51 protein-coding genes (2 of these 51 only partly in view) are annotated in these 56279 nt (G+C 63.6%); 22 read left to right on the top strand and 29 right to left on the bottom strand.

Translation table 11 applies throughout. The features are described 5' to 3' along the window. The 6 genes from J3P96_RS13405 to J3P96_RS13380 all read right to left on the bottom strand — a co-directional run. On the bottom strand, positions 1–1009 hold the 5' portion of the coding sequence (locus tag J3P96_RS13405) for a TIGR03364 family FAD-dependent oxidoreductase (protein ID WP_434657878.1). Its footprint begins 149 nt before the window's first position; the window shows 1009 of its 1158 coding nt (coding positions 1–1009); it begins with the start codon at positions 1007–1009; its stop codon lies off the left edge, out of view. A gap of 76 nt (positions 1010–1085) precedes the next feature. Then, a complete protein-coding gene (locus J3P96_RS13400) occupies positions 1086–2105 on the bottom strand; it encodes a putative 2-aminoethylphosphonate ABC transporter substrate-binding protein (protein ID WP_434657875.1) in 1020 nt (339 codons plus the stop codon). 31 nt (positions 2106–2136) lie between these two features. After that, a complete protein-coding gene (gene phnX / locus J3P96_RS13395) occupies positions 2137–2964 on the bottom strand; it encodes a phosphonoacetaldehyde hydrolase (RefSeq protein ID WP_434657873.1) in 828 nt (275 codons plus the stop codon). Between the two features lie 21 nt (positions 2965–2985). Further along, a complete protein-coding gene (locus J3P96_RS13390) occupies positions 2986–4689 on the bottom strand; it encodes a putative 2-aminoethylphosphonate ABC transporter permease subunit (RefSeq protein WP_434631306.1) in 1704 nt (567 codons plus the stop codon). Positions 4690–4702: 13 nt separating this feature from the next. After that, positions 4703–5755 (bottom strand): putative 2-aminoethylphosphonate ABC transporter ATP-binding protein, encoded by a 1053-nt coding sequence (locus J3P96_RS13385; RefSeq protein ID WP_434657871.1) that lies wholly within the window; start codon positions 5753–5755, stop codon positions 4703–4705. Between the two features lie 119 nt (positions 5756–5874). Then, positions 5875–6738 carry a LysR substrate-binding domain-containing protein gene (locus tag J3P96_RS13380; protein ID WP_434657869.1) on the bottom strand — a complete coding sequence of 288 codons (864 nt, stop codon included), beginning with the start codon at positions 6736–6738 and terminating at the stop codon, positions 5875–5877. Positions 6739–7141: 403 nt separating this feature from the next. Between J3P96_RS13380 and J3P96_RS13375 the strand changes: the two genes are divergently transcribed. From J3P96_RS13375 to phnE, 4 genes are read left to right on the top strand one after another with little or no spacing between them, the layout of a single operon-like run. Next, entirely contained in the window at positions 7142–7993 is an 852-nt protein-coding gene (locus J3P96_RS13375; RefSeq protein ID WP_434657867.1) for a putative selenate ABC transporter substrate-binding protein, read from the top strand. Further along, the gene (locus tag J3P96_RS13370; RefSeq protein ID WP_434657865.1) at positions 7990–8787 is read left to right on the top strand and encodes a phosphonate ABC transporter ATP-binding protein; all 798 of its coding nucleotides are present in this window, start codon (positions 7990–7992) and stop codon (positions 8785–8787) included. The genes J3P96_RS13375 and J3P96_RS13370 overlap by 4 nt, the downstream gene beginning before the upstream one ends. Further along, a complete protein-coding gene (locus J3P96_RS13365; protein ID WP_434657862.1) occupies positions 8781–9608 on the top strand; it encodes a PhnE/PtxC family ABC transporter permease in 828 nt (275 codons plus the stop codon). The genes J3P96_RS13370 and J3P96_RS13365 overlap by 7 nt, the downstream gene beginning before the upstream one ends. Next, positions 9605–10372, top strand: a complete 768-nt coding sequence (phnE, locus tag J3P96_RS13360) for a phosphonate ABC transporter, permease protein PhnE (protein WP_434657859.1) — start codon at positions 9605–9607, stop codon at positions 10370–10372. Before J3P96_RS13365 ends, phnE begins: the two co-directional genes overlap by 4 nt. 18 nt (positions 10373–10390) lie before the next feature. Here the strand turns inward: phnE and J3P96_RS13355 are convergent, their stop codons facing one another. Continuing rightward, positions 10391–11632, bottom strand: coding sequence for an OprD family porin (locus tag J3P96_RS13355; RefSeq protein WP_434657856.1), 1242 nt, complete (start codon positions 11630–11632; stop codon positions 10391–10393). A 480-nt stretch (positions 11633–12112) separates the two neighbouring features. On the opposite strand from J3P96_RS13355, the gene J3P96_RS13350 reads away from it, so the two are divergent. The 7 genes from J3P96_RS13350 to J3P96_RS13320 all read left to right on the top strand — a co-directional run bounded on the left by J3P96_RS13350 (position 12113) and on the right by J3P96_RS13320 (position 19230). Then, positions 12113–12916 carry a putative hydro-lyase gene (locus tag J3P96_RS13350; RefSeq protein WP_434657853.1) on the top strand — a complete coding sequence of 268 codons (804 nt, stop codon included), beginning with the start codon at positions 12113–12115 and terminating at the stop codon, positions 12914–12916. Between the two features lie 24 nt (positions 12917–12940). Continuing rightward, positions 12941–13489 carry a hypothetical protein gene (locus tag J3P96_RS13345; RefSeq protein WP_434657850.1) on the top strand — a complete coding sequence of 183 codons (549 nt, stop codon included), beginning with the start codon at positions 12941–12943 and terminating at the stop codon, positions 13487–13489. 59 nt (positions 13490–13548) lie between these two features. Next, the gene (locus J3P96_RS13340; RefSeq protein ID WP_434600816.1) at positions 13549–14490 is read left to right on the top strand and encodes a LysR family transcriptional regulator; all 942 of its coding nucleotides are present in this window, start codon (positions 13549–13551) and stop codon (positions 14488–14490) included. An 87-nt stretch (positions 14491–14577) separates the two neighbouring features. Then, positions 14578–15954 carry a UDP-glucose dehydrogenase family protein gene (locus J3P96_RS13335; protein WP_434657848.1) on the top strand — a complete coding sequence of 459 codons (1377 nt, stop codon included), beginning with the start codon at positions 14578–14580 and terminating at the stop codon, positions 15952–15954. Positions 15955–16127: 173 nt separating this feature from the next. Next, the gene (locus J3P96_RS13330) at positions 16128–16835 is read left to right on the top strand and encodes an HPP family protein (protein WP_434657845.1); all 708 of its coding nucleotides are present in this window, start codon (positions 16128–16130) and stop codon (positions 16833–16835) included. 134 nt (positions 16836–16969) lie between these two features. Continuing rightward, positions 16970–18076, top strand: coding sequence for an enoyl-CoA hydratase/isomerase family protein (locus J3P96_RS13325; RefSeq protein ID WP_434657842.1), 1107 nt, complete (start codon positions 16970–16972; stop codon positions 18074–18076). A gap of 2 nt (positions 18077–18078) precedes the next feature. After that, positions 18079–19230 carry an acyl-CoA dehydrogenase family protein gene (locus J3P96_RS13320; RefSeq protein WP_434657839.1) on the top strand — a complete coding sequence of 384 codons (1152 nt, stop codon included), beginning with the start codon at positions 18079–18081 and terminating at the stop codon, positions 19228–19230. Positions 19231–19747: 517 nt separating this feature from the next. Here the strand turns inward: J3P96_RS13320 and J3P96_RS13315 are convergent. The 7 genes from J3P96_RS13315 to pssA form a co-directional block, all read right to left on the bottom strand. Beyond that, complete coding sequence (locus J3P96_RS13315; RefSeq protein WP_434657836.1) at positions 19748–20521, bottom strand: enoyl-CoA hydratase; 774 nt, start codon at positions 20519–20521, stop codon at positions 19748–19750. A 13-nt stretch (positions 20522–20534) separates the two neighbouring features. Beyond that, positions 20535–21662 carry an acyl-CoA dehydrogenase gene (locus J3P96_RS13310; protein ID WP_434657833.1) on the bottom strand — a complete coding sequence of 376 codons (1128 nt, stop codon included), beginning with the start codon at positions 21660–21662 and terminating at the stop codon, positions 20535–20537. A gap of 9 nt (positions 21663–21671) precedes the next feature. Beyond that, entirely contained in the window at positions 21672–22859 is a 1188-nt protein-coding gene (locus J3P96_RS13305) for an acetyl-CoA C-acyltransferase (RefSeq protein ID WP_434657831.1), read from the bottom strand. An 11-nt stretch (positions 22860–22870) separates the two neighbouring features. Further along, positions 22871–23632, bottom strand: a complete 762-nt coding sequence (locus J3P96_RS13300; protein ID WP_434658166.1) for an SDR family NAD(P)-dependent oxidoreductase — start codon at positions 23630–23632, stop codon at positions 22871–22873. A gap of 16 nt (positions 23633–23648) precedes the next feature. Further along, positions 23649–25313, bottom strand: a complete 1665-nt coding sequence (locus tag J3P96_RS13295; protein WP_434657828.1) for an AMP-binding protein — start codon at positions 25311–25313, stop codon at positions 23649–23651. Positions 25314–25572: 259 nt separating this feature from the next. Further along, positions 25573–26589 carry an AraC family transcriptional regulator gene (locus J3P96_RS13290; protein ID WP_434568361.1) on the bottom strand — a complete coding sequence of 339 codons (1017 nt, stop codon included), beginning with the start codon at positions 26587–26589 and terminating at the stop codon, positions 25573–25575. Positions 26590–26600: 11 nt separating this feature from the next. Then, positions 26601–27944 (bottom strand): CDP-diacylglycerol--serine O-phosphatidyltransferase, encoded by a 1344-nt coding sequence (pssA, locus tag J3P96_RS13285; RefSeq protein WP_434657824.1) that lies wholly within the window; start codon positions 27942–27944, stop codon positions 26601–26603. A 124-nt stretch (positions 27945–28068) separates the two neighbouring features. Here pssA and J3P96_RS13280 point away from each other — a divergent pair, with 124 nt between their 5' ends. Together J3P96_RS13280 and J3P96_RS13275 are read left to right on the top strand one after the other, a co-directional pair. Beyond that, positions 28069–28635 (top strand): TetR/AcrR family transcriptional regulator, encoded by a 567-nt coding sequence (locus tag J3P96_RS13280; protein WP_434657821.1) that lies wholly within the window; start codon positions 28069–28071, stop codon positions 28633–28635. Positions 28636–28727: 92 nt separating this feature from the next. Further along, complete coding sequence (locus J3P96_RS13275) at positions 28728–29207, top strand: DUF1348 family protein (protein ID WP_434657818.1); 480 nt, start codon at positions 28728–28730, stop codon at positions 29205–29207. A gap of 114 nt (positions 29208–29321) precedes the next feature. On the opposite strand, the gene J3P96_RS13270 is transcribed toward J3P96_RS13275, so the two are convergent. After that, on the bottom strand, positions 29322–30392 hold the full coding sequence (locus J3P96_RS13270; RefSeq protein ID WP_434657816.1) for a M42 family metallopeptidase: 1071 nt from the start codon (positions 30390–30392) through the stop codon (positions 29322–29324). A gap of 248 nt (positions 30393–30640) precedes the next feature. Here J3P96_RS13270 and J3P96_RS13265 point away from each other — a divergent pair, with 248 nt between their 5' ends. Beyond that, entirely contained in the window at positions 30641–31042 is a 402-nt protein-coding gene (locus J3P96_RS13265; protein WP_434657814.1) for a hypothetical protein, read from the top strand. A 218-nt stretch (positions 31043–31260) separates the two neighbouring features. Here the strand turns inward: J3P96_RS13265 and J3P96_RS13260 are convergent, their stop codons facing one another. The 4 genes from J3P96_RS13260 to J3P96_RS13245 all read right to left on the bottom strand — a co-directional run bounded on the left by J3P96_RS13260 (position 31261) and on the right by J3P96_RS13245 (position 35874). Beyond that, a complete protein-coding gene (locus tag J3P96_RS13260; RefSeq protein ID WP_434657811.1) occupies positions 31261–33684 on the bottom strand; it encodes a TonB-dependent siderophore receptor in 2424 nt (807 codons plus the stop codon). 67 nt (positions 33685–33751) lie between these two features. Then, complete coding sequence (locus J3P96_RS13255) at positions 33752–34693, bottom strand: FecR domain-containing protein (protein WP_434657808.1); 942 nt, start codon at positions 34691–34693, stop codon at positions 33752–33754. Then, on the bottom strand, positions 34693–35202 hold the full coding sequence (locus J3P96_RS13250; protein WP_434657805.1) for a sigma-70 family RNA polymerase sigma factor: 510 nt from the start codon (positions 35200–35202) through the stop codon (positions 34693–34695). The genes J3P96_RS13255 and J3P96_RS13250 overlap by 1 nt, the downstream gene beginning before the upstream one ends. A gap of 150 nt (positions 35203–35352) precedes the next feature. After that, a complete protein-coding gene (locus J3P96_RS13245; protein WP_305500949.1) occupies positions 35353–35874 on the bottom strand; it encodes an SgcJ/EcaC family oxidoreductase in 522 nt (173 codons plus the stop codon). A 175-nt stretch (positions 35875–36049) separates the two neighbouring features. Between J3P96_RS13245 and J3P96_RS13240 the strand changes: the two genes are divergently transcribed. The 4 genes from J3P96_RS13240 to J3P96_RS13225 are packed head-to-tail and all read left to right on the top strand — an operon-like array spanning position 36050 to position 40687. Then, the gene (locus J3P96_RS13240; protein WP_434657802.1) at positions 36050–37234 is read left to right on the top strand and encodes a sensor histidine kinase; all 1185 of its coding nucleotides are present in this window, start codon (positions 36050–36052) and stop codon (positions 37232–37234) included. Next, positions 37231–37899: a response regulator gene (locus J3P96_RS13235; RefSeq protein WP_434657799.1), complete on the top strand. Its 669-nt coding sequence runs from the start codon at positions 37231–37233 to the stop codon at positions 37897–37899. The genes J3P96_RS13240 and J3P96_RS13235 overlap by 4 nt, the downstream gene beginning before the upstream one ends. Next, positions 37896–40208, top strand: coding sequence for an ATP-binding protein (locus J3P96_RS13230; RefSeq protein ID WP_434657796.1), 2313 nt, complete (start codon positions 37896–37898; stop codon positions 40206–40208). Before J3P96_RS13235 ends, J3P96_RS13230 begins: the two co-directional genes overlap by 4 nt. Then, entirely contained in the window at positions 40205–40687 is a 483-nt protein-coding gene (locus J3P96_RS13225; RefSeq protein ID WP_434657793.1) for a response regulator, read from the top strand. The genes J3P96_RS13230 and J3P96_RS13225 overlap by 4 nt, the downstream gene beginning before the upstream one ends. Before the next feature lie 192 nt (positions 40688–40879). On the opposite strand, the gene J3P96_RS13220 is transcribed toward J3P96_RS13225, so the two are convergent. From J3P96_RS13220 to nirB, 3 genes are all read right to left on the bottom strand, one after another. After that, positions 40880–41320: a CBS domain-containing protein gene (locus tag J3P96_RS13220; RefSeq protein ID WP_434657790.1), complete on the bottom strand. Its 441-nt coding sequence runs from the start codon at positions 41318–41320 to the stop codon at positions 40880–40882. A 173-nt stretch (positions 41321–41493) separates the two neighbouring features. Next, positions 41494–41865, bottom strand: coding sequence for a nitrite reductase small subunit NirD (gene nirD, locus J3P96_RS13215; protein ID WP_434600836.1), 372 nt, complete (start codon positions 41863–41865; stop codon positions 41494–41496). Beyond that, a complete protein-coding gene (gene nirB, locus J3P96_RS13210) occupies positions 41865–44426 on the bottom strand; it encodes a nitrite reductase large subunit NirB (RefSeq protein WP_434657789.1) in 2562 nt (853 codons plus the stop codon). Before nirB ends, nirD begins: the two co-directional genes overlap by 1 nt. Positions 44427–44993: 567 nt before the next feature. On the opposite strand from nirB, the gene J3P96_RS13205 reads away from it, so the two are divergent. Beyond that, entirely contained in the window at positions 44994–45977 is a 984-nt protein-coding gene (locus J3P96_RS13205; protein WP_434657785.1) for an SDR family oxidoreductase, read from the top strand. Here the strand turns inward: J3P96_RS13205 and J3P96_RS13200 are convergent. The 3 genes from J3P96_RS13200 to J3P96_RS13190 form a co-directional block, all read right to left on the bottom strand. Next, positions 45966–47573 carry an alpha-amylase family protein gene (locus tag J3P96_RS13200; RefSeq protein ID WP_434657782.1) on the bottom strand — a complete coding sequence of 536 codons (1608 nt, stop codon included), beginning with the start codon at positions 47571–47573 and terminating at the stop codon, positions 45966–45968. The genes J3P96_RS13205 and J3P96_RS13200 overlap by 12 nt on opposite strands. 23 nt (positions 47574–47596) lie before the next feature. Then, positions 47597–49123, bottom strand: a complete 1527-nt coding sequence (locus J3P96_RS13195) for an alpha-amylase family glycosyl hydrolase (protein ID WP_434657780.1) — start codon at positions 49121–49123, stop codon at positions 47597–47599. 493 nt (positions 49124–49616) lie between these two features. After that, positions 49617–50246, bottom strand: a complete 630-nt coding sequence (locus J3P96_RS13190; protein ID WP_434630927.1) for a TetR/AcrR family transcriptional regulator — start codon at positions 50244–50246, stop codon at positions 49617–49619. Positions 50247–50332: 86 nt separating this feature from the next. Between J3P96_RS13190 and J3P96_RS13185 the strand changes: the two genes are divergently transcribed. After that, on the top strand, positions 50333–50965 hold the full coding sequence (locus tag J3P96_RS13185; RefSeq protein ID WP_434657778.1) for an NAD(P)H-dependent oxidoreductase: 633 nt from the start codon (positions 50333–50335) through the stop codon (positions 50963–50965). Here J3P96_RS13185 and J3P96_RS13180 read toward each other — a convergent pair whose 3' ends face one another. Beyond that, on the bottom strand, positions 50966–52528 hold the full coding sequence (locus tag J3P96_RS13180; RefSeq protein ID WP_434657775.1) for a L,D-transpeptidase family protein: 1563 nt from the start codon (positions 52526–52528) through the stop codon (positions 50966–50968). A 176-nt stretch (positions 52529–52704) separates the two neighbouring features. Here J3P96_RS13180 and J3P96_RS13175 point away from each other — a divergent pair, with 176 nt between their 5' ends. Both J3P96_RS13175 and J3P96_RS13170 read left to right on the top strand, forming a co-directional pair. Continuing rightward, entirely contained in the window at positions 52705–53385 is a 681-nt protein-coding gene (locus tag J3P96_RS13175; protein ID WP_434658164.1) for a murein L,D-transpeptidase catalytic domain family protein, read from the top strand. 135 nt (positions 53386–53520) lie between these two features. Further along, entirely contained in the window at positions 53521–54480 is a 960-nt protein-coding gene (locus J3P96_RS13170) for a class I SAM-dependent methyltransferase (protein ID WP_434657772.1), read from the top strand. A gap of 6 nt (positions 54481–54486) precedes the next feature. Here J3P96_RS13170 and J3P96_RS13165 read toward each other — a convergent pair whose 3' ends face one another. The 3 genes from J3P96_RS13165 to J3P96_RS13155 all read right to left on the bottom strand — a co-directional run. Then, positions 54487–55089 carry a LysE family translocator gene (locus J3P96_RS13165; RefSeq protein ID WP_434657769.1) on the bottom strand — a complete coding sequence of 201 codons (603 nt, stop codon included), beginning with the start codon at positions 55087–55089 and terminating at the stop codon, positions 54487–54489. Between the two features lie 54 nt (positions 55090–55143). Next, positions 55144–55980 carry an AraC family transcriptional regulator gene (locus J3P96_RS13160; protein WP_305500925.1) on the bottom strand — a complete coding sequence of 279 codons (837 nt, stop codon included), beginning with the start codon at positions 55978–55980 and terminating at the stop codon, positions 55144–55146. A gap of 194 nt (positions 55981–56174) precedes the next feature. After that, positions 56175–56279: the 3' portion of a GlcG/HbpS family heme-binding protein gene (locus J3P96_RS13155; protein ID WP_434600846.1), read on the bottom strand. It continues 321 nt past the right edge of the window; 105 of the gene's 426 nt are visible here — the last part of the coding sequence; the start codon falls outside the window, past its right edge — the gene reads right to left on this strand; it ends in the stop codon at positions 56175–56177.

Here is a 56279-nt window from a genome sequence, read left to right as displayed (position 1 = left end):
GCCCCCGCGCGCCATACACACCCTGCCAGCGTTCCAGTACATCGATCTCGCCGCCCAGGGTGTGCTGCGCCAGGTTAATCAGGATGCGGTCCACCTGCTCGGCGTTAAACGGTGAGATGTCGCTGCCGTAGACGTGGGAATCGCCGATGATCAGGTCACCGTGGGGGGTTGGACTGATGAGCAGATGGATGCCATGGGCTTCGAGCTCTGGCTGGTGCGTGCGGATCTGCGTGCGGATGGCCTGCGCTTCAGGCAGGTCGGCAAAGGCGCCGTAGTGCACGCAGCTCAGCCCCGTGAGCAACGCGTGGCGTAACGCCAGGGGCTGGCGCGGCCGTACGCGGAGCATTTGCAAGCCGCACACTTGCGGGTTGAGCCCGGCGATTTGCTCGGCCAGCAGCGTCTGATAGTCATGGCCCGAGCACACCACAATGTGCCGCGCGGTAAAGCGTCCGGCGCTGGTGAGCGCACGGTGGGATTCGACATCGCGGACCAGCGTCGAAAAATGGAATTCGACGCCCAATGCCCGGGCCAGGTAATCGACGATCTGCGGCAGTGCCTCGCGGGAATACAACTGTTGATCGTCGAGGCCGAGCAATGCCGCGCGGTGATGGGCAAAACGGCCATCGTAAAGCGCCGCCAACGCGTCGCCACGCAACAGCTCGGTGCGATAACCAAATGCTGCGCCCCGCCCGCTCACGAACGCTTCGAGCAGCGCTTCTTCGGCTTCCGTACGGGCGAACAGCAGCGAGCCTTGCTGATGCATGTGCAGCCCGGCAGCCTGGCCCAGCGTTTTCCACAAACCGTTCGCCTGGCGTGCCAGGTCGAGCATGACACCCGGCGCCTGGCCGCCGACCAGGGCCTGCCCGAAGTTGCGTACCGAGGCGCCCAGGGGTGTATGGCTACGCTCGAACACCTTGACCTTGAGGCCGCGCCTGGCGCCAGCCCAGGCGTGGGCCAGGCCGAGAATGCCGGCGCCGACAATCAGCAGGTCACAGTCGTGCTCAGACATGAAAACTCCTTGAAAACCATCAACGGATAAGGCCCGGCTCGACACAGCCGAGCCTGTGAACAGTACAGAACAGAGCTTATTTGGCGACCGGCTCGGACTTGCCGTCGTAACGCTTGCGCCACTCGGCCAGCACCTTGTCGCGGTTCTCCGACGCCCAGGCGAAATCATTGCGGATCAAGCGTTGTTCGTAGTCCGTCGGCAGCTCGGGCAGGCGTTCGGCGATGCCCGGTTGCGCCAGGACCGCGAAGTTCGCTTTGTATAACTGCATCGCCTCGGAGCTGGCGGAGAAGTCAGCGAGTTTTCTGGCAGCCGCCAGCTTCGGCGTGCCTTTGATGATGGCGGTGGCTTCGATTTCCCAGCCCAGGCCTTCGGCAGGCAGGACGATGTCCAGCGGCGCGCCTTTGCGCTTGAGCTGGATGGCTGGGTATTCGAACGAAATGCCGATGGGGAACTCGCCGGCGGCGGCCAGCTTGCAGGGCTTGGAGCCGGAGTGCGTGTACTGGCCGATGTTCGCGTGCAGCTTGTCCATGTAGGCCCAGCCCTTGGTCTCGCCGAAGGTCTGCAGCCAGGCACTGACGTCCAGGTAACCGGTGCCGGACGACGCCGGATTGGGCATGACGATCTTGCCTTGGTACACGGGGTTGGCAAGGTCTTCCCAGCGGGTGGGCTTGGGCAGGCCGAGCTTTTTCGCTTCCACCGTATTAAAGCAGATGGCGGCGGCCCAGACGTCCATGCCGACCCAGGTGGGCGGCGTGTCGGCGTCGCGGTATTGGGCGGAAATCTGGCCGAGGTTCGCCGGGCTGTAGGCGTCCAGCAGGCCCTGCTGCTTGAGAATCGCCAGGCTCGAGCCTGCCAGACCCCAGACCGCATCGGCTTGGGGGCGATCCTTTTCCGCCAGCAGCTTGGCGGTGACGATGCCGGTGGAATCGCGCACCCACTTGATCTCGATGTCCGGGTTTTGCTGCTCGAAGGCCTGTTTGTAGGCCTTGAGCTGCTCGACTTCGAGGGCCGTGTAGACGGTCAGTTCGGTATTGGCATGGGCCTGCAGAACACAGGCGGCAAGCAGGCCGGCGGCCCAGGCAGTGCGTTTGGACATGGTACGGCTCCGTGTCAGTCAGTGAAGTTTTTCAGGCATGGGACGGCAATACGCCGCGGGCCAGTTGCGTGTTGATGTGGTCGATCACGGCGGGCAGTTCGGCAATCGTGTCGATCAGGTAATGCGGACGGCTTGCGGCAAACAAGCCGTCGATGCGCTCGCGCTCGGCCGCCAGCTGCGGCGCCGACAGAGCCTGGAACTGCTCCCAGTCGAGGCCGAGAAAATTGCCGGAAAACCTCAGTGCCACGGTCCACATCCCTGCCCTGCGGCCTTCGAGGATGCCGGGCTCGGTGTCATCGACTTTCACGCAGGCGGCGACATCGTCCAGGCCCAGGGCGATCACGTTGGCCAATGCCTGCGCCGGGCTTGGCCGGCCTTTGGGCACGTCGTCGGTGGCGACCACATGATCGGGGCTGTAACCCTTGGCGGCGGCCAGTTCGACAACCTTGTCCATCACCTGCCGCGGATAGCCTGAGCAACTGCCGATCCTGAGGCCGCGCTGGCGCAGGACGGCGATGCTCTCCAGTGCGCCGGGAATCAGGTCCGAGTGGTCGGCGACCCTGGCGATCTGCAGCGGCATGAAGCGCTCATAGATAGCAGTCACGTCGTCATCGCTCGGTGCGCGCCCGAACCGGCGCGCAAACCGTTCCGCCACGCCCGGTTGGTTGCACAAAGTGCGGATGTGGTCCCATTTGCCCATGCCCATCGGGCCACGGGCTTCCTCCAGGCTGATCTCGATGTCGAAGCTGGCGAAGGCTTCAACGAAAATCCGCGTCGGCGCGAACGAACCGAAGTCCACCACGGTCCCGGCCCAATCGAGAATCGCTGCCTGCAGGCGAGTTGGTGTTTGGTAGTGCATCAGAATCTCCAAAAAAAGTTTTCAAAGACCCGGCGCCGGCTGGCGCCAGGCCTGGGAGCGGCGCAGCAGGCGGCGCGACAGCATTGCCAGCAGCAGCGATACGCTGGCCGAGGTCAGCAGGATCAGCGTCGCCATCGCGGCGGCCCCGCCGACGTTGCCGGCGTCGTCCATGTTCAGCACGGCCACCGCAGCCAGGACGCTGTCAGGGCTGTAGAGAAAAATCGCCGCTGAGACCGTGGTCATCGCCGACACGAACAGGTAACGAACGATGTCGAGCAACGCCGGCAGGCAAATGGGCAGCGTCACCCGCAGGAAGTGACGAACCAGCGGGACTTTCAGCGCCAGGGCGGCGGCCTCGAACTCATCGTCGAGCTGGCGCAAGGCGGTACTGGCCGTCATATGCGCGGTGGTCAGGAAGTGCGCGACCGTACAGACCACCAACAAAGCCAGGCTGCCGTAGAGGCTGCCGAGCGGATTGCCCGGCAGATTGAAAAAGAACACGTAGCCCAGGCCCAGCACCAGCCCGGGCACAGCCATCGGGACGAAGCTGAGCAGCCGCAGAGTGCGCGTCAATGCGCTCTGCCGGGTCTTCTCGATCAGGTAGGCACCGGTGAAGATCGCCAGGCTACCGAACACCGCGCTGCACACCGCCAGCAGCAGGCTGTTGCGATAGGCCAGCCAGCCGCCGGGCAGTTCGGAGAAGGCATAGTTGTCCAAGGACAGGGACAGGTCGTACGGCCAGAACTGCACGAGCGATGCGTACACTGCCATGCCGAACACGCCGAGCAGAACGCCGCCGATAAGTGCCGTGACGCTCAGGAACGCTGCATCCCGCCCCCGCGACGGTTGCGGGTGATACACCTGGGCGCGGCCGCCCATGGCGTCGCGTTGAGTACGGCGCAGCCACATGTCCACGGCGAAACTGAGCAATGCGGGCAGCAGCAGAATCATGCCGATCAGCGCGCCGCGACCAAACTGCTGCTGGCCAACGACAGACTTGTAGGCTTCCAGCGCCAGCACCTGATAGTCGCCGCCGACCGTGACCGGCACGCCGAAGTCGGTGATGCACAAGGTGAACACCAGGCAGAAAGCCGCGAACACCCCTTGCCGGCTGCCGGGCCAGGTGATGGTGCGAAATGCCCGCCATGGCGAGGCGCCCATGCTTGAGGCCGCGTCGAACAGCCGTGCGTCCGCCAGCGCCAGCGCCGACATCAGCACCATCATGGCATGGGGAAAGGTGTAGATCGCCTGCCCCAGGACAATGCCCCAGAAACCATAGATGTTGCCGGCGCTGAAATCGCGCAGCAGCCCCTGGTTGCCGAACAGATAGATCAGCGCAATGCCGGGCAGCATCGAGGGAGCCAGCAGCGGCAGCAGCGAGATGCCCCGCCACACCGGCTTTGCGACGATGCAGGTGCGCTGCAATGCGTAGGCGAACGCATAGGCCAGCGGCACGACGATAAGCGCGACGGTCATTGAAACCGTCAGGCTGTTGCCCAGCAGCCAGCGAAAATTAGCGCTGGCCAGCAGCGTCAACGTCGCTTGCAGGCCGCCACCCTGGCCGGCATCACCGCTGAAGGCGCGCCACAGCATGGCGAGCAATGGCAGCAATACCGCCAGCACCAGCAACACCAGCAGCAGCCACTGACCGCCGCGTATGAACAATCGGTCTGCGAGGTCACCGGGCACCTGAGGTGCCTGCACTGCGGTCGGCTTGAGGATCATCGTGTTTTGCATATCAATTGAACACCTGCAGGCTATGGGCCGGCAGCGCGATTTTCAGCCGCGCCTGGGGCAACCCGGGCATGGCCTGCGGCTCCAGCTCGGCGAGCAGGGTGTGGCCGGGCAATGCGTCCAGCTCGAAGCTCAGCCGGCAGCGGTTGCCGAGGAACGTCAGCTCGCGCAGTTGCGCATCGAACAGGTTGGCTTCGGGCGTCAACGGGTTGATCCGGATGGCTTCCGGACGGCAGAAAAGTCGACCGCTGCGCCCCACGTCAGCGGCCTCCACGCTGAGGCTGAGCCCGCCGACGCGAACCTGTCCGTCGTGCCCGCGCTTGAAAGGCAGCCAGTTGCCCTGGCCGACGAAATCAGCCACAAAGGCGCTCGCCGGCGCGCGGTAGATCTGTTGCGCACTGGCGAACTGTTCCACGCGGCCCTGATTGATCACCGCGATGCGATCGGCCATCAGCATCGCCTCGTCCTGGTTGTGGGTGACCATCAACGTCGTAATCCCCAGGCGTTTCTGCAGCTGACGCAACTCGCCGCACAGGTGCTCGCGCACCCGGGCATCGAGGGCCGACATCGGTTCATCGAGCAGCAACAGCGAGGGCGCCGGAGCCAGGGCGCGGGCCAACGCCACCCGCTGCTGCTGGCCGCCGGAGAGCTGGCCGGGATATTTTTTCTCGCTGCCACACAGCCCGACCAGTTCCAGCATCTCACCCACCCGGCTGCGGATCGTCTCGCGGTGGTTGCCCGCCAATCCGTAGCCGATGTTCTGCTCCACGGTCAGGTTGGGAAACAGCGCATAGGACTGGAACAGAATGCCGTAGTCGCGAGCCTGCGGTGCCAGGGCGGAGACATCCCGCGCGCCGATCATGATCGTGCCGCGGTCTTGCCGTTCCAGGCCCGCTATGCAGCGCAACAAGGTGGTCTTGCCGCAGCCGGAAGGCCCAAGCAGGCACACCAGCTCACCGGCGGCGATTTCCAGCGATACCCCGTCCAACGCCTTGAAGGCGCCGAAGCCTTTATGGATGTCGCGTATCTGCAGGTCTACGGAAGGTGTTCTTGTCATGACATAACCTCGATGAGCTGTCAGCTCGACGAGGGTCATGGTAGGCAGGCAGTACGAAGGCTTGATTGCAGTTGGCTAAAAGCTGCCGATAGTGACATCAGCGGATTTGTGTAGCGAATTCAGGATGCGCTGGTCTCTCGTGCCAGGCCGAGGAATGCCGACGGCAGCCGGGCCTGGCGGCGCTCCTTGAGGCAGTACAGATATTCGGCGATCAGCGGCGCGCCTTCCAGCTCAACCACCTTGAGCTGTGGATTCTCCGGCACTTCGTGACGGGCAATGATGCTGATGCCGATGTTGCGCAGGACCGCTTCGCGAATCGACTCGCGACTGCCGATCTCCAGCAGCGGCCCGGTCGCCACCCCAGCCTCGCGCAGCAGCGTTGTGGTGAGCGCGCGGGTGGTGGAACCGGTTTCGCGCATCAGCAGGCAATGCCCGGCCAGGTCGCTCGGCGCGACCCGGTCGTGGCTGGCCAATGGGTGCTCGCGATGTACCGCCAGCACCATTGGATCGTGCCCCAGCACCAGCCGGGTCAGGCGCGCATCCTCGACCAGTTGCGAGGACGCGGCCAGGTCCACGCGATACTCCTCCAGCGCCTCGATGACCTGAAGTGAGTTGCCGATTTCCAGGGTCACTTCGCACAGCGCAAACTGCTCGCGAAAAGCCTTGATGATATCCAGCACGTAATACGGCGCGGTGGCGCCGATACGCAACGTGCCTTGCACCTGGCCGCTGTTGCGCAGGAAAAACTCGATGTCGGCCTCCTGCTGCAACAGTTTCTGCACCATCGGCAACAGCTGCGCGCCCTGGTCACTGAGTGTCAGGCGGCGCCCGCCGCGATAGAACAGTTCGACGCCGTACTGGGCTTCCAGGCTGCGGATCTGCGTGGTCACCGTCGGCTGGCTGAGCCCGAGTTTCTTGGCCGCCTGGGTGACGCTGGCCAGGCGAGCGACCATGTGGAAAGACTTCAGCTCGGCGCTGAGCATGTTGTGACGCTCCAGAAAAGTGACGGGACAATCTACTTGAGAAAAATGATCTATTTGTGGCGAGGGAGCTTGCTCCCGCTCGGCTGCGAAGCAGTCGTAAAGCGCCGGGTGCGGTGTGTCTGATACTCCGATCTGGCAGGTTTTGGGGCCGCATCTCGGCCCAACGGGAGCAAGCTCCCTCGCCACGGGTTTGTCGATTGCCTTGGTTGAACAGCATTACGCTTGCATCGCGGCGTTGACCTTGTAGCATCCCGGCATCGAAACGGGCCAGGATTTACCTGGTCGGCAGAAACGATCAAGATTGCACCTGTTCGTCTACCCTCACAATGCGCCAGGCCAACGCGGCTCCTCAAAGCGTGCCTGGCGCTTGAACACTCACGCCCTACATGCACCGGAGATTTACATGCTCAAGCGTACCCTGGCACTGGCCGTCGGTTTGACCCTGTCCCTGAGCTCCCTTCTGACGCAGGCGGCGGATACCTTGAAGGTCAGCGCCATTCCCGATGAAGCGCCGACCGAACTGCTGCGCAAGTTCAAGCCGCTGGGGGCGTACCTGGAGCAGAAAATCGGCATGAAAGTCGAGTTCGTACCGGTGAGCGATTACCCCGCCGTGGTCGAGGCGCTGGCCACCGACCGGATCGACCTGGCCTGGCTGGGCGGTTTCACCTTCGTGCAGGCCCGCCTGAAGACGGGTAACGCCATTCCGCTGGTGCAGCGCGAACAGGATGCCCAGTTCACCAGTAAATTCATCACCGCCGACCCTGCAGTCAAATCCCTGGCCGACCTCAAGGGCAAAAGCTTTGCCTTCGGTTCGATCTCTTCCACCTCGGGCAGCCTGATGCCGCGTTATTTCATGCTCAAGGACGGCATCAAGCCGGAAACCTATTTCAGCCGCGTCGGCTACTCGGGCGCCCATGATGCGACGGCGGCCTGGGTCCAGGCGGGCAAGGTCGATGCCGGTGTGCTCAACGCCAGCGTCTGGGACAAACTGGTGGCGGCCGGCAAGGTCGACACCAGCAAGGTCAAGGTGTTCGCGACTACCCCGGCCTACTTCGATTACAACTGGACCGTGCGCGGCACGCTCGACCCGGCACTGGCTGCCAAGATCAAGGCGGCGTTCCTGGACCTCGATCCGGCGAACCCGAAGGACAAGGAAATCCTTGACCTGCAGGCCGCCAGCCGCTTCATCGAGACCAAGCCCGAGAACTACAAAGGCATCGAAGAAGCCGCACGCGCCGCCGAACTGCTGAAATGACATTACGTCTGACCCGAGCCAGCGTCATCCACACCAACGGTGCGCAGGCGCTGCGTGGCGTGGATCTGCACATTGGCGCGGGGGAGCAGGTCGCCATCATCGGCCCGTCCGGCGCGGGCAAGTCGAGCCTGCTCAATGTGCTCGCAACCGCCCTGCGGCCGGGCGCTGGCGAGGTGCAGGTACTGGGCGAGCCAGTCTGGCAATTGTCCGCGCGCCGGCGGCAGCGTCTGCGCGCGCGCATCGGCCTGGTCCACCAGGCGCCTCCCCTGCCGCCGCGCCAACGGGTGGTCACCGCAGTGCTGGCCGGCAAGCTCGGCCAGTGGGGCCTGGGCAAGAGCCTGCTGAACCTGCTGCACCCGCTGGACATTCCCGGGGCTCGGGCGGCGTTGGTCCGGCTGGACCTGGGCGACAAGCTGTTCGCGCAATGCCAGCAGTTGTCCGGCGGGCAGTTGCAACGTGTCGGCATTGCCCGCGTGTTGTACCAGGCGCCCGAGGTATTGCTTGCGGACGAGCCGGTATCGGCGATGGACCCGGTGTTGGCCGAGCACACACTTGCGGTGCTCTGCCAGCATGCCCGGGAGCACCGCGTGACCCTGGTCACCAGCCTGCACGCGGTGGAGCTGGCGCTGGCGCATTTTTCCCGGATCATCGGTCTGCGTGACGGGCAGATTCTGTTCGACTTGCCGACCGAAGCGGTCGACCGCCAACTGCTCGACACGCTTTATGCCAACGAGCAATTGGAGTCCATGTCGAGCCCTCCACTCCCTACGAGCGTGCAGATTCCGCGATGCTGAAGCGTGACGCCCGGGACCCCGCCACCCGCCCTCGCCTGCTCCTGACCCTGTTGGCCCTGGCCCTGCTGTGGCCGGGCATTCGGTTCAGCGAGGTCGACCTCGGCGTGCTGCTGGCCAGCGACAGCCAGAGTGAGATGGGCCGGTTCGTCGCGGCGTTCTGGCCACCGGCCCATGACGAAACGTTTGTCGACCTGCTGCTGCAAGCCACCCTGCAGACATTGGCGATTGCCACCGCCGGCATGGCCCTGGCGCTGCTGGTGGCGGTCCCCGCCAGCCTGCTGGCCAGTCGCGCATTGTCGTTGTCGGCCGCCTACCGCTCCGGCAGGCCTGGCAATCTCGGTCAATGGTTGCGTTGGCCAGTACGCGGCCTGTTGATCTTCCTGCGCAGCGTCCCGGAAATCGTCTGGGCCTTGCTCTTCGTGCGCGCTGTCGGCCTGGGTCCGACGGCCGGGGTGCTGGCGATCGCCATCACGTACAGCGGCATGCTGGGCAAGGTCTATGCGGAAATCTTCGAATCGGTCGACCAGCGCCCGGCACACGCATTGATGCAGGCCGGCAGCGGCCGGCTCGCGGCGTTCTGCTACGGGATCCTGCCCAACGTCGCCGCCGAGCTGCTGTCGTACACCGTGTATCGCTGGGAATGCGCCATCCGCGCGTCAGTGGTGATGGGTTTTGTCGGCGCGGGTGGCCTGGGCCAGCAGATGGACCTGTCGTTGCGCATGTTCGCCGGCGGTGAAGTGGCCAGCCTGCTGCTGACCTTCCTGGTGCTGGTGATGTTCGCCGATCAGCTCAGCCGCCTGCTGCGCTGGAGACTGGCATGAATCGGCTGCTCAACGTGCTATTGCTGCTGGGCATTTGTGCGGCGGTCGTCGCTTCGTTCGGCTATCTGGGCATCGACCTGGGCGCGTTGGGTGACAGCGCGAGCCTCAAGCAGATGGCCGCTTATGCGCAACGCTTCCTCAGTCCGGACCTGAGCCCGGCGTACCTCAAGGCGATCGGCCACGGCGCGCTGGAAACCATCGCCATGTCCGCCATCGGCACATTGCTCGCGGCGGTGCTGGGGCTGGCACTGGCACTGCCGGCCGCCGGGCGTCTGGGCTGGCCGTTGCAAAGTGCGTCGCGCCTGGTGTTGAACGCGTTGCGCGCGGTTCCGGAACTGGTGTGGGCGGCGCTGATGGTGTTTGCCGCCGGGCTCGGCCCCAATGCCGGCACGCTGGCACTGACCCTGCACACCATCGGCGTGCTCGGCCGGCTGTTCGCCGAGGCGCTGGAAAACACCCCGTCGCAGCCCGCCGATGCGATCCGTTTGCAAGGTGGCAGCGCGCTCGCGGCTTTCTGCTACGGCACCCTGCCCAACCTGATGCCGCAGCTGCTCGCCTACACCCTCTACCGCTGGGAGAACAACATTCGTATGGCCAGTGTGCTGGGCTTCGTCGGCGCCGGCGGCCTGGGCCAGATGCTCTATGTCAGCCTCAGCCTGTTCCAGGAAGCCCAAGGCAGCACGGTGATCCTGGCCATGCTGTTGCTGGTCTTCATAGTCGATACCCTGAGCAGTTGGAGCCGCCAGCGCTGGGTCAAGGCCTGACGGCCGCCCGGCGCGCCGTCACCACAGCGCCATCGAGTAACTGACGATCAGGCGATTTTCGTCCAGGTCATTGCCGAAGTTCGAGCGCACCGAGGCATTGCGCCATTTGAGCCCCAGCCCCTTCAACGTGCCGTCCTGGATCACATAGGCGATATCGCTGTTGCGCTCCCATTCCTTGCCTTCACCCGGCGCGCTGCGTTGCACGTTGTCGCCACTGATGTAGCGGGTCATGAACGTCAGTCCCGGCACGCCGAGGCCGGCAAAGTTGTAATCGTAACGGGCCTGCCAGGAGCGCTCGTCGACATTGGCAAAATCACCGATCTGGACGAAGTTGACCAGATACGGATCGCTGCGCGAAATGTAGGGAAATGGGTCGTCGCCGCTCATGCGTTGGTAACCCAGGCCCAGAGCGTGCCCATCGAGGCTATAGGTGAACATCGCGCCGAACGCCTGGTTGTCGATAGCGCGGAAGCTGCCGTCCTCGGTGCTGCGGGAATAACGCACGTCGCTTTTCAATGATTGCCCCGCGCCCAGGTCCAGGCTATGGACCAAGCCCAGGTAGTTCTGCTGGTAGATGTCCTCCAGTTTGCCGTAGCGGTATTGCGCCGTGAGATTCGGCAGGAACTGGTAGTCCGCTCCGGCGAACTGGAAGTGGTCGCTGATGCCTCCAATGCGGTTGGCCGTCATGTCCTGATAGTGGGTGGAGTCGACGAAGTTGATCTGTGTAAGCTGCCCGGCAGTCAGCTTCAGACGGTCGATTTCCTGCACGCTCAACAGCCCACCCTTGAAGGTCCCGGGGAGCAGGCGCGTATCGTTGGAATTGACCACCGGGTCCTTGATTTGCAGGGTGCCCACTTTCAGGGTGCTGTTGGACAAGCGTGCCTTCGCGGTCAGGCCAAGTTCGCCGTAGCGGTCCTGGGAACCCCCGGACGAGTCCGCCGGCAACAGATTGGTGCCTGCCGTGCCGCCGCCCGAATCCAGTTTGAAACCGGCCATGGCCAACGTATCCAGCCCGAACCCCAGGGTCCCGGCGGTGTAGCCCGACTCGATGCGCAACAGAAAGCCTTGCGCCCACTCCTCGGCCTTGTCCCGCGCGCCCTTCTGCCGAAAATCGCGGTTGAAGTAAAAGTTGCGGGCTTCCAGGCTGGCCTTGCTGTCGCTGATGAAATCGGCGTGAGCACTCGATGCGCTCAGCAGACCTAGGCCGAGCAAAGTGCCCACGGGTTTACGGTTGAAGTGATTAGCGATGAAACGGTACATGGCGTGCTCCTTTTTTATGGGCGCGAGTGTTCCCGTCGGGGACGGCTGGCGCGCCTCGCTTATTGTTTGGGGCAGTGTCTTGAACGTCGCCCATGGAGGCGGCGTGACGTTCTCGCAAGAGAGACGATGAACCCGTGGCGAGGGAGCTTGCTCCCGCTGGGCTGCGCAGCAGACCCATTTTATGAACGCTTCGCGCTCAAGCGGGAGCAAGCTCCCTCGCCACGGGATATCAATCGTTCAAGCGAACAACATTGACGTCGGGGCAGATTCTTCCCACCGGCGCCGGACAGCGTCAAACGGGAAAAAAGCCGGCTCGGGCATAAGAAAATCTGATGCATGGCGGGTCGCAGCTGGTCTGACTTCGCTGCCTCGAGCGTCGGATAACTTTTTGTTGTCAGGGGGTACCAGTTTTCCTTGTTGGACGCCGTCGTCCGGGGCTTCTACAAAGGAGCTCTAACAAAAAACCAATGGAGATCCCAGATGCCGCCGTCCGCCCTGACATTCGAACAACTGCAGCAGTGTTCACCCCAGGCCTTGCGCCAGAACATCGCGGCCGGCCGCTACCATGGCCATACCAGCGGCCTGGGCCAGGGCCGGGTGCAAGCCAACATCGTGATCCTGCCGGGTGACTGGGCCGACGAATTCCTGCGCTACTGCACGCTCAACCGTCAGGCGTGTCCGGTCCTGGACGTGAGCGAACCGGGGGATCCGTTCCTGCGCAACCTCGGCGCGCCCATCGATATCCGCCACGAAGTGCCGCGCTATCGGGTCTTTCGTCACGGCGAGTTGAGCGAAGAGCCGATGGACATCGAACACCTGTGGCAGGACGACATGGTGACCTTCGCTCTCGGCTGCTCGTTCTCGTTCGAGCAACCCCTGCTGGAGGCCGGTATACGCCTGAGACACATCGACCTGGGGCGCAACGTCGCCATGTTTCGCACCAACATCGACACGCGCGCCACCGCGCGCCTGTCTGGCAAAATGGTCGTGAGCATGCGCCCGATGAAGGCCGCCGCGGCGATCCAGGCGATCCAGATCACCGGACGCATGCCCAGCGTCCATGGCGCCCCGGTCCACATCGGTGATCCGTCGTTGATCGGCATTCATTCTTTGGACACGCCGGACTATGGCGACGCGGTGCCGGTGGAAGCCGACGAGATCCCGGTGTTCTGGGCCTGTGGCGTGACGCCGCAATCGGTGGTGCAGGCTTCGCGACCGCCGCTGTGCATCACTCACGCGCCGGGTTGTATGCTGGTGACCGACGTCTTGAACAGCGCGTTGTGATACCCGACCTGAAATGGAGATCTGATGAACAGCCCGCAGCGATCAATCGAACATTACATCCGCGCCAAGGACGGCAACCGCCCTCACCTGCTGGATCAGGCCTTCATCCAGGACGCAGTCCTGGACATGGTGGTCCGCACCGGCTCCATCGCCTTCCCGGAGCATGTCGCAGGTCGTGGCGCGATCGGTGACGTGCTGGTAAGCCGGTTCAACCAGGCGTTCGAAAACGTCTACACGTTCTGCCTGGGCAACCCTCCTCATGCCAACGTCCGCACCTACGAGTGCAAATGGTTGGTCGCGATGTCGGATAAACACAGCGGTGAGGTCAGGGTCGGTTGTGGCCGCTACGACTGGCGATTCAGCTCCGAGTCCGGGCTGTCCGAGGGGCTCACGATAACCATCGAACACATGAAGACCCTGCCGGCAGCCGAGCTTACGGAAGTCATGGCCTGGGTGTCGGGTCTGGAATATCCGTGGTGCGACGCCGCTGCGGTCCTCGGCGAGGTGCCGGATTCAAGGGCGCTTGAAGACGTGGTCCAATACCTCTCGTCCAGGGATTGCAGGACCGGTTGATCACCGCCGCTCCCGGACAATCCAATACCTTGCCCCGCCCGTTTCAGGAGCCGCCGCCCATGAATATCAAGTTTCTGGAAACCTTCGTCTGGGTCGCCCGCCTGAAGAGTTTTCGCCTCACGGCGGAAAAGCTGTTCACCACCCAGGCGTCGATTTCCAGCCGGATTGCAGCCCTGGAAGACGAGTTGGGCGTGCGTCTTTTCGTGCGTGATTCCAAGGGCGTGTCATTGACTTCCGAAGGCCAGCGGGTGCTGGAGTACGCCGAGCGCATCATGGACACCATGCACAGCATGAAAGCCGTGATCAAGGACCCGCGCCAGGTACGCGGGCGGATTCGCATCGGCGCGATGGACACGGTGATCCATACCTGGCTCAGCCCGTTGGTCACGCGCCTGATGGAATGCTACCCGGCGCTGGAAATCGAACTGTCGGCCGACACCGCGAGCAACCTGTGCACGCAACTGGAGAAAGGCTACCAGGACATCATTTTCCAGACCGACATCCTGCGCCTCGACAGCGTACGCAATGCGCTCCTGACGCGTTACCCGATGCACTGGGTGGTACGCACCGGCTCATCCTATGACCGCCACTATGCATCGCTGGACGAACTGTCCCAGGAGCGCATCGTGACCTTCTCGCGCAACTCCCGGCCCCACCAGGATCTCCTGAACATGCTGCACTCGGCCAACATCGTCTCGCCGCGGATCAATTGCGTGAACTCCGCCTCGGCGATCACCCGCCTGGTTCGCGACGGCTTTGGTATCGGCGCCATGCCGGCGGCGCTGGTGGTAGGCGAATTGAACCAGGGCAGCTTGACGCTGGTGGACGGCGTGCCGCTGCCATCGGTGATGGACATCGTCGCCAGTTGGCGGACCGGCGCGGGCATGGAGCGGGTCGAAGACATCGTCAGCCTGACGCGGGAGGTGGTGGACGACTACGTGGGGCAACTGCCGGCGCCGTACCGGTTGGTGGTAAGCGAGGCCCCGTCTAACTGTCAGTGAACTGCAACATCCCGGACTTATTCTCGGATGAGCACGCCGCGGCGAACCGCTGCCGGCGCCCGCTCGGGATGGTCCAGGGAGTCCGCCATGAAAATCAGTGTGTTCGGCAGTGGTTACGTTGGATTGGTGCAAGCCGTCGTGTTGGCCGAGGTCGGTCATGACGTGGTGTGCATGGACATCGATGAGCAGAAGATCGAGCTCTTGCGTCAGGGCCAGGTGAGCATTTTCGAACCGGGCCTGGCGACGCTGGTGCGCGAGGGGCTCGAAGCCGGGCGCTTGCGCTTTACCTGTGATGAACAGGTTGCGGTGCAGCATGGGCAGGTCCTGTTTATTGCCGTGGGAACACCCTCCAGGGAGGACGGCTCGGCGGATCTGCGCCAGGTCCTCGCCGTTGGTGAGGCGGTCGCCCGCCATCGCGAACAGCCAATTGTTGTCGTGGAGAAGTCCACCGTGCCGGTGGGCACCGGCGACATCCTGCGGGCGCACATCGATCGATGCCTGCTCAAGGCAGGGCGCTTGCTGCAGTTCGATATTGTCTCCAACCCCGAATTTCTCAAGGAAGGCTCGGCGGTCGCCGATTGCCGCCGCCCGGATCGCATCGTGATCGGCTGCGAGCGTGAGGAGGTACGCGAAACCATGCGCGACCTGTATGCGCCGTTCAACCGCAACCACGACCGTATCCTGTTCATGGACGTGCGCAGCGCTGAGCTGACCAAATACGCCGCCAACGGCATGCTGGCGACCAAGATCAGCTTCATCAACCAGATCGCCGAACTGGCCGAACACCTGGGCGCCGATATCGAGTCGGTGCGCCAGGGTATCGGCGCCGACTCGCGCATCGGCTATCACTTCATCTACCCAGGCTGCGGCTATGGCGGTTCATGTTTCCCCAAGGACATGCGCGCCTTGATCCACACGGCCGAGCAGGCGCGTTGCTCCAGCGATCTGCTGCAAGCGGTGGAAACCATCAACCAGCGGCAGAAACACAAGTTGTTCGAACGCATCCAGGCCTTCTACCAGGGTGACCTGCGGGGCAAGACCTTTGCACTGTGGGGCCTGGCCTTCAAGCCCAACACCGACGACATGCGCGACGCGCCCAGTCGCACCCTGTTGGAAGCGCTGTGGTCCGCCGGGGCCAGCGTCCGGGCGTTTGATCCGGAGGCCATGCAACAGACCCAGCTGCTCTATCCCAATGAAGCGAAACTGATGCTCATGGGCACACCGGAATCGGTGCTGGCCGGGGCCGACGCGTTGATCATCTGCACCGAATGGCAGTCGTTCAAGGCGCCGGACTTCCAGTTGATCCAGCAACGCCTCAAGGCGCCGGTGATTTTTGACGGGCGCAACCTCTACGACCCGGATCGCATGGCCGACAGGGGCTTCAGCTATTTCCCGATGGGCCGGGGGCAATCCTGCGAATTACCCATCGCGCAGCAGTCGTGGCCGCGAGCCAGAAGTGCCTGACGTTCATTGCTTCAAAATAAATGCACTCAACCAGCATTAATATGAATTTGTAAGCGGGGTTGGCGAGCGGCACACTGTGCATCGTTCCTCCCCCAATTGTTGGAACACTTAAAGGGCTTTCAGGGATTCTCCCGTAAGCCCCTTTTTTTGTTCGTTTTTTGGATGTTTGCTTGATGCTTGCTCGCTGGTTCCCCGCTGCTATCAATACCCGCCCCACCGAATGGAGCCGCGCCGCCATCGGCATGGCCCTTGGAACAATGTTCAGTGTCTGGCTCTGTGGCCAGGTATTCGGTCTTGAAGTGGCGCAACACCTGATCGGCCCGCTCGGCGCCTCGGCCGTGCTGTTGTTTGCGGTGTCATCGGGTGCCCTGGCCCAACCCTGGTCGATCTTCGGTGGTTATCTGTGCGCATCGGTCGTGGCGTTGCTGGTCGCCCATGTGCTCGGCCGCACGCTGGGTAGCGCATGCCTGGCGGCCGGCATGGCGCTGGTGCTGATGTGCTGGCTGCGTTGCCTGCATCCACCGGCCGGTGCCCTGGCGGCAACGCTGGTGCTGGCGGACGCAACCATCATCGCCCTCGACTGGCAGGCGCTTGGCGCCGCCATGCTGGCCGGCTCCGGCCTGCTCGTCTTCGCGCTGGCCTACAACAACCTCACGCGGGTGCGCTATCCCAAGCGTGCCAGCGAGCCGGTAGCGGTGATTCCCGCCGACCATCCCCCCATCGATCGCCAGGCGATCACCGCCGAAGACTTGAAACTTGCGCTTGAGGAAATGGAAGCATTCTTCGACGTAACCCCCGAAGATCTCGAACAATTGATCCACGCCAGCGAGCGGCATGCCAAGCGTCGCAGCATCACCGAGGTGCTGTCGGGTCGCGGCTGAGCCTGTGGCTGCTATAAATATGCAGACAGGACCTGCACGTATCCCGGTTGTGCAATGCAAATTTGCGCTGTTACGATCCCGACCGGGTACGCGCTTAAAAATTTATAAAGAACAATAAAAGCAGGGAGTTAGCGATGACAGTTCAGGTTTCATCCCAAGCTGCGGGCAGCATCGAAACCGCGCCCTACGAGGTGTTGGTCGACGTTCGCAACCACATCGGCCACCTGACCCTGAACCGCCCCGCCGGCCTGAACGCCCTTACCCTGGGCATGGTGCGCAGCTTGCAGCAGCAACTCGATAGCTGGGCCACCGATTCGCAGATCCGCGCCGTTGTCTTGCGCGGAGCCGGCGACAAGGCGTTTTGTGCGGGCGGCGATATCCGCTCGCTGTACGACAGCCACAAGCAGGGCGACACGCTGCACGAAGACTTCTTCGTCGAGGAATACGCCCTCGACCTGACTATCCACCATTACCGCAAACCGATCCTCGCCTTGATGGACGGCTTCGTACTGGGCGGCGGCATGGGTCTGGTGCAAGGCGCCGACCTGCGGGTGGTGACCGAGCGTAGCCGACTGGGCATGCCCGAGGTCGGCATTGGCTATTTCCCGGATGTCGGCGGCAGCTATTTCCTGCCGCGCATTCCCGGTGAACTGGGTATCTACCTGGGCGTCAGTGGGGTGCAGATCCGCGCTGCCGACGCGCTGTACTGCGGGCTGGCCGACTGGTATCTCGACAGCCAGAAAATCACCCAGCTCGATGAACGTCTCGACCGCCTGGACTGGCGCGATTCACCGCTCAAGGACCTGCAAAGCCTGCTGGCGAAAATGGCGGTCCAACAGTTGCCTGCCCCGCCCCTGGCCGACTTGCGGCCGGCCATCGATCATTTCTTCGCCCTGCCGGATGTACCGAGCATGGTCGAGCAGTTGCGCCAGGTCACGGTCGCCAACAGCCACGAGTGGGCGCTAAAGACCGCCGAGCTGCTGGAAACCCGCTCGCCCCTGGCGATGGCGGTGACCCTCGAAATGCTGCGACGCGGCCGGCACCTGAGCCTGGAAGACTGTTTTGCCCTGGAGCTGCACCTGGACCGGCAATGGTTCGCGCGCGGCGACCTGATCGAAGGCGTACGTGCCCTGCTGATCGATAAAGACAAGAACCCGCGCTGGAACCCACCGACCCTGGAGGCGCTGGACGCCGACCATGTGGCGAGTTTCTTCGACGGCTTCGACTACCACGGGAATTGAACATGCACGACCTTGAGCTGACCGAAGAACAAGTGATGATCCGCGACATGGCCCGTGATTTCGCCCGGGGTGAAATCGCGCCCCACGCCCAGGCCTGGGAAAAAGCCGGCTGGATCGACGATGGGCTGGTGGCAAAAATGGGCGAACTGGGCCTGCTGGGCATGGTGGTGCCCGAGGAATGGGGCGGTACCTATGTCGACTACGTGGCCTACGCCCTGGCGGTGGAGGAAATCTCGGCAGGTGACGGTGCTACCGGAGCACTGATGAGCATCCACAACTCCGTAGGTTGCGGGCCGGTACTCAATTTCGGCAGCGATGAGCAGAAACAGACCTGGCTGGCGGATCTCGCCAGCGGCCAGGCCATCGGCTGCTTCTGCCTGACCGAACCACAGGCCGGCTCCGAGGCGCACAACCTGCGTACGCGGGCGGAACTGAAAGATGGTCAATGGGTAATCAACGGCGCGAAGCAGTTCGTCAGCAATGGCAAGCGCGCCAAGCTGGCGATCGTGTTTGCCGTGACGGATGCGGACCTTGGCAAGAAAGGCATTTCGGCATTCCTGGTGCCCACCGACACGCCCGGTTTCATCGTTGACCGCACCGAACACAAGATGGGTATTCGAGCCTCGGATACCTGTGCCGTCACGCTGAGCAACTGCACCATTCCCGAAGCCAACCTGCTGGGCGCACGGGGCAAAGGCCTGGCCATCGCCCTGTCCAACCTCGAAGGCGGGCGCATCGGCATCGCCGCCCAGGCCCTGGGCATCGCCCGTGCGGCATTCGAAGCGGCCCTGGCCTATTCCCGGGATCGGGTGCAGTTCGACAAACCGATCATCGGACACCAGAGCATCGCCAATCTGCTGGCCGACATGCACACCCGCCTGAACGCCGCTCGCCTGCTGATCCTGCATGCCGCGCGGCTGCGCAGCGCCGGCAAGCCGTGCCTGTCGGAGGCGTCGCAAGCCAAGCTGTTCGCCTCGGAAATGGCCGAGAAAGTCTGCTCCTCGGCGATTCAGATCCATGGCGGCTATGGCTATCTTGAGGATTACCCGGTGGAGCGCTATTACCGCGACGCGCGGATCACCCAGATCTACGAAGGGTCGAGCGAGATTCAGCGGATGGTGATTGCTCGGGAGCTCAGGCACTACCTGGTGTGATGCCAGAAGCTTCGCGAGCAGGCTCGCTCCCACAGGGCTCAGGGGCAGCGTCAGCCTGGAGACCATCCCCTGTGGCGAGGGAGCTTGCTCCCGCTGGCCTGCGAAGCGGGCCCCTGCATTTCTCCAGGTGAATCGCATTGACCGGTTTTGCGACTGCTGCGCAGCCGAGCGGGAGCAAGCTCCCTCGCCACGGAAGATCAGTTCAGTATCGCAATGCTGTGAGGGCGGGCTTGTGTGAGGGCGGGCTTGTGTGGGAGCGGGCTTGCTCGCGAACTCGGTATGTCTGTCCCGGCGATGCTGAATGTACTGGCCCCATCGCGAGCAGGCTCGCTCCCACAGGGCTCAGGGGCAGCGTCAGCCTGGAGACCATCCCCTGTGGCGAGGGAGCTTGCTCCCGCTGGCCTGCGAAGCGGGCCCCTGCATTTCTCCAGGTGAATCGCATTGACCGGTTTTGCGACTGCTGCGCAGCCGAGCGGGAGCAAGCTCCCTCGCCACGGAGGATCGGTTCAAAGTCGCATTATTTGTCCTGAAACTCCGCCGCGCGTTTGGCCACGAACGCCGCCATGCCTTCTTTCTGATCCAGCGTGGCGAACGCCGCATGGAATACCCGGCGTTCAAAACGCACGCCCTCGGACAGGCTGACTTCGAAGGCGCGGTTGACGCTCTCTTTGACCATCATGCTGATGGGCACCGATTTGGAGGCGATCAAGGCCGCGGTTTTCAGGGCTTCGTCCAGCAACTCGTCAGCTGGAACGATGCGCGCCACGATGCCGCAGCGCTCGGCTTCCACCGCGTCGATGAAGCGCCCGGTCAGGCACATTTCCATGGCCTTGGCCTTGCCCACCGCACGGGTCAGGCGTTGGGTGCCACCCATGCCCGGCAGCACGCCGAGATTGATTTCCGGCTGACCGAACCTGGCGTTGTCACCGGCCAGGATGAAGTCGCACATCAGGGCCAGTTCGCAGCCGCCGCCCAAGGCAAAACCGTTCACCGCCGCGATGATCGGCTTGCGGCGATTGGCAACCCGGTCGCTGTCGCTGAACAGATCGTCCAGGTAGATCTGCGGATAGGTCAGTTCGGCCATCTCCTTGATATCGGCGCCGGCGGCAAAGGCTTTTTTCGAGCCGGTCAGGACGATGCAGCCGATCTTCGGATCCGCCTCCAGGCGGTCCAGTGCCTGGTTCAGCTCGCTGACGATCTGCGCATTCAGGGCGTTCAGCGCCTGGGGACGGTTGAGAGTGATCAGGCCAACACGGTCCTTGATCTCCAATAAAATCGTTTCGTAGCTCATGCGGGACTCCTGTTCAAAGGTTGCGCGAAATGACCATGCGCTGAATGTCGCTGGTGCCTTCGTAGATCTGACAGACCCGCACGTCGCGGTAGATGCGCTCCAGCGGGAAATCGTTGAGGTAACCGTAGCCACCGAGGGTTTGCAGGGCCGTGGAGCAGACCTTCTCGGCCATTTCCGAGGCGAACAGCTTGGCCATGGACGCTTCTACCAACGCCGGCTGGCCGGCATCGCGCAGCGCGGCGGCGTAGTGCACCATCTGCCGCGCCACGGCGATCTGGGTCGCCATGTCGGCCAGGCGGAACGCCACCGCCTGATGCTCGATGATCGGCTTGCCGAAGCTCTGGCGCTCACGGGCATAGTCGCGAGCGGCTTCGAACGCCGCGCGGGCCATGCCCACCGACTGCGCCGCGATGCCGACTCGCCCGCCTTCGAGGTTCGCCAGGGCGATCCTGTAGCCGTCACCCTCCTCCCCGAGGCGATTGGCCACCGGCACCTTCAGGTCCTCGAAAAGGATCTGGCAGGTATCGGAAGCATGCTGGCCGAGTTTGTCCTCGACCCGCGCTACGCTGTAGCCCGGCGAATCGGTGGGCACAATGAACGCACTGATGCCACGCTTGCCGGCGCTTGGGTCGGTGACAGCAAACACGATCACCACCCCGGCGTTCTGCCCGGACGTGATGAACTGTTTGCAACCGTTGAGCACGTAATGGTCGCCCTCCAGCCGCGCCCGCGTCTTCAGGCTGCTGGCGTCGGAGCCAGCCTGGGGCTCGGTCAGGGCGAAAGCGCCGAGCATCGCGCCACTGGCCAGCGGCGTGAGGAACCGGGCCTTTTGCTCGTCGGTGCCGAATTTGAGTATCGGCACGCAGCCCACCGAGTTGTGCACGCTCATGATGGTCGAGCAGGCACCGTCGCCGGCAGCGATTTCCTCCAGGGTCATCGCATAGGCCAGGTAACCCGTGTCACAGCCGCCCCACTGCTCCGGCACCAGCATGCCGAAAAAGCCCAGTTCGGCCATTTCAGCGATGGCCTCCTTGGGGAAGCGGTGCTCACGGTCCCATTCGGCGGCGAACGGCTTCAGGCGCTCCTGGGCGAATTGCCGGGCCATGTCGCGGATCTGGGTCTGTTCTTCAGTCGCAAGCATTGTGATTCCTCAGTACAGGCATTCGACGGCCATGGCGGTGGCTTCGCCGCCGCCGATGCAGATCGCCGCGACGCCGCGCTTGAGGCCTTTCTGGCGCAGGGCCGAGAGCAGCGTCACGAGGATTCGCGCGCCGGATGCGCCGATCGGGTGGCCCAGGGCACAGGCGCCGCCGTGGACGTTCACCTTGTCCTGGGGGATTTCCAGCTTGTCCATGGTCACCAGGCCGACCACGGCGAAAGCTTCGTTGACTTCGAACAGATCGACGTCGCCCAGCGACCAGCCGGTCTTGCTCATCAGTTTTTTCACCGCACCAATCGGTGCCGTGGGAAACATGCCCGGGGCGTCGGCGAACGCGGCGTGGCCGTGAATCACCGCCAGCGGTTTCAGACCGCGCTGCTGCGCCTGGCTCTGGCGCATCAGTACCAGGGCGGCGGCGCCATCGGAAATCGAGCTGGCGTTGGCCGCCGTCACCGTACCACCGTCGCGGAACGCCGGCTTGAGTGTGGCGATCTTGTCGATCCGCGCCTTGGGCGGCTGCTCGTCGTGACGGATGGTGACCTGTTCCTTGCCGACCATGACCTGCACCGGCACGATCTCGGCGTCAAAGCTGCCGTCCTTGATCGCCTGCTGGGCACGGGTGGTGGACGCGATGGCGAAGGCATCCTGGGCCTCACGGCTATAGCCGTTGGTCTCGGCGCAGTCTTCGGCGAAAGTGCCCATCAGGCGGCCCTTGTCGTAGGCGTCTTCGAGGCCGTCGAGGAACATATGGTCGAGCACCTTGCCATGGCCCATGCGCAAGCCGCTGCGGGCACGATCGAGCAGGTACGGCGCGTTGGACATGCTTTCCATTCCGCCAGCCACCACCACTTCGGCGCTGCCCGCGACGAGCATGTCGTGGGCGAGGATTGCCGCTTCCATGCCTGAACCGCACATCTTGTTGAGCGTGGTGCAGCGGGTCGATTTATCGAGCCCGGCGCCCAGCGCCGCTTGGCGTGCCGGCGCCTGGCCCTGCCCTGCGGCAAGCACACAACCGAACAGCACCTCTTCAACCGCCTGTGGCGAAACGCCGGCCCGCTCTACGGCGGCCTTGATGGCGGCGGCACCCAGCTGCGGCGCGCTGAGGCTTTTCAGTTCGCCCTGGAAGCCGCCCATCGGGGTGCGGACGGCGCTGACAATGACAATCGGATCGTTGGACATGACAAATCCTCCTATTTGGCGGCCATGCGCAAGGCACCGTCGAGACGGATCACCTCGCCGTTGAGCATGCTGTTTTCAATGATATGCCGGACCAGCGCGGCGTACTCGGCGGGTTTGCCCAGGCGCGGCGGGAACGGCACGCCGGCGGCCAGGGAGTCACGTACTTCCGGCGTCATGCCGGCCATCATCGGGGTTTCGAAGATCCCTGGAGCGATGGTCATTACGCGGATACCGAAGCGCGCCAGTTCACGGGCGGCTGGCAGCGTCAGGCTGGCAATCGCGCCCTTGGACGCCGCGTAGGCAGCTTGGCCGATCTGACCGTCGAAGGCCGCTACCGAGGCGGTATTGATGATCACGCCGCGTTCGCCGTCGGCGTTGGCCTCGGTTTCGGCAATGGCCGCTGCAGCCAGGCGCAGCAGGTTGAAGCTGCCGATCAGGTTGACGTTGATCACCTGGCTGAAGCTTTCGAGTGCGTGCGGGCCGTTCTTGCCGAGGATCTTCTCGCCGCGCACGATGCCGGCGCAATTGACCAGACCGTTCAAGCCACCGAACGCGTCCACCGTGGCCTTGACTGCCGCTTCGGCGGCCGCTTCGTTACTGATGTCGGCGACCACGCTCCGGCAACCGAGCTTTTGCGCCTGGGCGGCCACCGCATCGGCGTTGAGGTCGACCAGCATCACCTTGGCGCCGGCCTTGACGAGCATTTCGCCGGTGGCCGCGCCGAGGCCGGAAGCACCGCCGCTGACGAGAAAAATCTTGTTGTCGATCTGCATCATGGTTTCCTTGGATTCAAGCTGAAACGTTCTGCGCCAAGGCCTCTTGAGCCTTGGCGATCTCCTGGTTGCGCAAGATAAAGCGCTGCAACTTGCCGCTGGGGGTCTTCGGCAAGTCGCTGACAAATTCGATTTCACGGGGGTACGCATGGGCCGCCAGGCGCTTGCGCACATGCTGGCGCAATTCTTCGGCCAGCTCCGGCGCTGCGCGGTACTGAGCGCTGAGCACCACAAAAGCTTTTACCAGCTCGGTGCGCTCAGGGTCGGGTTTGCCGATGACCGCGGCTTCCACCACGGCCGGATGCTCGATCAGCGCGCTTTCCACGTCGAACGGGCCAACGCGATAGCCGGACGTGGTGATCACGTCATCGCTGCGGCCGACGAAGCTGATGCTGCCGTCGGGGTTGGATTCGACGGTATCGCCACTCAAGTAATAATCGCCGACGAACGCCTTGGTCGGCCCGCCTTCGTAACCGGCGAACCAGCACATCGGCGACTGGCTGCGATCGACGGCAAGAATGCCTGGCTGCCCTACCCCCAACTCCCGTTGATTTTCATCCAGCACCACGATGCGGTGGCCCGGCGAGGCAAAACCGGCCGCGCCCAAATGCACCGGGTGGTCGAGGCCGTGGTGGTTGCACAGCACCATGCCCAGCTCGGTCTGGCCGTAATGGTCATGGATCACCACGTTCAGGTTGTCGGCAAACCAGCGGATCACTTCCGGGTTCAGCGGCTCGCCGGCGCTGCTGACAATGCGCAGCTTGCCGTTGATCGACCGAGCGAACTGCTCGCCGCCAGCAATCAACAGACGATAGGCCGTCGGTGAGCCCGCCAGGTTGCTGATGGCGTATTTGTTGATCACCCGGCAGGTGCTTTCCAACGTGAAGGGACCATCGTAGAAGGTGATCGGATGCCCCAGCGCCAGAGGCCCGGTCACGCCGAAATAGATGCCATAGGCCCAGCCCGGGTCAGCGACGTTCCAGAACGCGTCTTCGGGGCGCAAGTCCACGGCGTCACGCATGTAGCTCTGGAACGCGACGATGGCCTTGAGCGGAACCGACAGCGCCTTGGCCGGCCCGGTGGTGCCGGAGGTGAACATCAGCAGGAACGGATCTTCGCCGGTCAGCATCAGCGGTTCGCACTGGTCGGAATGGTTGGCCAGTTCGGCCCAGAAACTGTAGTCGCCGCGGACGATGCCCTGGCCCTTCGCCCCGCCGACCGTAACGATGGTGGGGCACCCGAGCACTTCGTTGAGCTTGGGCCGGTTGCTGGCGTCGGTGACCACCACACGCGCGCCGGAGCTGCCGAGGCGGTGCTCGATGGCCTTGGGTCCGAATGCGGTGAACAGGGGCTGGTAAACCGCGCCGATACGCCAGGTGGCGAGCACCACGATCAGCAGCTCGGCGTTGCGCGGCAGCAGGCCGGCGACCTTGTCACCCTTGCCAACACCTTGGGCGCGCAGGAAGTTGGCGAAACGCGCCGCGTTGTCCTGCAGGTCACGGTAAGTCCACGTCGCATCGCTGCCGTCACGCCCCTCCCAGAACAAGGCAATGCGCCCCGGCAAGGCATGCCGGTCGCAACATTCCACGCAGGCGTTGAGCGCCTCGAGCGAACCGTGCAAAGCGGCATTGGCGGTGTGCAGGTAATCGAACTGCGACGTGGCGGACGAATAATCGCGCATGACCAGAATCCCTCTGTACTTTTTATTGGTGGGGGAACCGTGAATAGCAGGGAAATACTCGCGCCGAAGGGGCTGCGGGGCAATGGTCAAAGCTTTCAAGTTGCTTGACTGGTTTGGCCATGGTTTTTGTTGAAGGAATCGGTTGTTTGTAAGGCCGCCATCGCGAGCAAGCTCGCTCCCACAGGTTTTGTAAACGACACTCCCCTGTGGGAGCGAGCTTGCTCGCGATGGCAATAGCCCAGTCAACAACAAATCCGGATCAGTCAGCCTCGTTGAGAATCAGGCTGCGATAGTGCCCGGGATTGGACCCGGACCACTTGCGAAACGCCTTGTAGAACGAGCTGGCATCGGCAAAACCCAGCCGCGCGGCGATTTCGACGAAGCTGATGGAGGGCTCGGCCAGCCAGGCGATCGCCAGTTCCTTGCGCACACTGTCTTTCAGGCCCTGGTAAGTCTGGCCCTCATCCGCCAGGCGGCGGCGCAGGGTCGATGCGGAAACGCAGAGTTGTTGAGCCAGGGCCTCGGTTTCCGGCCACTGCTCGGCGGGCAGCTGGCGCAGATCATGGCGGATACGGCTGGCGAGGCTTTGCGGGTCGCGGTATTTCACCAGGATGTTCGCCGGGGCCTGGGCCAGGAAGCGCTTGAGCTCCTCCGGACTGCGGCGGATGGGCAGGTCCAGGCAGTCGGCGGAGAAGATCATCCGCGTACGGGGCCGGTCGAAGCGCAGGTTCTGCGAGAACATCACGCGATAGTCGTCGCAGAAATCCGGCGCCGGGCAACGCAACTCGACGGACAGGATTGGAATGCGCCGCCCGGCGAGCCAGCAGGCCACGCCATGGACGATCATCCAATAGGTGAAATAGGTAAAGGCCCGGCGCGGGTCCTGGTCGTCTTCGAGCAGGACGATTTCCGCCAGGCTTTGCTGGCGAACCCACTGCGCCGGCAGGTGTTCAAGCATCAAGGAGAGGAAACCCAGCCCCGCCGTCAACCCGGTCGCCAACGTCGGCTGGGCCATGGCGCACTGGCACAGGAAGGCCAGGCTGCCGGACTTTAGCTTGCGCGGGTCCATGCCGAAGAACTCGTCATCCAGCCGCCTTGCCAGCAGGCGCCAGAGTCGCGCATAGGCGTGGGCCGGCACGCGCGCCTGGGGCTCGTCGAGCCATGCGGGGTCGATACCGACCTTGCTCAGGACTTCTTCGGTGGCGGCTCCAGGGGCGCAGCTTTGCAGCAGCGCCTCGCGCACCAGCTGGATGGAGATGGTGTCTTTTTCCGACATGGCGCGGCGGTTCACAGGATCCGGTAAAGCAGTCGCTCTATTCGCACCCGGCTGACCCGTTTCAGGAACTTGCTCACCGCGGCGGGATAGTCCGGCAGGGTCTCCAGGTCCAGGTAGCGTTCGATCCGCCGGGTGTGTTGATAGATCCGCTCCAGCTCAGCCTGCCGCGGCCCCAGCAACTCCCCTTTGGGATCGTCGAGCAACAGGGCGTTTTCCAGATCCAGGCGAAACGCCCGCGGGTTGAGGTTGTTGCCGGTGAGCAAGGTGTAGCGCTCGTCGACCCACATGCCTTTGAGGTGGTAGGTGTTATCGCCGTCGCGCCACAAACGCATGTTCAACTGGCCGCTGTCGATGTAGCGCTGATGCCGCTTGGCGAAGCGGCGCAGGCTGATCTCGTACAGATAGGGCAACGCCGCAATGATCTTGAACGGCTCGCTGGGCGGTATATAAAAATCGTTGGCGGTCTTGTCGCCGACGATGATGTCGATCCGTACCCCGCGCGCCAGGGCACGGTTGATGTCCCGGGTCACGGCCAGCGGCAGGTTGAAATAGGGCGTGCAGATGGTCAGTTGCTGACGGCTGCTGGCGATCAGCTCGCTGATCACCTTGCTCAGCGGATTATTCTTGCCGACGCCCAGCAGCGGGCTCACCGACAGGCCGTCCTTGTCGAGGCTGCCAGCCGTGGTGTCATAGGTTGCATATTTGAGGCGGCTGCGCAGGTCGCCGATGTCCTTGCGCAAGCTGCGGGTGCTGGGCAGGTTCGGCAGGTCAAGGCGATGCACCGCCCTGGATGCGATCAGGCCATGTTGCACCAGATGATGCATCGAATCGGCCAGCGCGCTGTTCTGCAGCAGGTGATATCGGTCGTAGCGGTATTTGTCGAACTTGTGCAGGTAGACGTTGTTCAGGCTCGCGCCGCTGTAGAGCACACAATCATCGATCACAAAGCCTTTCAAGTGCAGCACGCCGAACAGCTCGCGAGTCTGCACCGGCACGCCGTAGATCGGCACTTCGCTGTCATGGACGCGGGTCTGCTGCTGGTACCACGCCGAGTTGCCCGGCTGCTTCTTGGCGCCGATCAGGCCGCGCTGGGCCCGTAGCCAGTCCACCACCACGGCGATGTCCAGCTCGGGGCGCGCGGCTTTGGCGGCATGCAAGGCGTCAAGGATTTCCTGGCCAGCCTCGTCCTCTTGCAAGTAGAGCGCGACGATGTAGATGCGCTGGGTCGCCTGGGCAATTTTCTCCAGCAGGCAACGGCGAAACTCGGCGGCGCCGTCGAGGATGGTCACAGCCTCGGCGGTGAGTGGAAAGCTGCGCAGCTTGGGCAGCAGGGAGCGTTTGAAAAGCGACGGCATAGGGCTCGCAAAAGGTCGAATCCGAAGAACGGATGAGCTTACACCATGACGCGCGGGTTTGGGCCTCCCCTTCGCGACGAAAAAACATTTGACCAAGGAGAACGATCGTTCTACTGTTCGATCCATGAACGAAATCACTAGCAATGAAACACGCGACATCATCCTCGATGTCGCCGAAAAGTTGATCTACAAAAGTGGCATCGCCGCGACCGGCATGGATCTCCTGGTGAAAACCGCCGGCGTCTCGAGGAAAAGCATCTACCGCTACTTCGCCAACAAGGAGGACCTGGTTGTCGCCGCCCTCAAGCGCCGCGATGAACGCTGGATGCACTGGTTCTGCAGCGAAGTGGACAAGGCGCCGACGCCGCTCGCGCGGTTGCTGAACCTGTTTCCGGTGCTCAAGGGCTGGTTCGACAGCGAAGGTTTTCGCGGTTGCGCCTTCATCAATACCAGCGGCGAAACCGGTGACCCGCAGGACCCGGTCCGCCAGGTGGCAAAGATGCATAAACAGAAGCTGCTCGACTATGTAACCCGCCTGTGCAGCGATCAAGGCATCGAGCAACCGCAAGTGCTGGCGGGGAAGCTGCTTATCCTGATCGATGGGGCCATCACCGTTGCACTGGTCATGGGCGATCACAATGCAGCCGATCAGGCACAGCACGTTCTGAAAACCCTGCTGGCTATCGAATAAGCAACACGCGTATCGCAAGACCGTCGTTGAGACAGACTGCCGTTGAGACAGACAATAGTGCAATTCATCATTCATTTATCGGGAGCTTAACCATGTCGTCCTCTGCTGAAGTTCGCCCGCCGCTGCCGCCGTTCACACGTGAAACAGCGATCGAGAAAGTTCGCCTGGCCGAAGACGGCTGGAACTCTCGCGATCCGCAGAAGGTATCGCTGGCCTACACCCTCGACACCCAGTGGCGTAACCGCGCCGAGTTCGTCCATAGCCGGGAAGAAGCCAAGGCCTTCCTGGCCCGCAAATGGGCCAAGGAGCTGGACTACCGGCTGATCAAGGAACTCTGGACGTTCACCGACAACCGCATCGCCGTGCGTTATGCCTATGAATGGCACGACGACTCAGGCAACTGGTTCCGCTCCTACGGCAACGAAAACTGGGAGTTCGACGAGAACGGCTTGATGTGCAATCGCTACGCCTGCATCAACGACCTGCCGATCAAGGAAAGCGAGCGTAAATTCCATTGGCCGCTGGGTCGTCGTCCGAATGATCATCCGGGGCTGTCCGAATTGGGCCTGTAACACAAGCCCCTGTGGGAGCGAGCTTGCTCGCGATGGGATGGCACAGTCGATATTTCCGTTGGCTGACCCACCGCTATCGCGAGCAAGCTCGCTCCCACATTGGCAAATGGTGTGTCAGTCGTGGCCGCGATCCAGCAGGAATTCCAGCAACGTTACCGCGCAGGCCTCGATACTTCCTTCCAGAATCAGCTCGTAACCGTGGGTGTTTTCAGTCGGAATGGCGATGCAGCCACCCTGGGCCGACACGCCGCTGCTCATGATTGCGCTGGCGTCACTGGCAAAATCCACCAGCAGCGCGAACTGAGGCGTCAACCCGCGACGTTTGCCGGCCTGGTACAGCTGGTCGACGATCTCGCGGTTGTAGCAACCGTTTTTATCGCCAGTGTTGATGATCGGATCGACGCTCAGTCGGGTAGCGTACTCGGAAATGATCGGGCCCACCTCAACCGCTACCGTGGCATCCCCCGGCAGATGGCTGGCGGCATAAAGCGCTCCGGCATTGGACTCTTCCTCTTGTGTGGTGAAGACGAAATAGACGTCGTTTGCCAGTTCTTCGCGGCGCTCAGCCAATAACCTTGCGGCTTGCAGTGTCGCGACCATCGGCGCGCGGTCGTCGAGGAAATGCGCCGCGATGGCATCGCCGACCCGGAACGGACGTCGCCAATGCTGGCTCAGCACTACCCGGGTACCGGGCCGCACTCCGTGCGTTTGCAGCTGCTCACCGGAGCACCGGGTGATCACATGGACATCGCCCCAATTGACGTTCCCCGACAGCACATCGGCGCCCTGATGGGTTTCACCGGTGCTGTGCATCGATCCGAACGACAGTACGCCGGGAATGAAATCCCGGTCGCCGAGAATGTCCACCGGGCACACCCCGAAATTGATCGGATTGGCGCCGCCCAGGGCCACCACGCGCAATGTGCCGTCCGGCTCGATGCGTTTGACCAGCATGGCGATTTCGTCCAGGTGCGCCATGATCCGGATGGGCTGGTTCGCCTCGCCGCTCGGGTGTGTGCCCTTGATCAGGCCGATGACATTACCGGCCGGGTCGACCCGGGTCTCGTCGCAATGCGGCCGCAGTTCCCGCAGGCAGATGTCGCGCACTTCATGCTCCTGCCCGCCGGGCCCACGGGCCATCAGCAATTCTTCCAGCAGCGGTAAGGTGGACGGATCGGGTTGCATACGATGGGTTCTCCTTTTTCCAGGAGCGGCCCAGCTATCGGAGCGAGCCGCGACGTGTTTGTCTTCTTGAGCCCGCGCGGTGCTGAAAAATTTGATCGGATTGCGGCAAAACAGACGAGCGGCCCCTATCCGGACGCGGACAAGCGGCCCCTGTGGAGGGTTGACCAGCGCGCCGCGAGGCATCACATTGCCGGGGTCGTCCCTACGCCCAAAGGCGGTTTTGTTGTGTCGCAGAACTTGTGGAGCCCATGACCGCGTCGATGCCGATCCGTCCCCCCTGCCCGCCCGGCGTCTGTGATTGCGGGCGTGATGCGTTGCTGCAAACGCCAGGCAGCGATTTGCGCATCCTTTGCCTGAATCGCCAGGAAGAAAAACGCCTGCTTGAGCGACTGGAAAACATCCAGAGCCTGGACGAGCTTGAACGCTTGCAGCAGCGGCTGTATGAAAACCTCGGCGTACGGGTAACCATCGAGCCGGGTTACAACGAAGTGCGGACCATGCGCGGCATTGCTATCGAATTCCAGGACCAGCCAGGCCTGTGCCGCAAGATCCGCCAGTCGATTCCGGCGGCGATTCGTCGGGGGTTGGAGAAACGGCCTGAAATCGCCTGGCGGCTGCTGGATGCCCACGACCTGTTTCGCGACGGCTGACATTGCCTTTTTAAAAGGCCAATGCATCCCCCTGGCGACCTGAATATTATGGCCGCCCAAGATCCCTGTGGGAGCGAGCCTGCTCGCGAAAGCGGTAGCACATTCAATGAAGATGTTGAACGTGCCGGCCTCTTCGCGAGCAGGCTCGCTCCCACAGTTGGATTGGGCGACCAGAATTTCATGGCTGATCGCTCCCACAGGATAAACAGCAACTCCGGTCAGAAATCGACAGTCGCCGACACCAGGTAAGTGCGCGGCGTCGCCAGGGTCAGCCCCGGCTCGCTGTCGTCCGAAGCCCCGGCCGAACTCCAATAGCGCTTGTCCGCCACGTTCTCGATATTGGCGCGCAAGGTGATGTGCTTGTCATCGACCTTGAAGGCATACCGCGCACCGACGTCGAACCGCTCCCAGGAATCGATTTCCTTGGTGTTGGACGGGTCCAGGTATTGCGAGCTGGAATAGATGCCGCGGCTGGTCAGGGTCAACCCCTGCACAGTCGGCACGTCCCATTCGGCACCCAGGTTGACGTTGTACTCCGGTGTCGCCGGCGCGCGGTTGCCGTCAAACGCTGGGTTGGTGGTATCGGTCAGTTCGCTGTCGATGTACATCACGCCACCGAGCAGGCGCAATCCCTTGACCGGTTCACCGAATACGCTGATTTCCGCGCCGGTGTTCTCGCGCTTGCCGTTCGGGCCGAAGACGTTGGTCGTGGCGTCGGTGGCATAGGCCGGTTGCTTGATCCGGAACACCGCGGCGGTAACGGCCAGCGCGCCGGCATCGTACTTGGCCCCGACCTCGACCTGGCGGCTGATAAACGGCGGGAAGATTTCATCGCTGTTGTCCGAGGACGTCGGCGCGATCTTGCCCTGGCTCAAGCCTTCCATGTAGTTGGCATAGAGGGACAGCTTGTCGGTGGCCTTGAACAGGATGCCGCCCGACGGCGAGACTTTTTCCTCGTCATAGGCGGTGGGACCCTTGACCCCATCGGACCAGTCGTCAACTTCCACCCGCTGCCAGCGGGCGCCCAGGGTCAGCAGCAGGCGGTCATCGAAGAAACCCAGGGTGTCGGACAGCGCCACGCCGCTGAAGTGGTTCTCGGTGTAGACCTTCGGGTCCGGCCGTGTGGGGGTGTTCGGCGTCGGTGTCGGCACCGGGTCATAGAGGTTGCTGCGCCCGTTGGCATAACGGGCGCCGCCGTTCTCGAAATCCATGTAGAAATAACTGGCCGCCAGGTTCAGCTCATGGCTCACCGGGCCGGTTTGGAACCAGTTGCGCACCCCGCCATTGGCCGTCCGCACATTCTCGTCCCGGGTAAAGTCGCGGGGCGACACGGTGAAATCGCCAGCCGCATTAGTGACCGACACGTTGTGCCGCAGAAAGTCGTGGTTGCTTTTACGCGCCCCGACACCGCCGTAGAGCATGACCGAATCGCTGGCGTCGAATTCGCCGTTCACAGCGCCGAAGGTGTCCTCGGTACGCGCCTTGCTCCAATGCTGCGCGTAATTGCGTCGCACATCGCTGGCGTGCGGCACCGGCGCGGCGGCGCCGACCTGGACGCGCTCCTGCGGTGCGTCGGTGTCACGCTCGGTGTGGCCTATATCGGTAGAAAGACGCAGGCGCTCGCCACGAAAGTCCAGGCCCAGCACGGCCATCTGGCGATCCACGCGCTGATGATCCCAGTCGGTGTCGCCGGCCTGCTTGACGCCGTTGAAACGCACACCGAACTGGTTGTCCTCGCCAAAACGACGGCCGACATCCACGGCAGCGCCGGGCTGGCTGTCGGAGGCATAGCTGCCGGTCAGGGATGTGATCGGCTTATCGGTGGCCCGCTTGGGCACTATGTTGATCCCGCCGCCGACGCTGCCTCGCGGCGAGATCCCGTTGATCAGTTGGGTCGGGCCCTTGAGGATGTCGACACGATCGGCCATCTCCATGTCGATTGTATAAGTCGGCAGCACGCCATAAAGGCCGTTGTAGGCCACGTCACTGTTGAACAGGCTCAAGCCACGAATGGTGAATTGCTCATAGCGCCCGCCCGCCGGGTTGGTGGCGCGCACCGAGGGGTCGCTGGCGACCAGGTCACCGAGGGTCCGGGCTTGCAGATTCTTGACCGTCTCCCCCGTGTAGGTGGTCATGCTGAACGGCGTTTCCATGAAGTCACGGGAGCCGAGCAAGCCCTGGGATCCACGCCGTGCCACCTGCCCCCCTGCGTAGGGATCGCCTTGCGTCGCGCCGGTGGCGCCGAAAATCGAGGTCGGCGCCAGTTGCAGGCTGCTGCCTTGCGCCGCAGGAGTGAGCATGTAGGCCTGTTCCCCTACTGGCTGCAGCTGCAGGCCAGAACCCTGCAGCAGCCGGGCAAAGCCCTCCTCCACGCCAAACTCGCCAGCGAGCCCGGCACTGTTGCGACCGCTCACCAGGGCCGGGTCCACCGAGAGGTTGACGCCAGCCTGGCCGGCGAACCGGGTCAGCGCGGCGCCGAGGCTGCCGGCGGGAACCTGATAGCTGCGCCGGGCGCTTTCCTCGGCCTGGCTGGGCGAGATGAAAAACGCACCGGAGCTCAGGCTCAGCATGAGGCTCAGGTTCAGCAACGGGCGCCAGCCAGCAAGGGCCGGACGAAAACGTAAAGATACTGCTGCGGGCATTGGAGCAACTCTCGTTTTTTGTTCAGTTGCCTTGAATGACAAGCGAGACAAAAAAAGGGGACAGGCTTCAGGCGATATTTTTTCGCGGCGTCAAGGTGACCCAATAGCGGGTACGCATGTGCACCTCAAGCGGCAGGCTGGCCGAGAGCAGCGCGAGGATCCGGTCGGTGTTTTCCAGGCGGAAGCTGCCGGTGACGCGGAGCGCTTCCAGCCCTTCGTCCCAGCGCAACACGCCGGGGCGATAGCGGTCCAGCTCCCGAAGGAAATCCCCCAGCGGCTGGTTCTGCGCCACGAGCACGCCTTCACGCCAGCCCATCTGCCCGGCGTCGAACGTGCTGGTCGCAGCCGCGCCAGTGGCACTTAGGTTGACCTGTTGGCCTTCTTCGAGCCTCAGCGCTTGCCCTTGCGCAGGCTGCAGTTGCACCGCGCCGCTGACTACCGAAACCCGGCAGCTGCGTTGATCAAGGCGAATACAGACTTCGCCTCGGCCGACGCTCACCTCACCGTAGGGCAGCTGGACCGCCAAGGGGACGTCGACGACTTTCAGGGCGATCTCGCCGTGCAGCAGCATCAGGCGGCGCGCCCCAAGGTCAAGGTCCACAGCGCTGTCGGTGTTCAACTGCAAAACGTTGCCACCGGCCAGCGTCCACCGACGGCGTTCCCCGGTGGCGGTGTGCAGGTCGGCGCGCCAGGCCTCCAGCGGCAGTTCACGTCCCAGCAACCACGCGGTCGGTACCAGCGCGGCGACACCCAACGCGCGCTTGAGTACGCTGCGACGGGCCAGTGCGGGACGATCCAGGGTGGCCAGGCCCAACGATGACGGCACCTCGGCAAACCGCTGGCGCAGGCGCTGGGCTTTCTGCCAGGCCGCTTCATGCTCGGCCTTGCTTTCGCGCCAGCGCTGCAACGCGCCATGATCGAATTCATCGGCGCCTGACTCGATCAGCGCCAGCCAGCGGGCCGCCGCCCGGGCGACTTCACGGGCATCGGCCGACGGAGCCTGGCGCATCAGAAGTCCACCAACAGGCAATATTCGTAGGCCTGGGCCATATAACGCTTCACGGTGCGTTCGGAGACTTGCAGGCGCTCGGCGATCTCGCGATAACCGAGGCCTTCGAGCTGGCTCCACAGGAACGCCCGACGCACCATCGGCGGCAGGCCATCGAGCAACTCGTCCAGGGCCTGCAGGGTTTCCAGCAGCAGCCACCGCTGCTCTGGAGACGGCACGCATTCGGCGGGGAGGCTGGCCAACGCGTCGAGATAAGCCTGTTCCAGATGGCGGCGCGTGTAGAAATTGCTCAACAAGCGCTTGCCCACCGTCAACAGGTAGGCGCGCGGTTCATGCAGGTCCGCCAGCGACTGGGCGCTGGACAGTACGCGCAGGAACGTATCCTGGCGCAGGTCGGCGGCATCCCAGGCATTGCCCATGCGCCGTCGCAGCCAGCCTTCCAGCCAACCGCCATGGTCACGGTATAACGCGTCGAGGGCGTGCTCCGCCGGCTTAGCTGCATCAAGCATGTGAAGTGGCCCTGGGCAAGAATGTCTTAAATGAGACTGATTCTAATTAATGTTCCCAGGTGAATCCAAGGCTTTAATTCATCGACGGTCAAAACGTCTGGCGAAGCAGGCGCCCTTGGACACCCAGGGCGCGCCGTATATTGCCTGCCGTCAGTGGCTGGCCTGCAGGGTCTTCGGTACTTCCGGCATGGCCGACGAGTGATGGTTGATGATTTTCCACTGGCCGTCGAGTCGCTCGTAAAGGAAGGTATAGCGCGCCTGCACTTCCCGCTTGGAACCGTCGGCCTGGGTCAGCGTAAAGGTATAGACTCCGCTGTCCATCGCCGCGTCAGGCCCCAGGTGACGGATTTCCCGGTAGTTGATCACCCCGACCGGCTTGGCCGCCAGGAAGTGCACGAAATAGTCCTGGATCTGCGCCGGGGTACTGCGCACCTTGTTGGAGACGGTCGGTTGCAGAATCGCATCCGGGGCGTACAGGCTGGTGACCGCGACGGCGCTGCCGGTCTTCAACGCAGCGTTCCAGCGGTCGAACAGCCCGGCGATTTCACGGTCGTTGACGTTCTGCGGCTGCTCGGCCACGGTGCTGTAGACAAACGGCGTGGTCTCCAGCGCTTGGGCAAGGGGTGCGCCCAGCAGGAGAAAAGCGGCAATGGCACAGGTTTTCATTTTCATCGTAGCGTTCCTTTGGGTTTCAATGAGCCCACTGTGCCGGCCTTCGCGAGCCTCGCCATCGGCCAACCGGTGCCGATCGCCTATGCCATTCGGCAGATAGGCCGGGTGTCGATCACAGGGTTTAATGAAACCATCACCAACCGCGCCGGTTTCCCCTTCCACGCTGGAGTTCCCCATGCAAAGCCCACCCCATGACCCTGGCAGCGCCTTGGCGATCCGCACCCAGTACCGCCAGTCGCAAAGCCGGGCGGCGCGCCTGGGCCTGTTGTTGGGCACCGGGCACGAACTGACCCGCTTGCCGTTGGCGCAGATGCGCCAACGCGCGGTGGAACGTGCGTGCGCGTTCGTCGCCATGGATCACGGTCTGTTGCTGGAATGGAACGCTGACAGCCTGTTGCAGACCGTCGCCAGCCACGGCAGCGGCGAGCGCCTCGAGCTGCTCGCCGAGCTGGCCCAACCGCCCTCGCCCGCTTCGCAGTGGATGGATCGCCCCGGCACGCCGTTGCCGCAGATCCTGCGGATCCCTCTGCGCGGGTCCGACGGCGTTGCGTTCGGCGCGCTGCTATTAGGCAACAGCGTGCCCTTGGGCGCCCCTGACAATGAAGACATCGAATCGCTGCAATTGCTGGCCACGCTGTTGGCGGCGCACCTGGAGAACAGCCGCCTGCTGCAAACGCTCCAGGCCCGCGAGCGGACCATGTCCGAGCTGGTCCATCGATTGTTCAGCGCCCAAGAGGACGAGCGCAAGCGCGTCGCCTACGACCTGCACGATGGCCTCGCGCAGAACCTCGCTGGATTGCATCAACGCCTCCAGGGCTTCGCCGGTCGCTGCCCGCCTTTACCGGCGGCGCTGGCCGATGAACTGCGGGGCATTCTCGAACTGGCCCAGGGCTGCGTCGGCGAAGGTCGGCAACTGATCGGCGGCCTGCGTCCGCATGTCCTCGACGATTTCGGCTTGTACAAAGCCGTCGACAAGGAGGCCGATCGTCTGCGTGACGCCGGGCTCCGGGTCGATTGGGTCGAGCACAGCATCGCGCGCCTGCCGGGCAATACCGAGATTGCGCTGTTTCGCATCGCCCAGGAAGGCATCAACAACATTCTCAAGCACGCCCAGGCCAATCAGGTTTCCCTCGGGCTGGCGCTGCGAGACGGCCAGGCTTGGCTGCGGGTCGAGGACGATGGCTGCGGCTTCGCCCTGGAACAACCCATCGAGACCAATGGCACCCGCCACCTCGGCCTGGCCGCCATGCAGGAGCGCGCGAGCCTGCTGGGCGGCCAACTGGACTGTCGTAGCGCACCCGCCCGCGGCACTCGATTGCTGGCCAGCGTGCCGTTGCCAGCCCACGGAGCACAGCCATGAGTCGTCCCTTGCGCCTGATGTTGGCCGATGATCACGAAGTGACCCGCACCGGGTTCATTTCCATGCTCGCCGGTACCGAAGGGTTCGAAGTCGTCGGCCAGGCCTGCGACGGCCAGGAAGCGCTCGACCTGTGCGAGCGGCTACAGCCGGACATCGCCATCCTCGATATCCGCATGCCCGTACTCAACGGCCTCGGCGCGGCGCGCATCCTGCAACAACGCCAGCCGCAGATCAAAGTGATGATCTTCACCATGGACGACAGCCCCGACCACCTCGAAGCGGCCATCGGTGCGGGTGCCGTCGGCTATCTGCTCAAGGATGCCAGCCGCGAGGAAATGCTCCAGGCCCTCAGGCGGGTCGCCCAGGGAGAAGAGGCACTGAACAGTTCGGTCAGCGCCCGCCTGTTGCGCCGCATGGCCGAACGCAGCGCCAACGGTGCAACGCCCGTCCAGGCCCTGACCGCGCGCGAACGCCAGGTACTCGGGCTGGTGGCCGGTGGGTTCAGTAATCGCGAGATCGGCGAAAAGCTCGGCATCGCCCCCGGCACGGCCAAAGCGCATGTGGAGCGGGTCATCGGCAAGCTCGGCGCCGCCGACCGGACCCAGGCGGCGGTGCGCGGCGTTGCCCTGGGCCTGGTGGCGCAACCCAGCGGACAATGGCCATGAGGTTTCTGGCCGCCCGGAGATGGGCCGACTTGCCGTTGCGGGGCAAGGCGCTGGTGGTGATCTCGCTGCCGTTGGTGGTCCTGCTGCTGTCGCTGGTGCTGATCTACATCACCGAACGCCAGACGGCCCGTGCCGAAGAGGATGTGCGCCGGGTGCTGCTGGTCCAGGGCGACATCCAGGCCGTGCACACATTGCTGGCCGAGGCCGCGGCCAGCGTGCGCGGTTACCTGCTGACCCGGCGTGAAGATTTCCTGCCCGGCTACGAACAGGCCACCCCGAGGATCCAGGCTGCATTGCAACGCCTGGATCACAATATCCGTGACGCGAGGATGCGCGAGCACCTCAAGACCATTACCCCGCTAATTACCGAAAAGCTTGCCGGGTTGCAGGCGTTGCGCACCGGCAAGGCCGACGACACCGCGGCCATCACCGCGATCCTGATCGAAAACAAACAGGTGCTCGACGTACTGCGCGAGCAGATCAGCGCCATGCGCATCCGCGAGGATGCCCTGCTCGCCGACCGCAGCGCCGCCGCGTCGGCCACGCGCATGCGGCTGCTGTTCGCGACGTTGCTGGCGGCGGTGTGCGGGCTGTTCGGGGCGATCGTCGCGGTGCTGTTCCTGTCCAAGGGCATTGTCGCCCGGGTCCAGCAGGTGCAAGGCAACGCCCAGCGCCTGGCGCTGGGCCAGCCATTGTTGCCGCAACCGCCGGAGAAAGACGAAATCGGCCAGTTGGGCACTCGCCTGGTGGAAGCCGGGCAGTTGCTCGCCGAACGCGAGCGCGCCCTGCGCGATAACGAGGAACGCCTGCGGCTGATCATCGATGGCGTCAAGGACTACGGCATTTTTGCCCTCGACGCCAAGGGCCATGTGATCACCTGGAATGCCGGGGCCGAGCGGATCAAGGGCTATACCGAACAGGAGGTACTCGGCCGGCATTTCTCGCTGTTCTACCTGGCCGAAGAGTGCCCGGCCCACCCCGAAATGGCCCTGCGCGAGGCCACCCGTGACGGCCATTACATGGAAGAAGGCTGGCGTTGCCGCAAGGACGGCAGTCGCTTCTGGGCCAGCGTGGTCATCACCACTCAATACGACAGCACCGGCGCGCTGCGTGGCTTTTCCAAGATCACCCGCGACATCACCGACCGGCGCACCGCTGAAATCGCCCTGCGTACCGCCCGCGAGGAAGCGGAAAGCGCGAGCCGGGCCAAGAGCGAATTTCTTTCGCGCATGAGTCATGAGTTGCGCACGCCGCTGAACGCCATCCTCGGCTTCGCGCAATTGCTAGACATGGACTCGGTCGCCGGCCAGCGCCCGCAGGTCAGCCACATCCTGCGCGCCGGCCAGCATTTGCTCGCGTTGATCAACGAAGTGCTCGACATCGCCCGGATCGAAGCCGGCCGGCTGCCCCTGAACATCGAGCCAATCGCCCTGCCGACCGTGCTGCACGAAGCCTTGACGCTGGTGTCGCCGATGGCCGCGGATTCAGGAATTCATCTGGCCGCCCTGCCCGCGCTGCCCGAAGGCAGTGGCGTGCTTGCCGATCGCCAGCGCCTGGTCCAGGTGCTGCTCAACCTGCTCTCCAATGCCATCAAGTACAACCGGCCCGGCGGCGAGGTGCGTATCGAAGTGAGCGTCGAGGGCCAACAGGTGGGCATTGCCGTCAGCGACACCGGGCACGGCATCGCCCCCGAACAGTTGGACCAGTTGTTCAAGCCGTTCGAACGCCTCGGCGCCGACCCGCAGGTCGAAGGCACGGGCCTGGGACTGTCCCTGAGCAAAAGCTTGCTGGAGATGATGCAGGGTAGCCTTCAGGTACTTAGCGAACCGGGACAAGGCTGCTGCTTCACCTTGCGTTTGCCTGCTGCCCAGGTGTCCGGCGCCCAGCTGCCGCCATTGGCGGCGTTGGAAACCACCCGCCCGCGCACCGAGTTCGACGGCAAGGTCCTGTGCATCGAAGACAACCTGTCGAGCCTCGCCTTGATCGAAACCCTGATGCAGCGTCGCCCGGGCATCCAGCTGCTATCAAGCATGCAAGGCCAGTTGGGCCTGGACCTGGCGCGCCAGCACGCGCCGCAGTTGATCCTGCTGGACGTGACATTGCCGGACCTGGAGGGGCTGGAAGTCCTGCGTCGCTTGCGCCAGTCTGCAGCGACCGCGTCCACGCCCGTGCTGATGATCACCGCGGATGCCAGCGACCTCACTCACCGCGCCCTGCGCGAGGCCGGCGCCACGGCGATCCTGACCAAGCCCATTCATATCCAGGCCTTCCTCGGCCACCTTGAACGTTATTTACCGGAGTCCGCATGAATCGCGATCTGCGCATCCTGATTATCGACGATCAGCGCCCCAACCTTGAGTTGATGGAACAGCTGCTGGCCCGTGAAGGGCTGCACAACGTGCTGAGCAGCACCGAGCCGTTGCGCACACTCGACCTGTTCAACAGTTTTGAGCCGGACCTGGTCATCCTCGACCTGCACATGCCGGCCTTCGACGGGTTTGCCGTGCTGGAGCAGCTCAACCGGCGCATCCCGGCCAATGACTACCTGCCGATCCTGGTACTGACCGCCGACGCCACCCGCGACACCCGCCTGCGGGCCCTGGCATTAGGCGCCCGGGACTTCATCAGCAAGCCCCTCGACGCCCTGGAAACCATGCTGCGGGTCTGGAATCTGCTGGAAACCCGAGCCCTGTACAAATCGCTGCGTACATTGATTCCCGCCGAGCAGATCGAATTGTTGCGCCAGCATCGAGGGACGTCTGACCAGCGCATCGAGCCGTCAGCGTAGCGTGGCGTAATCGCGGCTATTAATCCGCGTTGGGGTGAAGTTGCAGACCTAGTGTGGCGAGGGAGCTTGCTCCCGCTGGGCTGCGTAGCGGCCCCAAAAATCTTACGGTCGCTGCGCACTGGAGCGCCAGCCCGGCCGAGCGGGAGCAAGCTCCCTGGTCACAAGAGCTGTGCCTCCCTGCAACGGGTGGGTTCAGTGGCCGCGGATGTAATGCTCCAGCTGGCGGATCAGGTCCGCCTGCTCGACCAGCGCTTCCTTCACCAGGTCGCCGATGGACAGCAGGCCGATCAACTCGCCGTCATCCAGCACCGGCAGATGGCGCAGGTGGCTCTCGGTCATGACTTCCATACAGCGTTCGATGCTCTGCTGGCTGCTGGCGGTGATGACCGGCGCGCTCATGATGGTGCGTACCGTGGTGCCCACTGACGAACGCCCCTTGAGCACCATCTTGCGCGCGTAGTCCCGCTCGCTGAACACCCCCACCACCTCGCCGGCCTCGATCATCGGTAGCGCGCCGACGTTTTTCTCGGCCATGATCTGCAGCGCTTCGAGCACGGTCTGGTCCGGCGCGATGCTGTGGACCTGCCGGTTCTGCACACTCTTGAGCTTTACCAGTTGAGCGGCGGTTTTCATGACTAATCCCCAAACTTGAAAAAAACCCGCTGTCGTGGCGAGGGAGCTTGCTCCCGCTCGGCCGGGCTGGCGCTCCAGTGCGCAGCGACCGCAAGATTTTAGGACCGCTGCGCGGTCCAGCGGGAGCAAGCTCCCTCGCCACAAAAGCACCACTAAGGCGGCCTTAGCACGGATCAGTCCGCGCCAATCTCCACCACATCCCCGTTCAACCGCACCGGCCAGACCCGCAGGCGCTGTTCGGGATATTCAAGGCAATGGCCGTCTTCCAAGCGAAAATGCTGTTTGTACATCGGCGAGGCGATCACCAGTTCGCCCTTGATGCTGCCCAGCAGACCACGACCGATGACGTTCGCGCCGGACTTGGGGTCGCGGTTGTCGACGGCGTACAGCGGCTTGTCTGTATGCTCCGGCAGGTAGAGCAGCGCCACTTGGCGGCCGTCATGCCAGGCAACCACGCCGGAATTGGGCACCAGGTCCTCGCGGCTGCACAGGGTGCGCCATTGGACGGGTTCTTGAGCGATACGAACGACGTTTGACTGGCTCATCAGAGCACCTCCTCGGTGACGGGAATCAGGTGAAGTTCGCCGGCATGCACCGGCCGGCGCTGGCCGCGTTCGCGGACAAAGTGGACGTCCGGATCGCCGCGCTTGTCGTTGACGAAGGTCCGGAAGCGCTTGAGTTTTTCCGGATCCTTCAGAGCGTTGGCCCATTCGCACTCGTAGCGGTCGACCACCAGTTGCATCTGCGCTTCGAGCTCGGCGCCCAGGCCCAGGCTGTCGTGGATGATCACGTCCTTGAGGTAGTCCAGGCCGCCTTCCAGGCTCTCGCGCCAGACCGAGGTGCGTTGCAACTTGTCGGCGGTGCGGATGTAGAACATCAGGAACCGGTCGATGTAGCGGATCAGCGTGGCGTCATCCAGGTCGGTGGCGAACAGCTCGGCGTGGCGTGGACGCATGCCGCCGTTGCCGGCTACGTAGAGGTTCCAGCCCTTCTCCGTGGCGATCACACCCACGTCCTTGCTCTGCGCCTCGGCGCATTCACGGGTGCAACCGGACACCGCGAACTTGAGCTTGTGCGGCGAGCGCAGGCCCTTGTAACGGTCCTCGATGGTCAGGGCCATCTGCACGCTGTCCTGCACGCCGTAGCGGCACCAGGTGCTGCCGACGCAGGACTTCACCGTACGCGTCGATTTGCCGTAGGCGTGGCCGGTCTCGAAACCGGCTTCGATCAGCTCGGCCCAGATGTCCGGCAACTGGTGCAACTGCGCGCCGAACAGGTCGATGCGCTGGCCACCAGTGATCTTGGTGTAGAGGTCATATTTCTTCGCGACCACGCCAATGGCGATCAATTTGTCCGCGGTGATCTCACCGCCGGCGATACGCGGCACCACCGAGTAGGTGCCGTTTTTCTGCATATTCGCCATGAAGGTATCGTTGGTGTCCTGCAGCGGCACCAGGTGCGCGTCCATGATCGGCTGGTTCCAGCACGACGCCAGGATCGAACCCACCGCCGGCTTGCACAGGTCGCAACCGGTATGCCCGCGACCGTGTTTGGCCAGCAGCTCTTCGAAACTGATAATCCCCTCCACCCGCACCAGTGCGTAGAGCTCCTGGCGGGTGTAGGCGAAGTGTTCGCACAGGCTCTTGTCGACGCTGACGCCACGGGCGATCAGCTCGTGTTCGAATACCTGCTTGACCAAGGCCGCGCAGCCGCCGCAACCGGTACCGGCCTTGGTGTCGCACTTGAGCTGGCCGAGATCGCTGCAGCCGCCGTCGATGGCCGCGCAGATCGAGCCCTTGGTGACGTTGTGGCACGAGCAGATGGTCGCCGCTTCGGGCAGCGCCGCCGGGCCCAGTGTCGGAGCGCCCTCGGACGATGGCAGGATCAGGCTGGCGGCGTCCTTGGGCAAGGCGATGCCGTTCTGCATGTATTGCAGCAGGGTGTCGTAATAGCTGTTGTCGCCCACCAGCACCGCGCCGATCACGCGCTTGCCGTCGGCGTCCACTACCAGGCGCCGATAGCTGGCGCTGGTTTCGTCGATGAATTGGAAGCTGCGCGCACCCGGCGTGTTGCCATGGGCGTCGCCGATGGAACCGACGTCCACGCCCAACAGTTTGAGCTTGGTGGACATGTCTGCGCCGGTGAACGCCTCGCCAGCCTCGCCGCACAGGCGCGCCGCGACATTGCGGGCCATCTGGTAGCCCGGCGCGACCAGGCCGAAGATGCTGCCATTCCAGGCGGCGCATTCGCCAATAGCATAGATGTCCGGGTCGCTGCTCTGGCAATGGTCGTCAATCACCACGCCACCGCGCGGGCCGATCTGCAGGTCGCACTGGCGAGCCAGGGCATCCTGGGCGCGGATACCGGCGGAAAACACGATCAGGTCGGTTTCCAGGAAGTCGTCGGTGGCGAAGTTCATCCGGTAACGGTATTGCTCACCGGCGCTGATGGATTGGGTGCCCTTGGACAGGTGCACGCCGACACCGAGTTTTTCGATGCGCGCCTTGAGGGCCAGGCCGCCCTGCTCGTCCAGTTGCACCGGCATCAGCCGTGGGGCGAATTCCACCACGTGAGCTTCCAGGCCAAGGGTCTTGAGGGCATTGGCCGCTTCCAGGCCCAGCAGGCCGCCACCGACGACCACGCCACGCCGGGAATTGTTCGCGGCGGCGCGGATGGCGTCGAGGTCTTCAAGGGTGCGGTAGACCAGGCACGAATCACCTTCGGCGCCCTGGATCGGCGGCACGAAGGGGTACGAACCGGTGGCGAGCACCAGCTTGTCGTAGCCGAGGCGCTCGGTGGCGGTGACAACCTGGCGCGCCTGGCGATCGATTTCCAGCACCGGCACGCCCAGGTGCAGCGTGACGCCGGGCGTCTGGTACAACGAGGCTTCGCCCAGGGCCAGCGACTCGGCATCGCGGCCCGAGAAATACTCGGACAAATGCACACGGTCGTAGGCACGCATCGGCTCTTCGCTGAACACATGCACGCGGTAATGATTGAGGGCACCGCGCTCGATCAGTTGCTCGACGCAGTGATGGCCGACCATGCCATTGCCGATCACGATCAGCGTTTGCAGCTTGTTCAGGGAAGCAACGTTGGAATTCATAAAAAGCACCCGACAAAAGCCCATCACGGTTTTTTGAAAGCAAAAAAAAGACGCCTGAAACCTTGCGGTTCCAGGCGTCTTTGCCTGTTCTGTGCGGTATCGATCCGGCGACTGCGCCCTGACCTACCGTAATATCCCCCGGCCTGCTGGCGCTCGATCTTCGTTGACCGACGGGGCTGCCCACTCGATTGTGTTCGCGGTGGGCCTGCCAAGCCTCTTGCAGCGAGCGTGCCAGACTTCATTTTTGCCCGCCCTCCGTCTTCGGTCCTGTGCCCGCAACCCCTTGTGGGAGCGGGCTTGCCCGCGAAGAGGCCGGCCCAGTCACAAGAAGCCGACCTGCATCAGCTCCGTCCACAGCAGCACCACTCATTGCCTTGCGATGGTGCGATCCCCCGCCACGGGCTTCATAAAAGTGCAGGTCCTGATGCCCGCCGGCAAAAATCCTGAACCATCGCCGACGCGGATTTTCACAATTAATGCAAACCGGGCCAGGCGCCAGACCCTGCCTTTGGCCATCCCAGCGAAACCATAAGCGCCCCAGGCGCAGCAATTGATCGGATGAACGCAATGGATGAGCGAAACCCACCTGTCGTTGTGATCTGCGGCGCCACTGCCGGCGTCGGCCGCGCGACCGCCCAGCGGTTTGCCGCGTCCGGCTATCGGGTCGGGCTGTTGGCCCGGGGCGAACAAGCGTTGGCGGCGACGCAAGAAGAACTCAAGCAACTGGGCGCGACGAGCCTGGCGATCAGCGTCGATGTCGCGGACGCCGATGCGGTATTCGAGGCAGCGCAACGGATGGAGCGCGAGCTGGGGCCCGTCGGCGTCTGGATCAATTGCGCGATGGTCACGGTGTTGTCGCCAATCCGCCAGTTGACCGCCGAAGAAATCCACCGGGTCACCAAGGTCACGTACCTGGGCACGGTGCATGGCACGCTCGCGGCGCTGGACCTGATGGGGCCGCGCAATCGCGGGGTGATCATCCAGGTCGGTTCGGCGCTGGCCTACCGGGCCATTCCGCTGCAGGCGGCCTATTGCGCGGCCAAGTTCGCGGTGCGTGGTTTCACCGATTCCTTGCGCTGCGAACTGCTCCACGAACACAGCGACATCAAGGTCTGCATGGTGCAACTGCCGGCGATCAACACGCCACAGTTCGATTGGGCCCGCAACAAGCTCGGCAAGCGCCCGCAACCGGTTCCGCCGATCCACGACCCGGACGTTGCCGCCCGGGCGATTTTCAGCGTAGTGAAACGTACTCCCCGGGAATTGTGGCTGGGCGTCGCCTCGCTCAAGGCGATCGTCGGCACTTGCCTGATGCCGGGCCTGCTCGATCGTCTGTTGGCCCGCAGCGCTTACGCCGGGCAAATGACCGACGAAGACGACGACAGCCAGCGCCCGGACAATCTGTTCGAACCGCAGGAGCCCTTGCATCGTACCCGCGGGCGGTTCAATGGCCGCTCGAAGGATTCAGCGCTGGCTTTCAGCTCGACCCAGGTGTCCGCGTTGCTGCTGGCCACCGGTGGGTTGCTGGCTGTGGTGCTGCTACTGTTTTGAGCCGGTGCGCCGGAACCAGCGATAACCGTATCCATGCAATGTCAGGCTGGCTGCGGTCGAGGCCGGATACGCGCGGTCCGAGAGGACTTCCTCGAACCCCTGCAAATCCACTTCCCGCAACTGCACAGTGACTGTCTCGGGGCTGAGGTTCGCCAGCATCACCGAGGTCGCGTCGCACTCATGGGCGATGGCGAAGACTGCACGATGGTCGACCGTCAGCAGTTGCGCCTTGCCGTCGCCAACCTCGCGCAAGCGCCTGCGCGCCAGCAGCAGCCGGCGAGTCCGAGCCAGCAGCGAATCGGGATCGTCCTGTTGGCCCTCGACGTTCAACTGCGTGTAGGCAAACGGTCCTTCATCGATCACCGGCGCGGCGAGGCGTTGAGCGGTTGAAAAGCCGGCGTTGGCTTCATCGCTCCATTGCATGGGCGTGCGCACCGACAGGCGTTCGGGACGGGACAGGTCATCGCCCATGCCGATTTCTTCGCCGTAGCGCACGATGGGTGTTCCGGGCAGTGACAGCAGCAGCGCCTGGGCCAGCGCCTGGCGATGCACATCACCGTCGAGCATCGGCGCCAGGCGCCGGCGGATACCGCGGCCATACAGGCGCATGTTCTGGTCCGGGGCGAAGGCCTGCATCACCTCCTCACGCTCCTGCTCGGTCAAGCGTTCAAGATCGAGTTCGTCATGGTTGCGCAGCCACACCGCATAGTTGGCGCCGTCAGGCGGTGCCGGGCGGCGGCCAATGGCCCGTTGCAGAGGCTCGGCTTCGCCTCGGGCCAAGGCCAGGAACAGATGATTATTGACCCAGAAATCCAGCACCAGGCCCAGGCGTTCGCCGGTGCCGAAATAATGGCTGTAGCGCTCGGGCTCGACATCCACTTCGCCCATCAGCACGCCTTCCGGGTTGATGCGGGTCATGTGCTTGAACAGCCGTTCCAATAACCACACGCCTTGCTCTTCATCGCCGCCACCGGCCTGCTCAACCAGGTGCGAAGCGGCATCGAGACGAAAACCGGCGATCCCCAGTTCGAGCCAGTGATCCATGATCCGCTCGATCTCTTCGACCACCCGCGGGTTCGCCAGATTGAGGTCCGGCTCATGGCGATAGAACAGATGCCGAAAGTACTGCCCGGCCTGTTCGTCCCACTGCCAGATGCTGTCTTCCACCGACGGAAAGATCGGTTGGTTGCCGTCGTCCACCGGCGTGTCGGACCACAGGTAATAATCCCGGTAGACGCTGTCCTTGTCGCGCCGCGCCCGCAGGAACCAGGGATGCTGGTCGCTGGTGTGCTGCACCACCAGTTCGAGGATGACCCGGATGCCACGCTCTCCGGCCTGGACGATTAACTGGCGCAAGTCCTCTTCGCTGCCAAAGCGCGGGTCCAGCGCCATGAAATCGCTGACGTCGTAACCGGCGTCCTTGAACGGAGACCGGTACAAAGGCATCAGCCAGAGTGCGCCGACGCCCAGCGCTTGCAGATAATCGAGCTGACGAATGATGCCCTTCAGGTCGCCACGGCCATCGCCGTTGCTGTCGTAGAACAGCGAGGGGTCGATCTGGTAGATCAAGGTATTTCGGTGCCAGTTGGCTTTCATCGGTCACTCCTTATCGACAGAGGTTATCGACACAGGATCAGGGCCTGTTCGGCAGCCAGACGCCCGCTGAACGGCTGGCCTTCATCCGCGCCATCGCTGGCGATTTCAACTCGCCAGGGGTCGGCCAGCGGAAAGGTGTGCTCGCTGTCGGCGAAATTGATGCAGACCAGGCGTTCGTCGCCCTCGCAAGAGCGACGATAAGCCAGCACCTGCGGGTGCGAGGGCAGTTCCTCCCAGCCGCCCAGGCGCAGCGCCAGGCTATTGCGCCGACACGCCAGCAACCGTCGGTAAAGCGCCAGCACGGAATCGGCGTCGCGCTCTTGGGTCTCCACCGACAACCGGCCGGCATCCGCAGCGAAAGGCAGCCATGGCGCCCGACCCGACCAACCGTGAGGCGCCTGTTCCGTCCAGGGGATCGGCGCCCGGCTGCCGTCCCGTCCGCCGGGGTCGACGCGGGTCTGGGCGGTCACTTGCGTATCCTCCAGGCCCAGCTCCTCGCCCTGATAGATGAACGGCGTGCCGCGCAGCGTCAGCAGCATCACCGCCGCGGCCCGCGCCCGGCGCAATGAGCCGCCGTAGCGACTGCGGTGGCGGCTGTTGTCATGGTTGGACAGCACCCAGGTCGGCCAGGCCTGCAACGGGCCGAGGTCGTTTTCCACCTCGCGTACGCACATACGGAACACCACCGGGTCCCACGGTGCATCCAGCGGCGGGAAGTTGAACGACATGTGCAGTTCGTCACTGGCGCCGTAATAGGCCGCCACCTGGGCCGTGGAACGGATGTTGACCTCGCCGATCAGCACCCGCTCACCGGGGTAGCTGTCGACCAGGCGCCGCAGCCCGCGGAGCACTTCATGGCTGTAGGGCTGATCGTTGATCTTGACCATGGTTTCACCGGCCATGCAGCGCGGGTCATCGGCAAAGCTCTGGTCCTTGCCGACGCAATGCACCACGTCGACACGAAACCCGTCCACGCCACGCTCCAGCCAGAAGTGCAGCACTTGATGCATGGCCGCAACGACTTGCGGGTTATGCCAGTTCAGATCCGGTTGCTCGGGCAGGAAGAAGTGCAGGTAGTACTGCTGGCTGGTTTCGTCCCAGGTCCAGGCGCTGCCGCCGTCAATCGAGGCTCGCCAGTTGTTCGGCTGGTCACGCCAGATGTACCAGTCGCGCTTGGGGTTGTCGCGGCTGGAGCGCGACTCGATGAACCAGGGATGCTGGTCAGAAGTGTGGTTCGGGACAAAGTCGAGCAAGACCTTCAAGCCCCGTTCGTGAGCCTTGGCGATCAACGCATCGAGGTCGGCCAGGTTGCCGAACAGCGGATCGACGTCGGTGTAGTCGCAGATGTCGTAGCCTGCGTCGCACATGGGCGAGCGAAACACTGGCGAGAGCCACAACGCATCGATGCCAAGGCGTTGCAGATGGTCCAGGCGTGCTGTCAAACCGGGAAGATCGCCGACGCCATCGCCGTTGGCATCGGCGAAGGAGCGAGGGTAAACCTGGTAGATCACGGCGTTCTTCCACCAGGGCGAAGGGAAGGAGTTGGGCATGTCGCCTCCTCTGATCGCAGTGTGTGGTGGGCAAGACCGCAGCCCCGCCTGCTGTCCTTTCATCAAGGCACATCAGTTAAGAACCGGAAAAGGGGCTTGGGGTTCGTTTTTTCTTGATGGGGAGTGAATCAGCGGAAGAGATGTTGGATGTGCCGCCGTCATCGTCGGATCGCCGCCCGGAGCAAGCTCGCTCCCACAGGGGACAGGCTTCACAAAGGTCCATTGTGGGAGGGAGCCTGCTCGCGAAAGCGTCAGCCTGACCAACTCAGAACCCGTGGCGAGGGAGCTTGCTCCCGCTCGGCTGCGCAGCAGTCGCAAACCGGCGGATACAGTCTGCCTGAAAGGTTGCTGGGGCCCGCTTCGCAGGCCAGCGGGAGCAAGCTCCCTCGCCACGCTAACCTGCTCCGGCGCGACAAATATCAAGTCAGACCGATGTCCCTGCCTCAGGATCGGGCCGCTCATGTGGGAGCGAGCCTGCTCGCGAATCGCCCGATCAGTTGGAGGCGATGCCAGCGGCCCGGTTGACCATCGCCACAATGCTGACGAACAGCTCCTGCTTGGCCTCGTCCGCGCTGATTTCGCCGTTGGCCGCCGCATCGGACAACGCTTCCGCGGCCCCGAGCATCGCGCGCAGGCTCGCTTGGGACAGGCCCCGGCTATCGGCGAACGGCTCCAGCACCGCCCGGCATTTATCCAGGAACAGCCTTTCATACTCCCTTTTGATGCTCTCCAGTTCAGGTGAACTGGAGAGCGCCGCACTGACGCCCGGAATCTCCCGGCCCTGAAGCAGGACGCATTCGACGAACGCTTCGGCAATCACCCGCGAACGGCTCTGCAACGTGGGTTCGCTGGCGTCGAGCGCAGCGTCCATGAGAGCCGTCTGGCGAGCATCGAAATCCTGGTAGAGCGCCGCCAGCAGCCCCGATCGGGTAATGAAATGGTCGTAGACGATGGGTTTGGTGACGCCTGCCTGGTCGGCCAGCCGGGCCAGGGTCAACGCTTCGCTGCCCTCCTCCCGAACCAGGCGCCAGGCGACATCCAGCAATTGCCGTTGCCGATCGGCGCGGGAAAGTCGGCGACGAGGCGCGGCAATGGGCGGTGCATTTTCATCTGTGCTTGACATGCTAACTTTACCAACCGTAGCTTACTAACCGTAACTTAACCCAGCATACTCGCTTGACCTCGGGTAATGCCAGAAGGAGATTCGCCATGCACGCCCTTATCGTGGTTGCTCATCATGACCCCCGCTCCCTGACCCATGCGCTTGCCCAGGCCATTGGCAATGGAATTCTCCAGGCCAATCCCAGCGATACCTTCGAAATCGCCGACCTGGCCGCTGAAGGCTTCGATCCACGCTTCGGCTTTGCCGACCATGCCGTCCACCACCGTGAGGCCTTGCCACCTGCCGACGTGCTGGCCGAGCAGGCCAGGATCGAACGGGCCGACGCCCTGGTGCTGGTCTACCCGATCTACTGGTGGTCGATGCCGGCGTTGCTCAAGGGCTGGATTGATCGGGTGTTCTCCAATGGCTGGGCATTCGACTTCAAGCTCGACGAGTTCTTTGTGCAGAAACTGCAGCATTTGCGGGTCCATCTGGTCGCCCTCGGTGGAGCCGACGCCGACAGTTTTCAACGCCACGGCTACGACCAGGCGATGGTCACGCAGATCGACCACGGGATCTTCGGCTACTGCGGTGCCCGCGTGGTGAGCTCCGAGCGCTTGCTGGACTCGGAGACCCTTGATCCGGACGTACATCTGCAAACGGCCCGAGCCCTCGGCCAGCGGGTGCTCTCGGCCATCGAGCAGACCACGCCCGTAGAAGCCAACGCCGCGTGTGCATGATCAGAGTGCTCGACGGTCGGCGGCAGACAGGGGCACATCGCGCTGATAGATATCCGGGATATACACCGCCCGCCCCTGGCTGTCCGCTTGCACTGTCCAGTATCCAAGCAGGATCGGCATGGGCTTGGCCAGCCTGAATTCATGGGTCAACTCGCTTGCCAGCAAGGTGTCGGTGCGCGTGCGTTCGGCCGGTGTCACCAGCAGATCGCGCAGATGCATGACTTGCTCGATGCGTACGCAACCTGAGCTGAACGCCCGCGGACCTTTGCTGAAAAGTGCCTGGCTGGGCGTGTCGTGCAGGTATACCGAAAACGGGTTGGGGAAGCGCACGACCAGTTTACCCAAGGGGTTTTTCGAGCCGGCGTCCTGGCGCAGCATCAGATTGCCAGGGTGATCCCAGTCGATATTTTCCACCGCCAGGGGCAAGCCATCGCGATCGATCACCTTGAGGTTGTGTCGGGTGAGAAACTCCGGGTCGCGGCGGATCTCGGGGAGTTTGTCCTCGCGCATGATCGTCGGCGGAATAGTCCACGTCGGGTTCAGCGTCAGTCGGGTGATACGCGACTTGATCAACGGTGTCTGGCGTTCGGCGCGGCCAACCTGGGTCCGGGTCTGCCATACCGGGGCGCCAGCCTGGTAGACCGTCAGCTGCGCCGCCGCCACGTTGACCAGCACGCTGTCGGGCTCCAGATCCTGAGCCAGCCAGCGCATGCGCTCCAGGTTGATCCGCAATTGCTCGCGGCGCATGGCCGGGCTGACGTTCAGCTCGGTAACCGTCCACGGCCCCACTACCCCATCGGCTTGCAGTGAATGGTGGAGCTGGAAGCTTTTCATCGCCTCCACGAGGCTCGGGCTGTAGTGCTCATCGGCTTCCAGCGGAGGCACGCTCAGGTAGCCTTCGTTGAACAGGCGCCGGGCCAGCGCGGGCACGCGGGCGTCACGTTTGTCGGGTTGCAGCAATGGGCCGGCCGGCACTGACTGCCAATCAGCCAGTGGTAGCTGGCGTTGCCGGGCGTAGAGTTCGCGCAGGTTGCGATACAGGTCCAAGGGCGGCCGCGCCTGTTCGAACGCCTCGGCGGGGTCGTGCAAGCCGGCGACGGCGAAGTGCAGCACCATGGCCTGACGGTCCGGCAACTGCGGATTGGCCTTCCAGATCGGCTCCAGGCGGTTCTGCGGCAGGTAGCCGAAACGCAGCTCATGCAGCGCTTGCAGGTAGCGCTGGCTGATGGCGATGTCGGTACAGGCCGCATTGGCATAGGCGCCTTCGCCGGGCAGGCGGTAGCGGTTCGGATCCAGGCCATCGTCGGCCAGTTGTTGCAATTGGACTTGCAAGGCCTGCAACCGCTCATCGTCCGCCCAGATGGCCTGGCCTGCGTTTTGCTGGTACAAGGCCTGCAAGCTCAGCACCGTCGAAAAATCGACGCCCGCGGCCAGTTCCGGGCAGTTGACCGACAGTTGTGCCAAGGTCGATTGCGCGTGCGCGGGGTCGCCCCCCTCGGCTGTCGCGACCAATGGCGCAACGAGCAATAAAAGGCTCAGGTAACATGCGGGCTTTTTGAACAACTGCTTTACTCCAATCCATGGCCGTCTCGTTGACGGTGAATTTTTTGCGACAGGTACGACCCGCCATCATGCAGACAAACAAAACCGGACGGGATGCCGCAAACGAACGCCAGCGTCAGCTTTTTTCGCCCGTATCGCGCTCAGTCGCGCGCCTGCTGCGCCGACTCTGCCTGGTCATGGCCGGCCTGGGCGTCATATCCGGCCCGGCACTGGCGCAAAAGCCCGGTTCCCAGCCGCTTTACAACAGCCTCGCCCACGCGGCGCCGGAACTCAATCCCCTAGCGCTTAAAAGTGCCTTGGGCGCGATGCAATGCGCTGTCGCCAACGGCGCTCGCCCGGCCCGTCACCTGGCGGTGATCGACTATTCGCAGCCCTCCACGGCACGGCGCCTGTGGATCTTCGACCTGCGCCAGAAGAAGCTGGTGTTGCGCGACCTGGTGGCACACGGGCAGAAATCCGGGGAAAACTTCGCCACGCAATTTTCCAATCGCCTGGGCAGCTACCAATCCAGCCTGGGACTGTTCCGCACCCAGGAAAGCTATCAGGGCGCCCATGGTTATTCGCTGCGCATGGACGGCCTGGAGCCCGGCTTCAATGACCAGGCGCGCGACCGGGCGATCGTCATCCACGCCGCCGACTATGTGAATCCGTTGTGGAGCGTGCGCCAGGGCCGCATCGGCCGCAGCCAGGGCTGCCCGGCCGTGCGCCCGCAAGTAGCGCGCCAGGTGATCGACAAGCTCAAGGGCGGGCAATTCATGTTTTCCTGGTACCCGGATCCGGCGTGGCTCAAGCGTTCGGCCTATCTCAATTGCCAGGCGCAGCAGGTGGCGAGCATTCTGTCGACCCGCGGCGGATAGTAAAGCGGCCGCTAAGCGCCCGAGCGGGAGCAAGCTCCCTCGCCACGGGTATCGTGCAAATCTCCTGGCCAGCGATTGCGTCAGGTGGGTTCGTGGTTAAAATGCCGGCCTTTCGAATTGCTGGCGTTTTTTCTGATGAACCCTGAAGCCCTCCAAACCTTGCAGAGCCATTTATCGACGGCGCTGGAGTCGGTGCCTGACGAAACCCGTCGGCTGTTCCACGGGCGCGGACGCTGCTGGGCGGGGCTGGAACAGATTACCGTGGATTGGCTGCAAGGCGTGGTCCTGGTCTCGCTGTTCAAGGAACCCGAGCCGGCGCAACTGGACGATCTGCTCGCGATGTTACGCGACCTTGTCGCCTCACCCGTCTGGCAGCGCAGCGCCGCCCATACGCTGGCCCTGCAGCATCGATACCTGCCCGATAGCCTTACCCAGTGGCTGGAGGGCGAGCCGATCGATGAGTGGACCCTGACCGAAGGCGGCCTGCGCTACCGGATCGACCTGGGCAAGAAGCAGAACAACGGCCTGTTCCTCGACATGCGCTACGGGCGCGACTGGGTCCGCGCCCATGCCCGTGGCAAGCGCGTGCTGAATCTGTTCGCCTACACCTGCGGTTTTTCGGTGGCGGCGATCGCCGGCGGCGCGCAACACGTGGTCAACCTGGACATGTCCCGCGCGGCTTTAAGCCGTGGTCGCGACAACCACCGGTTGAACGGCCACGACCTGGGCCAGGTGAGTTTCCTTGGCCACGACCTGTTCAAGTCGTGGGGCAAGGTGATCAACAGCGGCCCCTACGATCTGGTCATCATCGACCCGCCAACGTTCCAGAAAGGCAGCTTCCTTTTGGCCAAGGATTACCAGCGTGTGCTGCGCCGCCTGCCGGAGCTGCTGACCGCCCACGGCGCGGTACTGGCCTGTAGCAACGACCCGGCGACCGGTCCGGATTTCCTCATTGGCGGCGTCATGCGTGAAGCACCGGGCCTGCGATTCGAACAGCGATTGGCAAATCCGCCGGAATTTCCGGATGCCGACCCGGCCTGCGGCCTCAAGGCCTTGGTGTTCACACGCGACGATCCGGCCAGCTCACAGGTATAGCCGCAACTACACCACCAACGTCAACCACGCCGACACCAGTAGCAACACCGCCATGACGCGATTGAAGCGCCCCATCGCCACGGCGGAACGGCAGAACTTCGCCGCGCCACGCCCCAGGTAGGCCCAGGCGGTCATGCAGGGAATGGAGATGGCAAAGAACGCCAGGGACAGCCAGAGCACCCGCACCGTACGGTCTGCCTCGGCGCCGGCGAATACGCTGACCACCGCCAGGGCCATCATCCAGGTCTTCGGGTTCACCAGTTGCAACCCGGCGGCGCCCGCCAGGCCGAGCCGTGGGCCTTCGACCGGGCGGTCTGGATCGATGGCCTCGGCCGGCGCGCTGAAAATCTGCCAGGCCATCCAGCTCAGCCAGGCGATGCCGGCCCAGGACAGCGCCGTTTGGATCGCCGCATGTCGCGCCAGCAGGTCGCCCAGCCCGGTGCCCACCAACAACACCAGCAACGCGGCAGCCGCGCAGGCGCCGAGGATGATCGGCCAGGTGGTCGCCAGGCCGAAGCGCGAGCTATGGCTCAGCACCAGGATATTGGTCGGACCCGGGGTGATGGAGGCGACAAACGCAAACAAGGCAAACGGCAACAACTGATCCATGGCGCAACTTCTCGATGAATGATCGTGGACTTGATCATCCCGTTGCAGCCGGGCTCAGTCTGGAACAATTGAGCAGCGCTTGCGGTAGTCCGCCGGGCTCATGCGATAGGCGCGCTGGAACCAGCGGCCGAGGTGACTCTGGTCGGCGAAGCCGAGCATGGCGGCCACCGCCACGGCGCTCTCGCCACGGGCCAGCAGACGCCGCGCCCGGGCCAGGCGCAGCTGGATCAGATACGCGTGGGGCGCCAGGCCGAAGGCCGCCTTGAACGCACGACTCAGGCGAAAACGATCCACGCCGGTGACGCGCGCCAGGTCGTCCAGGCTGATGTCCTCGCTCAGGTGGCCGTGCAAATAATCCCGGGCCTGCTGGGCGACCAGTGGCAGACGCGGGTCGGGATTGATCCGTGTTCGCCAATGCAGGTGTTGAGTGAGGTTCGACAGCAGCGTGTCGAGGGCGGTCTGGCGGACGATCAGGATGTCCTGTTCGTGCAGGCTCTGGAAAGCCGCGGCGGTAGCCCTTGCCAGCCGCGCGTCATCGTTCAGCGTGACGGCAAAGCCCAGTTGCGCGTTGTCTGGCGCATCCTCGAACAACGAGCGCAGTTCGCGCTCCAGCCATTGCGGCTCCAGGTACAAGGTGCGATAGGTAAACCCGTTTTCGTGCGGCGCGTTACCGTCATGCAGCTCCCCCGGTTCAAGCAGGAACACCTTGCCTGGCGTGCTGTTGTGTTGCTGCTGACGGCAATGGAACTGCTGCACGCCCTGCTCCGTCACGCCCACCAGATAGGCATCGTGCCAGTGCGGATCGTAGGCGTGCCCCTCGAAATGCGCGCGCACGGTCTCGATGCCGGACGTGGCGTCCTGCTTGAGATCGATCCAGTTGCGCGCTGTCATGGGCTAATCCGTTTAGTGAACGTGCTCTGTCAGATTATCGGCTGATGTCATGAGTGTCTGGAAGATTTGTGCAGCTTGGGTGGGAGCGGGCTTGCTCGCGAAGACGGTGTATCAGTCCATATATGAGCTGGCTGACATACCGCTTTCGCGAGCAAGCCCGCTCCCACAAAAGCTCCACAGGCTCCCACAGGCCCTCAGGCATCCGGCGTGATCACCGGCAACACCGTCTCCACCGCCAATCGCGCCAGCTCCGCATCTTCCTCGGCCTTGACCCCGGACACGCCGATAGCACCGATGCA

Source organism: Pseudomonas sp. R3-56 (genome assembly GCF_051132075.1).
Lineage (GTDB): Bacteria > Pseudomonadota > Gammaproteobacteria > Pseudomonadales > Pseudomonadaceae > Aquipseudomonas.
Note: the sequence above shows the minus strand (reverse complement) of the source record. Positions and strands in the feature narration are given on the sequence as shown.

Excerpts from the sequence above, each read along its gene's own strand:
- J3P96_RS13400 (WP_434657875.1), bottom strand. The coding sequence starts at position 2,105 with ATGTCCAAACGCACTGCCTGGGCCGCCGGCCTGCTTGCCGCCTGTGTT.
- phnX (WP_434657873.1), bottom strand. The coding sequence starts at position 2,964 with ATGCACTACCAAACACCAACTCGCCTGCAGGCAGCGATTCTCGATTGG.
- J3P96_RS13390 (WP_434631306.1), bottom strand. The coding sequence starts at position 4,689 with ATGATCCTCAAGCCGACCGCAGTGCAGGCACCTCAGGTGCCCGGTGAC.
- J3P96_RS13385 (WP_434657871.1), bottom strand. The coding sequence starts at position 5,755 with ATGACAAGAACACCTTCCGTAGACCTGCAGATACGCGACATCCATAAA.
- J3P96_RS13380 (WP_434657869.1), bottom strand. The coding sequence starts at position 6,738 with ATGCTCAGCGCCGAGCTGAAGTCTTTCCACATGGTCGCTCGCCTGGCC.
- J3P96_RS13375 (WP_434657867.1), top strand. The coding sequence starts at position 7,142 with ATGCTCAAGCGTACCCTGGCACTGGCCGTCGGTTTGACCCTGTCCCTG.
- J3P96_RS13370 (WP_434657865.1), top strand. The coding sequence starts at position 7,990 with ATGACATTACGTCTGACCCGAGCCAGCGTCATCCACACCAACGGTGCG.
- J3P96_RS13365 (WP_434657862.1), top strand. The coding sequence starts at position 8,781 with ATGCTGAAGCGTGACGCCCGGGACCCCGCCACCCGCCCTCGCCTGCTC.
- phnE (WP_434657859.1), top strand. The coding sequence starts at position 9,605 with ATGAATCGGCTGCTCAACGTGCTATTGCTGCTGGGCATTTGTGCGGCG.
- J3P96_RS13355 (WP_434657856.1), bottom strand. The coding sequence starts at position 11,632 with ATGTACCGTTTCATCGCTAATCACTTCAACCGTAAACCCGTGGGCACT.
- J3P96_RS13350 (WP_434657853.1), top strand. The coding sequence starts at position 12,113 with ATGCCGCCGTCCGCCCTGACATTCGAACAACTGCAGCAGTGTTCACCC.
- J3P96_RS13345 (WP_434657850.1), top strand. The coding sequence starts at position 12,941 with ATGAACAGCCCGCAGCGATCAATCGAACATTACATCCGCGCCAAGGAC.
- J3P96_RS13340 (WP_434600816.1), top strand. The coding sequence starts at position 13,549 with ATGAATATCAAGTTTCTGGAAACCTTCGTCTGGGTCGCCCGCCTGAAG.
- J3P96_RS13335 (WP_434657848.1), top strand. The coding sequence starts at position 14,578 with ATGAAAATCAGTGTGTTCGGCAGTGGTTACGTTGGATTGGTGCAAGCC.
- J3P96_RS13330 (WP_434657845.1), top strand. The coding sequence starts at position 16,128 with ATGCTTGCTCGCTGGTTCCCCGCTGCTATCAATACCCGCCCCACCGAA.
- J3P96_RS13325 (WP_434657842.1), top strand. The coding sequence starts at position 16,970 with ATGACAGTTCAGGTTTCATCCCAAGCTGCGGGCAGCATCGAAACCGCG.
- J3P96_RS13320 (WP_434657839.1), top strand. The coding sequence starts at position 18,079 with ATGCACGACCTTGAGCTGACCGAAGAACAAGTGATGATCCGCGACATG.
- J3P96_RS13315 (WP_434657836.1), bottom strand. The coding sequence starts at position 20,521 with ATGAGCTACGAAACGATTTTATTGGAGATCAAGGACCGTGTTGGCCTG.
- J3P96_RS13310 (WP_434657833.1), bottom strand. The coding sequence starts at position 21,662 with ATGCTTGCGACTGAAGAACAGACCCAGATCCGCGACATGGCCCGGCAA.
- J3P96_RS13305 (WP_434657831.1), bottom strand. The coding sequence starts at position 22,859 with ATGTCCAACGATCCGATTGTCATTGTCAGCGCCGTCCGCACCCCGATG.
- J3P96_RS13300 (WP_434658166.1), bottom strand. The coding sequence starts at position 23,632 with ATGCAGATCGACAACAAGATTTTTCTCGTCAGCGGCGGTGCTTCCGGC.
- J3P96_RS13295 (WP_434657828.1), bottom strand. The coding sequence starts at position 25,313 with ATGCGCGATTATTCGTCCGCCACGTCGCAGTTCGATTACCTGCACACC.
- J3P96_RS13290 (WP_434568361.1), bottom strand. The coding sequence starts at position 26,589 with ATGTCGGAAAAAGACACCATCTCCATCCAGCTGGTGCGCGAGGCGCTG.
- pssA (WP_434657824.1), bottom strand. The coding sequence starts at position 27,944 with ATGCCGTCGCTTTTCAAACGCTCCCTGCTGCCCAAGCTGCGCAGCTTT.
- J3P96_RS13280 (WP_434657821.1), top strand. The coding sequence starts at position 28,069 with ATGAACGAAATCACTAGCAATGAAACACGCGACATCATCCTCGATGTC.
- J3P96_RS13275 (WP_434657818.1), top strand. The coding sequence starts at position 28,728 with ATGTCGTCCTCTGCTGAAGTTCGCCCGCCGCTGCCGCCGTTCACACGT.
- J3P96_RS13270 (WP_434657816.1), bottom strand. The coding sequence starts at position 30,392 with ATGCAACCCGATCCGTCCACCTTACCGCTGCTGGAAGAATTGCTGATG.
- J3P96_RS13265 (WP_434657814.1), top strand. The coding sequence starts at position 30,641 with ATGACCGCGTCGATGCCGATCCGTCCCCCCTGCCCGCCCGGCGTCTGT.
- J3P96_RS13260 (WP_434657811.1), bottom strand. The coding sequence starts at position 33,684 with ATGCCCGCAGCAGTATCTTTACGTTTTCGTCCGGCCCTTGCTGGCTGG.
- J3P96_RS13255 (WP_434657808.1), bottom strand. The coding sequence starts at position 34,693 with ATGCGCCAGGCTCCGTCGGCCGATGCCCGTGAAGTCGCCCGGGCGGCG.
- J3P96_RS13250 (WP_434657805.1), bottom strand. The coding sequence starts at position 35,202 with ATGCTTGATGCAGCTAAGCCGGCGGAGCACGCCCTCGACGCGTTATAC.
- J3P96_RS13245 (WP_305500949.1), bottom strand. The coding sequence starts at position 35,874 with ATGAAAATGAAAACCTGTGCCATTGCCGCTTTTCTCCTGCTGGGCGCA.
- J3P96_RS13240 (WP_434657802.1), top strand. The coding sequence starts at position 36,050 with ATGCAAAGCCCACCCCATGACCCTGGCAGCGCCTTGGCGATCCGCACC.
- J3P96_RS13235 (WP_434657799.1), top strand. The coding sequence starts at position 37,231 with ATGAGTCGTCCCTTGCGCCTGATGTTGGCCGATGATCACGAAGTGACC.
- J3P96_RS13230 (WP_434657796.1), top strand. The coding sequence starts at position 37,896 with ATGAGGTTTCTGGCCGCCCGGAGATGGGCCGACTTGCCGTTGCGGGGC.
- J3P96_RS13225 (WP_434657793.1), top strand. The coding sequence starts at position 40,205 with ATGAATCGCGATCTGCGCATCCTGATTATCGACGATCAGCGCCCCAAC.
- J3P96_RS13220 (WP_434657790.1), bottom strand. The coding sequence starts at position 41,320 with ATGAAAACCGCCGCTCAACTGGTAAAGCTCAAGAGTGTGCAGAACCGG.
- nirD (WP_434600836.1), bottom strand. The coding sequence starts at position 41,865 with ATGAGCCAGTCAAACGTCGTTCGTATCGCTCAAGAACCCGTCCAATGG.
- nirB (WP_434657789.1), bottom strand. The coding sequence starts at position 44,426 with ATGAATTCCAACGTTGCTTCCCTGAACAAGCTGCAAACGCTGATCGTG.
- J3P96_RS13205 (WP_434657785.1), top strand. The coding sequence starts at position 44,994 with ATGGATGAGCGAAACCCACCTGTCGTTGTGATCTGCGGCGCCACTGCC.
- J3P96_RS13200 (WP_434657782.1), bottom strand. The coding sequence starts at position 47,573 with ATGAAAGCCAACTGGCACCGAAATACCTTGATCTACCAGATCGACCCC.
- J3P96_RS13195 (WP_434657780.1), bottom strand. The coding sequence starts at position 49,123 with ATGCCCAACTCCTTCCCTTCGCCCTGGTGGAAGAACGCCGTGATCTAC.
- J3P96_RS13190 (WP_434630927.1), bottom strand. The coding sequence starts at position 50,246 with ATGTCAAGCACAGATGAAAATGCACCGCCCATTGCCGCGCCTCGTCGC.
- J3P96_RS13185 (WP_434657778.1), top strand. The coding sequence starts at position 50,333 with ATGCACGCCCTTATCGTGGTTGCTCATCATGACCCCCGCTCCCTGACC.
- J3P96_RS13175 (WP_434658164.1), top strand. The coding sequence starts at position 52,705 with ATGGCCGGCCTGGGCGTCATATCCGGCCCGGCACTGGCGCAAAAGCCC.
- J3P96_RS13170 (WP_434657772.1), top strand. The coding sequence starts at position 53,521 with ATGAACCCTGAAGCCCTCCAAACCTTGCAGAGCCATTTATCGACGGCG.
- J3P96_RS13165 (WP_434657769.1), bottom strand. The coding sequence starts at position 55,089 with ATGGATCAGTTGTTGCCGTTTGCCTTGTTTGCGTTTGTCGCCTCCATC.
- J3P96_RS13160 (WP_305500925.1), bottom strand. The coding sequence starts at position 55,980 with ATGACAGCGCGCAACTGGATCGATCTCAAGCAGGACGCCACGTCCGGC.